Raw genomic sequence first — 49,902 nt, 5'->3', positions numbered from 1 at the left:
AGAATAAGCAAACGCAAAGCCAGTTGTGTTATGGTTGATGCTTCACAGAGTGTTTTATAAAAAGCCGGCACATCTTTTCAATCCATGGCTGGTAAATTTTGCGTTTTATGACGTTGTTTACCTAAGAGCGCGCGTGCTTTTTCTGTTGCTTGTAAATCAACATTCAATCCTAATGCAGCCGCATGTTTGAGACAAAGATTGAGACGAATAAGAGCTCTATAAGCAGTTCCAGCTTTTGAATGCCAAATAGGGGCAAGTGTATTGCGTATCTCTGTTTGAGTAATCTCAGAAACGGGAAGACAGCCTAGTTTAGGGAGAATATGAAGGCGTAATGGTAAAAACCAATCCCCATCTTTACCATCATTTTTTAATTTAGCTTTACGACTTTCAAAAGCATCCAACGCGATATCTTTTAAATAATGGAGATTACTTATTGCCTCACGCTTTTGTTTTTCACGTTCTTTAATAGGATCACGACCTTCACGAAGAACAGAACGCCACCCAGTTGCCAATTCACGAGCTTGTTTTAAAAAAACATCTTGCAACGCTCCCAAGCCCATTTCACGGCGCCGACCATGAATGGTAAAACGGTAAATCCATTGAGCACCTCCATCTTTACACTTATGAAGTAACAAGCCGGCACCATCATTATATTTACCAGCTCGTGGGTGTTGCGACAGTCCTTGCATTAAGACGGTTCATAAGAGCCATTTTTAGTCCTTTCTTCTATAGTTTTTACCCATACGCCAGCCCCGCTTGTGATGTGCAAGCAAGCGGTTTTGATTGATTCAAGATAAACAGATTTAAAATGAGAGAATCCTACAGTATTAGTTTTTTCATTCAATATGAAAACAATAAGTTATCCTTATAAATCAATGTGATGTAGCAGGATGAAGATGTTTATGCAAAGAATCTAAAAGTTTTTTTTGCGAGTGTTTGAATAAGTCCTTTGTTTTTCTGAATTTTAGATACAAAATACTATTGCTAAAGTACTAAAAGTAGATCATGCTGGTAAATAGATGAGACTTTGATGGCGCTTGGTTTTAAAAAAGGCAATATTTGATTTCACTGTTTGCGCTGGCATTGATTTTGCAATAACAGATAATAGTTTATTGTATGCAGAATACTGTTATTTAGATTTTGATAAAAAGAAATTTATAAAGAATATTATCATTAACAGTTATGCGAAACTTTAATGAAAATGAATCCAACTTTAATACACATAATTTTAGTGTGATTTAGTTTACAAATGCTCATTGAATGCAAAATTAAAAGTTTAAGAAGCCTTATTTTCAAAAATTCTTTATTTTTTTGTGAGTGTGTCATTTTTGCTACAGATCTTTCAAAAAAGATGCTCTATATATATTTCATTTTGGATATTTGGAGAGATTTTATGAATACAAAACGTTTAATAACAGCGTCTATTTTTTCTTTAATTTCAGCGTCTACAGCACTAGCTGCTGATGTTATAATTCCTCATCAGCCAGCATCATCGACTTCTTCTACCATTATCGCGCCTACTTTTTCATGGACAGGTCTTTATTTAGGTGTTCAAGCGGGTGGTTTTTCGAGCAAAGCTGATATGGCTCTTGTTGGTCAAGAAAAGAGTTTACCACTGGATAAAGAGTTCTCTCCTAAACTTTCAGGTTTTGCAGGTGGTTTTTATGCAGGTTCTAATATTGATCTCGGTGACAACTTTATTTTTGGCGTCGATACGGATTTAATGATATCTGGAAAAAAACACACAAAGACCATTACTATAGGTGCAGCTGATAACACTACAGTAGAAAATGCAGTCGTAAGATCCCGCAGATCCGCAAGCCTACCAACGCCTCAACCACTACAAGTAACAACATCAAGTAGATCACAAACACAAAAAGCCGCATCAACAGCATCCACAGGCGCAGGAAGAGCTGCAAGTGCAGGAGCACCTGCAGGCTCAGGAATATCCGCAGGTGCAGGAGCTAAAACGGTAACTCCAACAGAAAAATCCAAGTCAAGAAAACCTGCTACAGCACAAACTGGACAAGCAAATCCAGCTCAACAACCAAATGCAGAAGCAAGACAATCAAGTCAACCCACAACAATTGGCAATTCTGGCAATGTTCATTCTACAACAGCAGAAAAAACAGTGACGGTGGAAAGAGCATCAGGAGTTTCAACGCTATCATCAAAAACGTCATCTGCATCGTCAACAACACAACCAGTCCTCGTCAGACAAGTGACGAGAACAGATGTAGGACAGACATCGGTAAATGGATTAAAATTACCTGAATCTAAATCAATATCCTCTACCACAGGAGCAAGCTCACCAGAGCGGTCACCGCTCCTATTGGCAAGATCAGACACAGGAGATCAACCATCAGTAAGAGGAACAAATGGAGTAACGGCGTCTGCAAAATCTGCAGAAACGTCATCTGTATCAACAGGGGCTGTACAAGTGCAATCTACTCCAACAAAATCCGTTGCTGTAAAACCCGCGCCCTCTACCTCAACAACGGGAACAGAAGCAAGTCAGCCAGCAGCAAAAGCACCTGCATCGGTACAACCTGCATCACAATCATCAGCAGTAGAAAGAACAGTACCGAGCGGAGGGACACTTATACTCGCGAGATCAGGGGCATCCTCTGAATCAGCAAAAGCTTCTAATGGAACAAGCGGAGCCCAACACGGGAATCATCATAGCTCTTTCCATGGTAGCGGAAATGCTCATCCACATGGTGCATCTCATGCAGGTGGGCATGGTTCTGGTGCTCATGCGCATGGTGCTAATCCACATGCTTCTCGTTCTCATGGTGGACAGAATATGGCTGGACACGGTGCACAAAGTACACAAGCGGTGGATAAGAATGATTCCAGTGTATATGGTATAGAACAAATAAAAAAGATGGCTTCTGAACTTGGTCTTGATCAAGAGTATGAAGTTGAAACGTTAAGTCATACTTTCAAACAAAATTGGGGTGGTGCTACACGGGTACGTATTGGTTTTGCTGCTGATCGCTTTATGCCTTATCTTGCTGGTGGTATTGCTTATGGGCAATTCCAAGACACTGTATCAATATCCGTTAAGGATGAGGATGGAAGAGTCGTTTCTTCTAAGAATTTAGCTGATGAAACAAAAACCATGATTGGTTACACACTTGGTGGTGGCGTTGATTTCTCGCTTCTGGATAATGTGATTGTACGTGCAGAATATCGTTACTCTGATTTTGGTAAAAAGAAATTTGCAAAGGAAAAACTTGAAGTTAACTACAAAACCAATGATTTCCGTGTTGGTGTAGCTTATAAATTCTAATTTTTTAAAGAGTAAATTTCTAAGAGGCTCCACTGTCAGTGGAGCCTTTATTTTTTAAAAGATCACTTTTTGGTTTCTTTTCTTGTGAATTTCATGATAAAGCCCATAGAGTGTGATGATATATTTTCCTGATCGCTGCTTAATACGAATGATAAGCTCGGCTTTCCCTATAGATAAAAACCAGAGTTGCAGGGTTCAGGGAAGTTATGCAAAAATGAAATCGTAAAAGTGGACAGGGATATTTCACAATGGCTGTGAAAAATGAAACAATAGATTATTCAAAAACTCTTTATCTCCCACAGACAAATTTTCCTATGCGTGCAGGGCTTCCGCAAAAAGAGCTTGAATTGATGGCGCGTTGGGAAAATATGGGGCTTTATGCGCAATTGCGCCAACAAGCAAAAGATCGTCCATTTTATATTCTTCATGATGGTCCACCTTATGCAAATGGTCATATTCATATCGGGCATGCTTTAAATAAAGTTCTAAAGGATGTGGTTGTCCGTTCATTCCAAATGCGCGGTTTTAATGCAAATTATGTTCCTGGTTGGGATTGCCATGGGCTTCCAATTGAATGGAAAATTGAAGAAAAATATCGAGCACAAGGAAAAAATAAGGATGAGGTACCTCTTAACGAGTTTCGTCAAGAATGCCGTGAATTTGCACAGCATTGGGTAACCGTTCAAAGTGAAGAATTTAAACGCCTTGGTGTTGTGGGAGATTTTAACGCGCCTTATACTACAATGGCTTTTCATGCAGAAGCACGCATTGCCAGTGAATTGATAAAATTTGCTATGTCAGATCAGATTTATCGTGGTTCCAAGCCAGTGATGTGGTCTGTTGTGGAGCGTACGGCTTTGGCAGAGGCTGAGATTGAATATCATGATCATGAATCAGAGGTGCTTTGGGTTAAGTTTCCTGTTTTTGAAGCAAATTCTGATGATTTATATGGTGCTCATGTCATCATTTGGACAACAACACCGTGGACAATTCCAAGCAATCGTGCAGTGAGTTATTCTTCGCAGATTTCTTATAGTATTTACGAAGTTGAAAGTGCTGAAAATGATTTTGGTCCTCAAGTGGGAGAAAAGCTTCTTTTTGCAGACGCTTTAGCGATGAGTTGTGGAGAAAAAGCCAAACTTGTTTTGAAGCGTTTACGTGTTATTTCTGCTGAGGAATTGAAAGCTCTTGTTCTTTCTCATCCACTCAAAGGTTTAGCTGGAGGGTATAATTATAAAATTCCATTGCTTGATGGTTCACACGTAACAGAGAGTGCTGGTACAGGTTTTGTCCATACAGCACCAAGCCATGGGCGTGAGGACTTTGAAATTTGGAATGATTATAAGTCCTTACTGGAGCAAGCGGGGATTGATTCATCTATACCGTTTCCTGTTGATGATGCAGGGTTCTATACGAAAGATGTTCTAGGTTTAGGACCAGATCGTGAAGGAGGACCTGCACGTGTTATTGATGATAATGGAAAAATGGGTGACGCCAATAAAGAGGTCATTAACGCTTTAATTAAAGCAGATCGATTGTTTGCACGGGGGCGTTTAAAGCATTCCTATCCCCATAGTTGGCGTTCAAAAAAACCCGTTATTTTTCGCAATACACCACAATGGTTTATTTCAATGGATAAAGATTTTGGGGATGGTTCAACTTTACGTAGTCGGGCTTTGGAAGCTGTTTCAAAAACGCGTTTTGTGCCATCTTCTGGACAAAACCGCCTAGCTTCTATGATAGAGGATCGTCCTGATTGGGTTCTTTCTCGTCAGCGTTCTTGGGGGGTTCCTATTTGTATTTTTGCGAATGAGGATGGTGTTATTCTAAAAGATGAAGGTGTGAACGAGCGTATTTTACGGGCTTTTGAAGCAGAAGGGGCAGATGCATGGTTTGCTGAAGGAGCACGTGAACGTTTTTTAGGTGAGCGTGCACATGAGCCTTGGGTACAGGTTTATGATATTTTGGATGTTTGGTTTGATTCTGGAGCAAGCCATAGCTTTGTGTTAGAAGATCGGGCTGATTTGAAATGGCCTGCTGATGTTTATTTTGAAGGTTCAGATCAACATCGCGGATGGTTCCAATCTTCTCTTTTGGAAAGCTGTGGTACGCGTGCTTGTTCTCCCTATAAAGCCGTGATCACACACGGTTTTACTTTGGATGAGAATGGTAAGAAAATGTCTAAATCTTTAGGCAATACGGTTGTTCCGCAAGAGATCATTAAAACATCTGGAGCTGATATTTTTCGTCTCTGGGTTATGACAACCGATTATTGGGAAGATCAGCGTTTAGGCAAAAAAATTCTTCAAACAAATGTGGATTCATATCGTAAACTACGCAATGCAATTCGTTGGATGCTAGGAACTTTAGCACATGATGATGGGGAAGAAATATCTTATGGTGCACTGCCGGATCTTGAAAAATTTATATTGCATAGGCTTTTTGAACTTGATCAGTTGATTAATCGCGCTTACGACGAATTTGATTTTAAAAAGATTATGCGTGCATTATTGGATTTTTCAATCATTGAGTTATCGGCATTTTATTTTGATATCCGCAAGGATTCTCTTTATTGTGATGCGCCTTCATCAAAAAAACGCAAGGCCTCCTTGCAGGTTGTCCGTGAGATTTTTGAGCGTATGGTAACATGGCTTTCTCCAATGTTGCCTTTTACTATGGAGGAAGCTTGGTTAGAGCGTTATCCAGAAAGCCAATCGGTGCATTTGGAACAATTTCGCTCTGTACCAGAAGAATGGCAAAACCAATCTTTGGCTGAGCGTTGGAAAAAAATTCGGCAGGTCCGTAAAGTTGTGACAGGTGCTTTAGAGCTTGAACGTGCTAATAAGCGTATTGGATCCTCTTTGGAAGCTGCGCCTATTGTTTTTATTTCCAATCTGGTTTTACGAGAGGCATTAGAAAATGTGGATATGGCGGAGATCTGTATTACCAGTGCACTCACAATTAGGCAGGACACGATACCTTCCGATTCTTTTACTTTGAATGATGTTGAAGGTGTTGGTGTATATCCAGAGAAGGCATTAGGAAAAAAATGTGCTCGATCATGGCGTTATACACAAGATGTTGGGAGTGATCCAGCTTATCCGGATGTATCTGCTCGTGATGCAGCTGCTTTGCGGGAACTACAGATTCTTGGTAAGATTTAAAATTTTAAATCAAGGGAAAGGAGTACAAGTATATTTCTCATATTGATGAATATAGTTTTTTGTGGTACAAAGTAAATTCCGTTGTTTTTTCTGCAGGGGGGAAATTTGTGTATGGACCGTTCTCTCATAAATAACGGGAATATTAATCAGCCATATACTTAGGAAATGGAATAGGCAGTGAGAAAACGTGAAGTAAAAATATTTCCAATAGGAATTTTAGGGATGTGCTTTGTTCTAACGGGATGCAATTTATCCGCTCCTACCTATGGTACCAATAAACCGGTTTCGATACAGTTTTTTGAAGATGTTGCTAATATTACTTCATTAACACCAACAAATAATAGCAGCCAGATTGTTATGAAACCTCATCCAAAACTTGTAATACCAAGCCCTAGTTCACGCAGATTTTTGCCGGTACCACAACAAGATAGATCTGTCAATGAAATGGCAGCATCGAAGAAGCATCAAGGAAATACTCCTTTTCCTCATAAAGGATCGTCAGTTAATGGCGCTGGTTCAGAAAACCCTTCACAGTTGAATGCGAAGCAACGACAGGAATATTTACGTCGTCAGAGAGCACAAGTTGGAAGTTCAAAATACCGTCGCTATCTCACTGAACCACCTTTAAGTTATCGCCAACCGGCAAAAACCGCACCTATTGGTCGATAAGGGAAAGACAAAATATTTAAAGTAAAGTATTTTTCCAATTACTTATGATACTAAGCTCTCATTCATGCACAGTTATAATGCTGTTGGAGGAGGGGTGTTATTCTCATGAAATAGCAATATGACAACAGCATCGAGAGAGTACTTCATGCGTTTCCTAACAAGAAATATTTCTCAAGTTCATTTTGCAACATCGTTCATGTGGATAGTATAACGTAAAATCTATTGTACTCCACTATCTTGATGCTTAGGAAGGAGAAAGCTGATACCATCATTTTATTTTCCAGACTCCAGTTGCGACAATTCTTGCATTTGAGAGCCTTCATAAGAGACATTTTTAGTCTTTTCTACAACGTTCTTTATCCAGACGATAATCCCGCTTATGATGTGCAAAAAAGTGATTTTTATTGCTTCAATGTAATTTGAAAGAGAGTAGATCTACGATATGTTGGAATTTATATTTTATTATACAAAATAATGAATTATTCTTATGAATGAATGTATCATCTAATAGAAGCAATATGCAGGATTAAAAGAGAGAAAAATGCTTTGAAATAGCTTTTACTATATATGTCAGAAGAATTAATAGTCTTTTTGAGAAGTAGGATAGTTTTTTAAGAGTGAAAGTTATGGAAGAAGAATTGTTTTTAGTATCGCTTTTGTACAAAAAAATCTTTAAGTAATTGAGCAGCTTCTTTTTCTTTAAAACCAGAATAAATCTCAGGTTTGTGATGACAGGTTGGTTGCTGATAAAAACGTGGACCATTTTCTATAGCACCCCCTTTGGGATCATTTGTTGCGTAATAGAGACGACGTATGCGTGCAAATGAAATGGCAGCAGCACACATAGCACAAGGCTCAAGTGTTACATAAAGATCGCAATCAGGAAGCCTTTCGTTTTGCAATGTTTCGCAAGCCATACGGATTGCGCGTATTTCTGCGTGTCCTGTAGGGTCATATGCAGATTTTATAAAGTTACCAGCGCGTGCAATGATAGCTTTTCCACGTGTAATGACAGCACCTACGGGAACTTCATCTTTTTTTGCAGCCTCTTGTGCTTCTAAAAGGGCTATTTCCATGGGCGTCAAAGTCATAATATTCTTTCTACTGAAGGTATAGAAAATCTAAAGGTTATCTCGATAAGGAATGCTATAGAATGAATAATTTATTACGCTTTTATAATGAAAAGAATACCTCTATTTTTTTTAAGAGTTTAAAACAAACTTGCAAGTCGGCAGATACATTATTGTCGTTAAAGGATAGAAAATGATCAATGATTATGCTACTTCATTTTTCAGGATAAGCGGTATGGTGCATGTGAATAATTTTCTGAACATACTTGCAAAGATTGGTTTGAAACGCAAATGAATGAAAATAATGAGAGTGAACGAATTGCTAAAAGGTTAGCGCGTGCTGGTATTGCTTCGCGTCGAGATGCAGAAATGATGATTGTTGCAGGTCGTATTTCTGTGAATGGTAAAGTCGTGACAACGCCTGCTTTTAATGTTAGCCGCTCTGATGTTATTAAAGTTGATGGCAAACCTTTACCTCCTATAGAACGAACGCGTTTATGGCTTTACCATAAGCCAGCAGGTCTTGTCACCACGAACCGTGATCCTGAAGGCAGACCTACAGTATTTAGTAATTTACCAAAAGGAATGCCGCGTGTTCTTTCTGTTGGAAGGCTTGACATTAACACGGAAGGGCTTTTGCTTTTAACCAATGATGGTGGCTTAGCGCGTGTATTAGAGCTTCCTGTAACAGGATGGGTCCGCAAATATCGCGTCCGTGCTCATGGAAGAGTAAAACAGAGTGCGCTGGATAACCTTAAAAATGGTATTGCGATTAATGGTATTTTTTATGGTTCGATTGAAGCATCAATTGAACGTGAACAAGGGTCGAATATATGGCTTTCTGTTGCGTTGCGTGAAGGAAAAAATCGTGAAATAAAGAATGTTTTAGGGGCATTGGGATTATCAGTTAATCGATTAATCCGTGTATCCTATGGTCCATTTCATCTCTCTGATTTAGAAGAAGGAGCCGTGCAAGAGTTAAAAGGGCGGATGTTACGAGATCAGTTGGGGGAGCGTTTGATTATGCAAGCCAATGCAGATTTTGATGCTCCTATTCTGAAACCCTTTTCAAATTCTGCAGTTGTTGCAGAAAAGCAAAGCCAGAAAGATCTTTCTGTTGCAAATGATGGTTGGGTTTTCTCAAGTGAAAGGGCGATACGGCGCCGACCAAGAGATGGTTCTGTTGAACATAGTCGCGCGCAATTAAGTACAAAGTCTCATGAGAATATAAAGAAGGAGAAAAGTGAAGAAGGAAAAGCAGAGCGTTTTTTACCGCGTTCTCGCCGTGCTAATGTTTGGATGGCTCCTGGTGCGCGTCCCCAGAGTGCACGTAGAAAGCCTTCCTATAGTGAGGAGAAATCGCATGATCATAAGAGCGGTTTGGATGGTAAAAAATCCTTTCATCGAGGCAAGGAAAAACTAAAAGAAAGTCCGTCACACAAAGAGAAGAGGGGAAGTTTTGTTCAAAAACGTGGCAAAACATCTTATGATGAGACGCACCCCTTTGGTAAGAAAGATCGCTTTTTAAAGGATAAAGAGAACATGATAAAAGGTGGTCATGATGAACATTCTTTTGAGAGAAAGAAAAAATCGTTTGGTGGTGCTATGAAAAAATCTAAACCACATAGGGACGGTGCAAAAACTTCGAAGCGATTTGGAGGTCCACGTGCGGATCATAGGCGGTAAATTTGCTGGGCGTGTTTTGTTTTCGCCTGTTAATCAGTCGATTCGCCCAACGAGTGATCGTACACGTGAAAGCCTTTTTAATATTCTTTCTAGCCGTGAAGAAGAATTTTGGACCAATAAACGCATTCTTGATCTTTTTGCTGGTACTGGTGCTTTAGGCATCGAAGCACTTTCGCGTGGAGCAAAGGCGGCTGTTTTTGTTGAAAACTCGGTTGAGGGGCGTGGGTTGCTTCAAAAAAATATAGAAGCCTTTGAATTACAGTCGATAGGACGGATTTTGCGTCGTGATGCGACCAAACTTGGCAATATTGGCACAATGCTTCCATTTGATGTTATCTGCGCTGATCCTCCCTATAGCCGTTGTTTAGGTGAACGTGCTTTTGTAGAAGCTTTGCGAGGGGGGTGGGCAAAAGCTGATACACTCTTCATACTTGAAGAAAAGAAAGATACAATGATTCATTTACCTGATGTCTTTTATTTAGATGATGAGCGGTTTTATGGTGAGACAGCAATACGTCTCTATAAATTACGATCGCTTACATCTTGAGAAAGTTCTTGTTTTTATCCGATAGGATGAAAAAATGCTTCTTCACAGTTTTCTTCATTTTATATGGTTTTTAAAAGGTTAAGCAGAAAATCAATAAAAGATTCTAATGTTAAAGGAATTGATGAATTTTTATTAGCTTTAATACAGAAGGATGTTTTTTCTCCAATAGGATATATATTCCTCGATAATAGTTATGATCTTTTTTATCTAATTTCTTTCTGCCATACCTTAATCATCACATTTCATCAGCAGTTGAAAGCTTTAAGCTATGCAGTCTGCATTGATATCTTATATGATGCGTAACTTCTATTTTTGCTATTGTCTAAACTTAAAAAAGATATTTTGTTTAGTATTGAAAATATTGTTCATTTATCCTGAATATTTGTGTGTTTAGTTTAGTAATATCGCTTGTTGAGTTAGTCATTACATATTAAGTAAATCTGAGAGTATTAAGTATCTTATCGTTGTGCAGCTTTAAGGATACTTTTTTATATTATTCTTTATCACTAAAGATAAGTAATTTGTAAAAAAGGGGAGATTATCGTGTTTAATTGGATATATAGTGAAGAGATTAGTACAGAAGCAAGTGCTGAGCAAATTTGGGCTATATGGGAAGATGTGGCATCATGGCCTTGCTGGGATAGTGAACTTGAGTGGGTAGAACTTTCTGGTCCTTTCAAAGAAGGTGCTATAGGACGCATGAAACCTAAAAAGGGACCTACAGTAACTTTTACACTTGATAAAGTTATAAAAAATGTTTGTTTTTCTGATTATGCTAAACTTCCTTTTACACGTATGAGTTTTGATCATGAATATATTTGTTCAACAAAATCGGGTTCTTCAAATAACAAAATTCGTCATACTGTAACCATGTCTGGTTTATTTTCTCCTTTCTTTGGAATGATTATTGGGTCAAAAATTAAGTTACATCTTCGCGATGCAATGATTGAAATGAGCAGACGTGCTCTTACTGAAAACAAAAGCATCTCGTAAGGGGGGCATTTATAAAGAAGTTAATACCTTAAAAAAGGTGCAGAAATCTTAGCCTTGTTAGAATGAAATCAGTTATGAGTATATAGCAAATCGATGAGCTATGATCTGTTTTTTAGTTAGTCGTTGAAATCGTGTCAAATCATCTGAGAAAATTAATTTTGCACCAAAGATCTTATAAAAGCCATTGAATTTTATTCAATATATAAAAGCTTATAAGGCGCGCATTTTTACTGAAAATAAAGAAAGTTGTAGAAGCTTATTTCTGCTCTTGTGAATCTGTAGGTTGATATTGTCATGATATTTGCCAGTTTCTAATGTTGCGATAGTTTTTGATTTGAGAGCATTCATAAAAGACATTTTGACTCCTTCTTAAATAGTTTTTATTCATACGCCCCTTACTGATGATATGCTTGCAAATAGTTGTGATTGATTCAACATGAATAGGTTCGAAACGGAGAAAATTTAATGATATTTGATTCTTTTATGCAAATTACAAAATGATCAATTATGATTATAAATCAAAGTGTTTTTTTGATTAAAAGATTATAAGAACAGATAATTTCTTTGATTACTTTTCTAGAGAGTGCAGTTCTAAAAGGCTCTAGATGATAAAATAAAACCTCCCTTAATTTTCGTAAAAATTAATCTCGTATCGTTGTATGTATTTGGTTTAAATGTTTAAAAAGCGATTTTTTAAAATGCGCACAGATATCCCAGTTTCTGCAAATATTTTTGTATCTATTAAAACAATTATGAGCGATAAACTTGCCCAAATTAATTGGAAGAATATGCTTATTGTAGATTGAATTGAACAATAGATACAACATTGAGTTTTATATAAAAGTTTTATTGATTATCGTTTTATAACAATATTACGCTTCTTTATTTTTTAATGGAAGGAAAAGAGGAAGGAGTGTAGTTCTTAAATCAAAATCTATCCAGTATTTTGGGATTTTTGTTTCAGGAAAAAGAGTCTATTAAGTTATATCTGTTTAGTAACAAAATAACCAGTTAAGGATGAGGCATGAAAAATGAGATGCTCTTGATTAGACGCATTAGAAACGAGAGAGAATGTTATGATTATAACTTATTTCTGATAAATATAAAAAATGAGTTCTTTGTGATATCACGCTTATGAGAATAAAGAAGCTAATGACTGCTCATTTTGTTGAAGCAATAACGCAAGAAAAATTTTTTTATTCCGTTTATATTTTTTTGTTTACAAGATTGCCATCTTATTATGAGAGAGTTTATAGAAGCAAAGAAGTATACACAAATATAAGGCATTTTCTTGATTCTTGCTTGGAAATTAAAGAATGCTATAGGAATGAAGGAAGTTATTTGACTATCCAGAGGACATAAGGCTTGTGACTTAAGTCATTTTATACTTTTCGAATTTTTGAGGATTTTGGCTTAAATTCAAATGTTATTGTTAGGCCTTTTGTTAATTGCCAAATTTTCGGTTGATTTGATTGTCAGTACAGATTGGATTATCTAAAATGATAAGGGCCCATGAGAAATCTTGAAACTAAAGAGATTTTACGGCATATACAGCATATTACGTCTTTTCATAAAGAAGCTAAAAGGGAAATGATTTAATGCATTAAAAAAAAGAATGCATGAAATATGCATAATCTTATGAATAAACACACAAGAGTTATATTCTGATTTGTATAAATTTGTCAGAATGCTTATCAATGTAAATAATAAAATATTTTAGGGAGTCTATGATGACTGACAAAAACCAGATTGAGAAAGCAGTTTCGCTGGTTGAAGCAGCAAGGCGTTCTGGGGCAGATGCTGCTGATGCTGTTATTGTTCATGCTCATTCTACCAGTGTATCAGTTCGTTTTGGGAAAGTTGAATCGACAGAAGCAGCAGAGAGCAATGATTTTACTCTAAGGGTTTTTGTTGGAAAAAAAGTAGCAAGTGTTTCTGCTAATTTAGGATCTTATCCGCAAGAACTTGCGGAACGTGCTGTTGCGATGGCTAAAGCTTCTCCCGATAGTTTATTTGAAGGTTTGGCAGATAAAGAGTGTTTGGTTAAGCATCCTAAAGATCTTGATCTTTTTGATGATTTTGTACCTAGCAGTCATTTTTTAACAGAAGATGCTTTAAAAACAGAGGCAGCAGCTCTTGATATTAAAGGTGTAAGCAATTCTGGTGGCGCTGCAACAGCTTATGGCCGTAGTGGGTTTATTCTTGTGACCAGCGATGGTTTTTGTGGAGCCTATCGCTCAAGTTGTTTTTCACGTTCTTGTAGTGCTCTTGCAGGTGAAGGAACACAGATGGAGCGGGATTATGATTATACAACAGCCTTACATTTTTCTGATTTAGAGGCAGCAGAAACTGTGGGAAAGAATGCAGGGCTTGGTGCAGTTCGACGTTTGGGTGCAGTTCGTGCGGCAACTGGGGGCGTTGATGTTATTTTTAATCCGCGTACGGCTCGTGGAATTGCAGGGCATATCGCATCTATGGTCAATGGAGCCTCTGTGGCTCGAAAAACGAGTCTTTTACAGAATTTCCTAGGTAAGGAAGTGATGAAGCCTAATGTTAATGTAACCGATCAACCTTTGCGATTACGTGGAAATGCTTCTCATCCTTTTGATGGAGAAGGGGTAGAGGGACAAACACTCAATATTATTGAAAATGGTATTTTAAAAAATTGGCTTCTTTCATCATCTACAGCACGTGAACTGGGACTTAAAACAAATGGACATGGTGTGCGTTCAGCATCATTAGTGCAGCCGACCAGTACAAATTTTGCTATTGAACCGGGTTTAGTATCGCCTTGCGATATGATAAAAGATTTGCGAAATGGATTTTATGTGACCGAATTATTCGGTCATGGCATTGATTTTATTACTGGTCAGTATAGTCGTGGGGCTTCCGGTTTTTGGATTGAAAATGGTGAAATTGCTTATCCGGTGAGTGAAGTAACGCTAGGCTCTGATTTGCTTCATATGTTAGCACATTTAACACCTGCCAATGATATTGATCGGCGTTATGGTACAGCAGCTCCAACATTATTAATTGAAGGGATGACACTTGCAGGAAAATAATACGCATCATTCTTCTGATTTAAATCTTTTGCGTGACGTTTGTCGAGAGGCAGGAGATTTAGCAATGCGGTATTTTGGATGCACGTTGGATGTCTGGATTAAAGAAGGTGATTCCCCGGTCAGTGAAGCAGATTTTGCTGTTGATCATTTCTTGAAAGAGAAGCTTCTAGGGGCACGTCCAAATTATGGATGGATTTCAGAAGAAACAAAAGATAATCGAGAAAAACAAGATTATTATGAGCGCTCTTTTGTTGTTGATCCTATTGATGGAACGCGTGGTTTTCTTTCTGGCAGTCCTTATTGGTGTATTTCGGTTGCCATTATTGAGAATGGGCGTCCTATTGTGGGCGTACTACAATGTCCGGCTCAAGGAGATGTTTATACAGCTGTAACGGGTGGAGGGGCAACATTAAATGGGATAAAACTTCCTCGTTTAGCCTTTCAGGTTCATCGAAAATATAAAATTTCACTTGATAAATCGCTCGCACAAAAATTACCAGATGATTTCCTCAATCAAGTTAGTCTTTACCATTATCTTCCTTCTCTTGCTTATCGTATTGTTCTTGTTGCTCAAGATGAAATTGATATCGTATTAGTTCGTCCAAATTGTCATGAATGGGATATTGCCGCTGCTGATCTTATTTTGCAGGAGTGTGGAGGGTGTTTTTTATCGCTTGATGCCTCTTTACTATCTTATGGAATTGAACCTTACCAATATGGACTTTTAATTGCTGGTAAAAATAATTGCTGTCAAGATATGATAGATGTTGTTCGTCAAACAAAGTTAGTTTAATCACGTAAAAGCATGCTAAAATAATCTAAATAATATAGAGGCACATATGACTGAAACCAACGAAAAAAAACAATATTTACATCTTGTATTTGGTGGGGAATTAAAAAATCTTAACAGTAATCAATTCAAGAATCCCGATGATTTAGATGTGGTTGGTATTTTCTCAGATTATAAATCCGCTCAAGAAGCATGGCAGGCAAAAGCGCAAAGCAGTGTAGATAATGCATTACAACGTTATTACATTGTAGATTTGCATCAGTTTCTTGATGCTGAGTTAGGCGATGCAGAATAAAGCTTGAATATTTGGTTATTATAGCCTGTAGATTGCTGCACGCTTTTGTTTAGTCGTCCTTTTCATAGGTACTTTCTTCGAGTAAAATAGAACGTCGTAAAAAAGAATATGCTTGTTGTTTAAAATTCATATGTTTTCTTAAAAAAAACATCTCTCAAGGCACCCAAACCCATTTCATAATAGTGTTCGTGCAAGGTATAAAATCCATTGTTGCACCACCATCTTTGCGCTTAATAAAAATGCAAGACAGTTCTATCAACCTATTTGCAACAGCAATATTATCATGACAGCGATCACTCGAAGTTTATGATTATATTGTGAATAGTCGCTCTGCTCTTGAATGGGTATGAGACATTAATGCGTTAAGATTAATACAAAGAGTAGCATTATTAATGATACGAATTACTACTCTATTGAGATTATTAGCACTCCCTACTTATCCATTGGAATTTTTTCAACGAGTTATTACTATAAGCTTAGAAACCATGAAAGTTGTTAGAAACTTACCAAAATTAGAAACTTAGAGAAACTGAATAGATTTATAAAGTTAACTTACCTCATAAGGGCTTCTTGAGTACTCGTTTAAAACTACAATCTATAAGTTAGTCATTTTGTGTTGATTATATACAATCTTAAAAGGAATAAGATATCATGCAACCTCCTGAAAAGAGAGGATTTAAAATTTTGAAAACTCTTATTTAAATTGCTGTAAGACTTTTAAGAAATTCTCTATTAAACAAGATTAGATTTTTCTGGATTACCTTTAAGAGATGATATCACAATTTAAAATGAGAACTCTATACCATTCAAAAGTTTTTTTTAAAGATTTGTTTGACATATTCATTTTATTGAAATGAAACAATAGAGATTGAGCTTCCTTTTAAACATATTTTATTTATATTAGGTTGTAATGTCTATATGGATTATTTTTTGAAAAATTGACAATACCTAACATATGTAAAAATAAGTTTTTTTCTCTAAAATACCAACGTGTACAATTCAAAGCCTCACTAAAATCATAAGAAGTATTTATTCAGTGAGCTGAAAAAATATGTCATAGGTTGTATGGTATTTATCATTTATATTTTCAAAATTATAATTGATTGAAAAATAGTTTTGTTATTTTTGAGTAAGATTTTTATAGGGTGCAGAATGAAGTGATAAAATTTAATTAAAAGAGATTTAAATAATGTGTATATGTTATTTTTATAGGAAAGTTTTAAAAAAAATATGGTGATAAAATTGCATTTTTTGTCCTTTATATATTGAATTTTCTCATGGATTAAGCGTTTTTTATTTAAGATATGGATGATATTAAAAAAATACGGAAGCAACCACTAGTGTTGATGAATTTTTTAACAAAATAAGCATATAGATATCTTAAAATAGCTGGATGAGGTGATTTTAAATGGTAGAATTAAAGGCACATACGGCTCTTTTAAGCTATCGGATAATTGGTTTTTGCTTATGTCCTGTTATTCCTTTTTATTTGTTCTTTCGTGCTATTCGTGGAAAAGAAGAGTGGTGTCGCAAAAAAGAGCGTTTAGGTAAAAGTTCTCATGTACGCCCCCAAGGTTCATTAGTTTGGTTGCATGCAGCAAGTGTTGGAGAAACACTTGCACTTTTTCCACTTGTAAATTATATTTTATCATTGAAAATCAATGTATTAATGACAACAGGGACTGTGACCTCTTCTACTCTTGTGAAAAAACATTTTGGTAATAGGTTGATTCATCAATATGCTCCTTTGGATTTAGATTTTGCAGTGCGCCGTTTTATTAGTCATTGGAAGCCTGATCTCGTCTTGATTTGTGAATCAGAAATTTGGCCCCTTCGTATTAAAGAACTTGCAAAAATGCGTATTCCGCAGATTTTGGTTAATGCCCATATGTCTGAACGTTCTTTTAAAGCTTGGCAAAAACGACGCGTTCTTGCCAAACATATTTTTAAGGATATTGATTTGGCGATTGGTCAAAACGAAAGAGATGTAGCTTATTACCATAAACTTGGCGTAAAATCTGTTACGTTTTCTGGTAATCTCAAGGCTGATGTTTTTCTGGTTGAAAATCAAGCATTGCTTGCACGTTATCGTAATGCTATCGGCAATCGCCCAGTTTGGGCAGCTGTTTCAACGCATGAAGGGGAAGAGGAGATTGCTTTTGAGGTCCATAAGATTGTTAAAAATTATTTGCCAGATTTATTGACAATTATTGTGCCTCGTCATCCTGAACGTTCAGAAGATCTTATCAGAAAATGCGATAATAAGGGGTTAAGTTTTATTCGTAGGAGTAGAGATGCTGTTCCAAGCATGAATACCGATATTTTATGGGGAGATACCATTGGAGAAATGGGGCTTTTTCTTCGCTTATCGAAAGTTTCTTTCGTTGGTAAATCGTTATGTGGAAATGGTGGACACAATCCATTGGAATTGGCTTTACTTGGTTCCGCTATTTTGACAGGGCCCCATGTTTCAAATTTTCAAGAGATGTTCAAACAATTTCTAACGCATGATGCAGCATATATGGTTCAAGATACAAAACAGCTTGCTATTCAGGTGTATAAGCTTTTAACAAATGAAACATTGCGACAAGAAATGGTTGATAAGGCTCATGAAGTGGCGACAGGTATGGCAGGTGCACTTGAGCGCACATTAAAGATTTTAGATCCATTTTTACAACCCCTTGTAATACAAACAGGTTTACGTCAGCGTCAGGGTAGATATGCATATTAGCGCCCCCCATTTTTGGTGGAAAAATAAAAGCTTTTTGCGTTTTGTATTAGCCCCAGTTTCATGGGGGTATGGTTATTTTTCAAGTCGTTTTATGGCAAGACAGCCTCCCGTGATTAATCTGCCTGTTTTGTGTATTGGAAATTTTACATGTGGTGGTGCGGGTAAAACGCCGGTTGTTATTGCTTTTACCAAGGTGGCTAAAGAACTTGGTTTTGTACCTGGTATTGTATCTCGTGGTTATGGTGGATCAGTTAAAGGGGTACATCTTGTAAATGAGAAATATGATACTCCACACAATGTTGGAGATGAGGCACTTTTACTTGCACGGCATGCTTTTGTAGCTGTATCACCTAATCGTTATGCAGCGGCGCAACGGCTTAAGCAAGAGGGATGTAATCTTATTTTAATGGATGATGGATTTCAAAGTCGCCGTCTTTATATGGATTATGCGTTACTCGTTGTTGATGCGATGCGCGGTTTTGGTAATGGAGCTGTCTTTCCAGCAGGACCTTTGCGCGTACCATTAAAAACGCAGTTTTCTTTTATGGATAGTGTTTTATTGATTGGTCACTCCGATGTGCCTGATAATGTTGCTTTTCTTGTTTCGCGTACTGGAAAGCCTTTATATCGTGCTCATCTTAAAGCCAGTGCTTCTGATGAGGTTTCAGGAAAATCATTTTTGGCATTTGCCGGTATTGGCAATCCAGATAAATTTTTTAAATCTATTAAAGAATTGTCTGGTCATGTGGTGCAAACTTACATATATCCAGACCACTATTTTTTCACAGATGAAAATTTAAAAAGCCTTATACAAAAGGCTAAAATGCACAATTTATGGCTCGCAACAACAGCTAAAGATTATACCCGTATACAGACAATTCACACGCAAAAAGATTTGAAAAATCTTATTGTCTTTGATGTGAATGTCGATTTTGTTCAAAAAGACTTCTGTCGCATGGTTCTTGAGGAGGTCATGACCCGCTTTAGAAAACGTTCCCTTGAGTTTTCTTGTCTAAAAGGCAAAGGCTAAATTTATAGCTTTCAAAGGCTTATTTTTCTTTTGTTTTTAACAATTGCTTGAGATATGGGTTGCACTCAAGTTCACGTTGATAGGAGATTTCACAACTAGCATATGCTTCTTGGCGGTGATGATTCCAATATTTTAAATCATCTATAGGGATTTTTTGCCCGCTAACAGCACAAATAGTATAGGTACCATATTCTATAATGTCATATCCGTTATTAGAATAATGAATTTTTGCTTCGCGTTCACTATCGGAAAACATTATAACTCCTTTTTGCTTGATACAAGAGATTCAAGAAAAGTGCCATAAAATATATTATAAAGTCGAGAGTTAATTTAAAAATATTTTTCTTGTCAAAATGATGAAGAGTTTATTTTCTGCCAAAAAGCCGTTCTATATCTGCCAATTTGAGTTCAATATAAGTAGGGCGTCCATGATTACATGTACTTGTATTAGGTATTGCCTCCATTTGCCGTAATAGTGTGTTCATTTCTTCGGGGCGTAAAAGGCGCCCTGACCGTATTGAGCCGTGACAGGCCATCGTTGCTGCAACATAATCAAGCATTTCTTTTAAATTATTTGTTGTATCATACTCAGCGGCCTCATCTGCGAGATCTTTAATAAGGGCTTGGACGTTGATTTCTCCTAACATGGAAGGTGTTTCACGCACAACAATTGCTCCTGGTCCAAATGGTTCTATTCCTAATCCAAATTTTTGCAAAGCATCTTTATGCGTTAAAAGACATGTTGCATCCTCTTCAGAGAGTTCTACAATTTCAGGAATAAGTAATAACTGTGAAGGAAGCGGTTTGGAATAAAGTGCATTTTTGAGTGCTTCATAAACCAATCGTTCGTGAGCTGCATGCTGATCGACAATGATCAAACTATCTTGTGTTTGGGCGATAATATAGTTTTTATGGATTTGTGCTCTGGCCGCTCCTAATGGATAAGATAACTCTTCTGATGAAGATGTAGTGCTTGGAATGTATGCATCCCCACTTGGTGTATTTAAGCCCTCCATAATAGGAGCGGCATCTTCTTTTAAATCAAAAGAGCTAGTACTATCCAATGGTTTTTGGACCATTGAAGCGCTGGTAAAATGATGAGGCTGTGAACTGTAAGAAGAGGACAGGTGCGTGTTCTTAAAATTGCCTAATGGTTGTTGTGCCAATGATTGTTGTGTTTGAAATGCAGCAAGCATTGCTTCAGAACGGGTTGAGGTAGGACGAATACCAGATTGCTGCAATGCTTCACGAATAGCTCCAACAATCAAACCACGAATTAATCCTGGATCACGGAATCGTACATCAGCTTTGGCTGGGTGAACATTAACATCTACCTCAGCAGGTGGGAGATCAATAAAAAGAATAGCGACAGGATAACGATCTCGTGTCATGACATCAGCATAAGCACCTCGGATAGCGCCCCATAGAAACTTGTCACGCACGGGACGCCCATTAACATAAGCAAATTGATGAAGGCTGTTATTTCGGTTGAAAGATGGTAAACAGGCAAAACCTGTTAAGCGCACCGCTTCGCGTTCAGCATTCAGCGCAATGCTATTAGGGGCAAATTCTTTTCCCATAATTTGCGTAATACGTTGTAATTGTCCTTGAATATTATTTTCTGTAGCAGACAGTTCCATAGATGTTCTGTCTAATCCTGAAAGAGAAAAGCGGATATGTGGAAATGCAATAGCAATTCGCTTAATCATATCGCTAATAGCATTTGTTTCAGCCCGATCAGTTTTCATAAATTTTAATCGTGCCGGCGTGACAAAGAAAAGATCACGAACTTCAACAATTGTTCCAAGATTTGCAGCAGCTGGTTTGGGTCCTACAATTTTTCCTGCAGTAACGGAAATTTCAGCAGCGCTCTCAGCATCTTTTGTTCGTGAAATGAGTTTAAGTTTAGCAACAGAACCAATAGAGGGGAGGGCTTCTCCTCTAAATCCAAGGAAGCAGATATTGTGTACGTCATCGGTAATCTTTGAGGTACAATGGCGAGAAACTGCTAAAGTTAACTGATCTGCAGGAATTCCATAACCATTATCACTCACCTTTATAAAATTTTTTCCACCATTTGCTGTAATAATTTCAATGCGTGTTGCACCAGCATCAATAGCGTTTTCAACAAGTTCTTTGACAACATTTGCTGGTCGTTCAATAACTTCACCGGCGGCGATTTGATTAATAATATTTTCGCTAAGATGGCGTATAATCATAATAAATTCTAACAGGAATCTTAAGGGTTCTATAGAAAATTATGATAACATCATTTGCGCGACATTCAAGAACAAGAGAGCTGAGAGGTATTATTTTTACAATACCTCCTATTTTATTTTATGTTAACAAATCAGTTGGAAAAAACATAAAAATAGTTTTTATCACTTTAAAATAGCTTGCACCGATTTATCATCTAGGTCAAAAAAGAAACAATGTAAAAAGGGAAGGCAATATATATGGCGCGTATAAGCGGTATTTTAGCAGATAGTGATATACAAGCTTTGATTGAGAATAACGTTCTCAAGGCTCAGTATCCATTTGATAGATCTCAAATACAACCAGCAAGCCTTGATCTTCGTTTAGGGGAGAAGGCTTATCGTATACGTGCTTCTTTTATGCCGGGCCCTAATACAAAAGTTTTGGATAAGCTTGAACGGTTAAAGTTGCATGAGTTTGACTTACGAGACGGAGCCGTTTTGGAAACGGGGTGTGTTTATATTGTTCCTCTTTTGGAAAGTTTAGCGTTACCAGAATTTTTATCTGCTGTTGCCAATCCCAAAAGTTCTACAGGCCGATTAGATATTTTTACACGTGTCATTACGGATAATGCTCAGGAGTTTGATAAAGTTTGTGCTGGTTATCATGGTCCACTTTATTTGGAAATTAGTCCACGCACATTTCCAATTTTGGTGCATACAGGCTCACATTTATCACAGCTTCGGTTTAGAAAAGGGCAAAGTTATTTAAATGAAATAGAGTTGCACACTTTGCAAAGGCAAGAAACACTGATATCGGATGATTTTCCTAATATTAGTGTTGGTGGTATTGGTCTTTCCATTAATTTAAAGGGAGACGAAAACGGGCTTATAGGTTATCGTGGTAAACATCATACAAGTGTTATTGATATTGATAAACGTGCTGTTGCCCACGTTTTAGATTTTTGGGAACCTCTTTTTGATCGTGGTCAGAGAGAGTTGGTTCTTGATCCTGATGAATTTTACATTTTAGTTTCACGAGAGTCTGTTCATGTGCCTCCGCTTTATGCCGCAGAAATGACTCCTTTTGATCCTTTAGTTGGTGAGTTTAGGGTGCATTATGCAGGCTTTTTTGATCCAGGATTTGGGCATAAGGAGGCGGGTGGAAAAGGAGCAAGAGCGGTTTTAGAAGTGCGGAGCCATGAAGTTCCTTTTATCTTAGAGCATGGTCAAATTATTGGCCGTTTGGTCTATGAGCATATGCTTAATCGACCATCAACCCTTTATGGACATGATGTTGGATCACATTATCAAGCACAGGGTTTAAAGTTGTCCAAGCATTTTAAATGAGTTGGGAACCACGAATTTTGATAACATGTATGCAGAAAGCGTATTTTAGATAAAAGAAAAATTTATCCTTCATAAAACCGGCACTATGCATTTTATTTTCAGTTTTCAAAGTTATGGTTTTGTATTTGAGAGGGTATGAGAGGCATCTTTACTTCTTTTTTAAAGAGGTTTTATCTATACAAACTCCATTTATGATGTGCAAAAGAATAGTTTTGGTTATTTCATCATGACAAAATCTACAATGAAAGAATTTTACTATATTCAATATGTTATTCATATTTATTATTATAATAAATCAATAGGTTAATAAAATTCAATATAACAGTAGCGTATTCACTTTTCAAAGTAAATATGCGAGATTGGATGCTACACTTGGCGCCATTTTTCTAGAGCTTAAATGACCAGTATATTTTATTTCGTATAAAAATTATCCTTAAGAGCCAATAAATAAGTTTTTCACTACAGTTTAGTAACAATTTTTTTAAACATTGTTCTAATTTTAGTAACTCATTTATAGCCTCAAGATATAATATTGCTAGAAAATTATTCAATTAAATATGAAGAGCTTCTATTAGTATGAACATTAAAAGTTTTTTTTATGCTTTATGTGAATTAGACACTGTATATTTTTATAAACTTTCATGAACAAGTAACAGGTCTCAGTTTTGAATATTGATATAAGAAGATTTATGGATGTATGCGACAGCTTTATTTACAGTATTAATAAAGGATTTTTTCATCTTTTGGAGGAGGTTATGGTTTATACTTAATGACACTCTATATTCTTAATAACTGATAATGTAAGGACCTTTGGAGGGAGAAACGACTTTAAATTATAACTAATTAAGCTACGGAGCAATCGCTTTCGAAGAGGTATTGGTTTAACGAGAGTATAACATTTCAATTGCACATGAACGATATATGAGTAGATACGTTATTAATGATACTACATACTGTGAGATTTTAAATTTGGATAAGAGAAATAAAGACGTTGTTTTTATCAATTAGTTTTTTTAGAAAGTTGCAATCTCTGTTACTTCTATCTATTCAATAGAGCGTTTTGGGAGGATGTCGAATAGGTAGGTATACGGATTCGCTTTTATGCGTTTTAGGATGTCTTCTTTTTTTATTTAGGAACAATGGTGCCATCAATGATTATTTCTTCAACACTTGATTATCGTAAAGCAGCAAAGCGTCGTCTTCCTCCCTTTCTTTTTCACTATATTGATGGTGGGGCTTATGCTGAAGAAACGATGCGACGTAATTGTACAGAACTTCAAGCACTTGCACTGCGTCAAAGGATTCTAAGGCAAGTTGGTGAAGTTGATCTTTCAATCAAGCTTTTTGATCAGACACTTGATTTACCGATTGTACTTGCACCTGTTGGGCTAACGGGCATGTATGCACGTCGTGGAGAAGTAAAAGCAGCGCGTGCCGCAGCGGCAAAAGGGATTCCTTTTACTCTATCCTCTGTTTCAGTTTGTCCCATTGCGGAAGTACAAGAGGCGGTTGGAGATGCATTTTGGTTTCAACTTTATGTTCTCAAAGATCGCGGTTTCATGCGTGATGCACTAGAACGGGCTTGGTTGGCTGGTGTACGCACGTTGGTTTTTACAGTTGATATGCCAATTCCTGGTGCACGTTATCGTGATGCGCATTCGGGAATGTCTGGTCCTTATGCTGGTTTACGTCGTTTTTTACAAGCTTTGACTCATCCATATTGGGCTTGGAACGTTGGTGTTATGGGGCGCCCTCATGATCTTGGAAATGTCTCCACTTATCTCAAAAAGAAAATTGCATTGGATGATTACGTTGGTTGGCTTGGTGCAAATTTTGATCCATCAATTGGTTGGCATGATCTACAATGGATTCGCGATTTTTGGAAAGGAAAAATGATTTTGAAAGGTATTCTTGATCCAGAAGATGCGCGAGAAGCAGTAAAATTTGGTGCGGATGGTATTGTTGTTTCTAATCACGGCGGACGTCAGCTTGATGGTGTATTATCAACAACACGAGCGTTGCCTGCAATTGCGGATGCTGTAAAGGATCATTTGACTATTTTAGTGGACTCAGGTGTTCGTTCTGGTCTTGATGTTGTACGCATGATAGCACAAGGTGCGGATGCTGTTATGATTGGTCGTGCTTTTGTTTATGCGCTTTCAGCAGCAGGTAAGAAAGGTGTTATGCATCTCCTTGATCTTTTTGCTAATGAAATGCGGGTAGCTATGACACTGACCGGTACTCAGACAATCAAAGATATTACACGCAAAAGTTTAGTAAATATAGATGTTTTTAAGTAACGAAATCAATATGTTATACTTATTTTAGAAAAAGAAAGTCTTTTTATAGAGGAGCATAATTATATACTTTACAAATATGTTGATAGTTAAATTTAAATAGAAAAGATCAAGAAGCTCCTCTATAAAATCACAGAGAATACTAAGTAACTACAATAATACTAAGTAACTACAATAATATTAACGCAAAAATCTTAATAATAATAAACACAAAAAAAATACTAATAACATTGCATACATCTTTTATTTACGTTATTAACAGCTCATTCTATGGATAAAAAGGAACAAGCGCTGATATTAAAGGCAAAACAACTGTTGATATAGAAAAAATAGATATAAATAATGCTGTGAGCATTTTTCCCTCCTATATATAAAAACATAATATATTAATCACTCTTTTTCCACATTAGCATAAAATATAAACCTCATTTAGTTTTATTTTAATATAGAATAATATTAATTATGATATATAAATAAAATTATTAAAATGTCAATATGTATTTATTGTAACATTTAATTATAATAAAATTGGATCAATATAAATAATTTTTCTATAATATATATATTATTTATATTAATTTTATTGAATAATATATTATAAGGATATGATATTGTTTTTATGGAGTACGTTTTTAAGCAATGAAAAAAATACCTGTACTATCTTTAAAAAAGCTGGTTTACTGAGAGCAAGACTGCGTGAATTAATGTGCTTTTCTTGCATACTCAATGATTTATGATGTTTTTGAACTGGCGAACATATTAGGAAGCAGTTGAATATTTTTTTGTATAGTATGTCATTTCTAACACTATTTATGTGTTCTAGATTTATTTCATAATTTGTTAAAAATATCCAGTTTATTTTTATTACAGATGGGGTCGTTGTGTATTCATAATGATACAAATTGGCATAGAATTTTTTGTTCCATAATCGATTTAACAATTACATCTCCAAGCTTCTCCATGGATACTATGCTCTTCACAGACAACAACAGATTGGTGAGATTGGCATAACTCTAGCACAGATATATTATCTCAAAGTTAAATTGTTGGCACACTTGTAATTATTGGGATAACTTCATGTTTTTTGAAGCTCTTCAGTAATATAAAGACAAATCTGAACAGTTTTTTCAGTAGCAAGTAAGAGAACATCTTTTCCTTTTTTTAACAGAAGTTTTGCTGATATCAATTTTTAAAGCATTTTTATGAATATTCATAACAGCACGCTTTCCTAAACCTATATAAACGGGTACAAGATTACTCAGATTAGCAGTTTCCATTTGATCTAATTACTACTCATAAGTAATTGAATAGTATTTACTTTATCGCTGAATAAAAAAGAAAAGTTTTTCTCTCTTTAAATAGATGATGGGTTGTCATCTAGCCAATAGGGATAGTTTGCGAGCAATTTGTTCGATGCAAGATAATTTAAATTGCAGTTACTTTTTATCACTTGAAGCTGTGAAAAGAAGGCGAAGATAGATGAAAGAATGTAAAAAATGATGGATACATTTAGGATAAAAAATTATAATCCTGTTAATTCCACACCTGTTGCAGCTGATATTGGTGGCAAAAGAAATTTTACCAAAAAATTATCAAAATTATTGAGGACATTCCTCATGGCATGTAGACTAAACCTTTTTGTTGGTATGGGTGGGATTTTCTTTGAGCTGAAATTGATTCTATCCCCTGAAATCAGCAATAATCTCTTAGGTTATGGCGTAAACTTTTTGGGGATGTTTCAACACCACTATCGTCCTTTTATGAAAAATGTTAGCATTTCAGATGAGCAGTTGTGAGGAATTTCAACGTTTAATACAGCAAGCTCCAGAAACTCTCACGGATTTAGACGGGCTTCAAGATTTTTATATTTACAGCGATTAAGTTTTTGAGAGAAAGTAAATCGTACGATGAGAGGTGAAACCCATCGTAGCGCGCGGGGGCTTAAGCCCTTACAATTTGAAGGCGTGCTAAAACTTATTTTCCTCTGTTTAGCAGGTGTTAGCATTGAACATTTAAACTGGTCTATTTTTATTGTGCGTTATGATCGTCTAAAAATCTTGTTCTATCTTTTACCACTTTAATTGTGGTTCTGAAGGTTATAAAGAAAGGATTTTTATAAGCGAGAGGATTATCAGCCGATGTCTAAGCTGTTTGCATAAATAAAGGGGAGTTTTTTGTCTTTAAGCAATATGCTAGAAATTCAAAAAACTTTAGTTAACTTCATAAAAGAGATTACACCATCTTATACAGATTGCTCTGCAAATAACACAATTGCTGGTAAGGAATGGGGCATCACCAATTTTGATTTCTAAAAAAGAAACAATACGTATTAAATAGTCTTTAACTTTACAGACTTTTTAAGAATCCTTTCAGAACCTTTTAAAAAAAGTGAATTGATAGAAGATTTTCTATCAAAATATAGCAACTTTTCTAACAAGTTACGAATAAATCTAAAAATATATATTAAATATAAAAAACAGTGCGATATGCGGGCTGTCTGGGCTTTAGAAATAAGAATCAAAGCGTATAAAGATGCATAGAGGTGAGATTGAGACATATCATTTTTATGATTCAATAAAAAAATTAAAGAAAAAATTCTATATCAAAAATTGAAGGTAGTTTAAAAGGTGGACGGGCAATGCATGGAAGGATGAGCGAGAAGGTGAATTAGGTGAGGGCGATTTATAGATTATCAGTATCTTTGTAAAAGTACCTTCTCAAGATAAATATTGTGATAAAGTAAGATTGTGGTTGAGTGTCGAAAAGATAATACGCGCTCTTAATTTTTCCGTTATACACATCAAAATAAACGCCATGAAAGGCACGGTCCTATTACAAACTTTCTCTAAGAGCAGTACATGAGTTTGCAAGATATTACAGTGATATTTTAAAAGAAGGATTTTATTTCAGGAAGAAATTGTCTTAAAATAGCAAAGCAATATTTTCCAAGAAATTGCCAGGCCAATTTTGAAAGTAAAAAAGCTAAGTTAAAAAATAAAAGAAAAAATGGTTGTTGGTTTTCTCTACTGGAGTTGCATGTTATTTCCCACATAGGAAATTTACCTATAGAAAAATTAACAGCCAAGATCATTCACAATGTGTTCCCGCCACTTTAGCATGAAAAAGCAGATATAGTGCGAAAGTATTTGCCTTATCTTCAACATCATTATTACAATTAGAAAGCTGAAGCAACGTCATTTACAAATCACATAAAGCCTATACCATTATTCATTATATAGTTCCGTAGATTGCTTTTCTTCAAGCATGCCGGCTCCTAGATATTATTTTTGTTGAAAACAGAACCTTTGTGTATGATCAGTTCTTTGAACGACGATAGTAGTGCTATCCATAAAATCTTTTCTCATCTTCTTTTGATAAGATAACAAAGATGCCCTTAGAATACATCAATAGACTCAATCACTTTATACAAATATAACCTTGTTGAATCCTTTCGCTTCAACTCAGACATCTCCGTCACTCTAATTAAATCCAATCGACCACCAGAGCGTTTTTATCCTTTAAGTTCTTTTACTTTTAATCTGAATATATCGACCTCTTTCAAATCTTTTCATTGATTAATCTTTCAGAGGAATTGTATCCTTAGCACTTTATTTTCCGTTTATGCCTCCAACCACATAGACCAGCACCTTGTTCATTATGTTTTAAATATCTCTCGCCAAATTTGGACTAATCACATTGATATCTTGTCGATTCAAATAAATTGGCAGCCATCCAATACAAGAAGTTCATTCATTCGTCGCGCAGCCAGTTAGAAAGCTTAGTGCGCATAGCAGCATCAGTTTTCTTATTAATCTTCATTTTCTATCTCAAGCCGTGTTGTCGCTATCTTGAAAGCTTCCTTTGTTTGCTTTTGCTTCTCAACTTTTTTCCCAAGAAAAAAGGCTTTGACTAAAGCTATAAGAAAAGCTGCTATGATCGCTGACCTCACCGTCAGATATTTTTTTCCATATGAATAACGCTTTTGTCTTTTTCATATGAAGCATTTTGTGGGGTGTTCGGGTCCAATGGTATCACCTTTGTCTGGTGTTGTATTGGCTATGTTTCCAGCAGCGTCTTAAGCAAATCAATCAAGCTATTGAAATCTTTTTAGAGGCAATAGCACAAGAGACAAAAAAGATTTTGACAAAAAGCCGCTTGAAGATATAGGAAGTTCTCTCCTCCTAGCCCCCCAGCCCATTTACATAACATAAAAAAGAGAAAGGCAATGAAATGATATTTGATGATGGCGATAGATATGTAACAATCCGTGAATGTGCACAGCTTTTTAGTGTATCCACAACAACGATTCGCCATTAGATGCCTCAGGTGTATTTCCAAAGCTATGCAAGCTAGGGAGAGCAGTAAGGTGAAGGAAAAAAGAGATTTTAGCATTCACTTCAACGAAAAATAAGGAGAAAATAAGAACAAATTAGGTAAAATTATATAAACTGTAGAAGGTGGTCTAAAAGGTGGTCTGAAAATGGCTATTTAAAGAAAAAATCTATATATTTCAATATGTTTAAGAAATAAAATGGTGCCGCATGCCGGATTCGAACCAGCGACCCCATCATTACGAATGATGTGCTCTACCAACTGAGCTAATGCGGCATAGGTTTGTAAGTCAATGAAACAAAACTAATTTGAGGGTAATAGCTAAAAGTACGTATAAAAGCAAGAATGCATTTTTTCAATAATTTATAAATATGATAATAATTTGAAGGAGAAGTATGTAAAAGTCAGAGGAAAGTATTCTTTGACCTTAATGCTATAAAATGCTTTCCAATTTACGATAACACTTAAATTAAGAAGCTGGGAATGTAGATCTTTAGGATGAAAAATGGTGTCAAGATATCTTAGTAAAGATAAAAACATTTTCTGGTTTTTGAGAAAGAAATTTGTTGCATAAGTGATTGGGAAAATAAAGATCATCATAAACCCTTTATAATGTGCAAATAAGATGAGTAGAATTAGTTTAAAAGTTACTTCTCATTTTTATGGGAAGAAAAAGGGAGGAGGATTAATAAAATTAATCACGTTTTTTTATTTAAGAGGGAGTAAAAATCATGTCGGATGAAGATCGGCTGATAGAACTAGAAATGAAGCTAGCTTACCAAGAAAAATTCATTGAAGAACTTTCTCGAGAGGTAATTAATCAATGGAAAAGTTTGGATGAGATATCTAAAAAGTTGATATTTTAGCGAGACGATTTTCAGATTTAAAAGAACAGAGTGTTACTGAAGCTGTTATCTTACCATTTTCTCAATAGGGAGAAGGTGCGAAATATTTTTTATCATAATTGCAATTATTTACAGATGAGTTTTTATTTCACGCATTTTGTTAGACTTGTAGAATAATTTTTATAAGCTTCTTCATTAATTCTAATAAGTTCTAATCTTATAAGGAGAGCTGATATTAGAAGACGTTTTTTTACATGGGGTTTCTAGTACGAAAATTAAGAAAAGTTTTTGTAGAGTATAAAGAAGCAGCCATAGAAAAATATATGAACTGCAATATTTTAAGTTTTTTCTGTACAGAGTTTTCTTATAGGTGGGAGGTAGATTTATTCGCTAATTTTTTTAAATTGATACAAATGAAGTGATGTTATCGTTATCTATAGAAATCATAAGTGAGCGTCTATATTTATAATAAAGCGTTTTAATTTGTTCTGATGATCAAGTGATTTTCAGTTGTTTTATAGAGTGAGGGGTTTTAAGCGACATCGATTATGTTATAGGACAGAGAGCTCTAGAAGTTTTTTTCAAGATCAAATGTACTCTTCGTTATATGTATATGATATTTTGTGAAAAGGCTTTTGTTTTTCGTAATTTAAGATACAAAATACTATTGCTAAAGCACCAAAGATAGACCATGCGGGTAAATAAGTGAGAGTAATGCAAATTGAGGACAGAAAATCAGGCATTACCTTGCATAGAGATTGATTAAGGTGATAGATATCTGTTTGCAGAAGGTTTATTAAAATTTTATTAAAGGGGGTTGTTGTCCAATGTGATGTGATTACAGAGTGTGCGTTATCAATGACCAATGCTATAATGGTCAGTGTAACGAAAATGAAGGACATTAATTTAAATAAAGGGTGGAGCATATTTTTTCTTAAAACTTCAACGGGACATACGTATAATGCACAAAAAAATGAGGAGTTGCATTATGATGAGAAAATAAGTTTACGTTTGTTTTGTGTTTTTTGAAAGAGGTGCCTAATTTTTCAATAAAAGTTGAGGTTAAGTTCAACAAAAGTAGTGAGGCATGATGTCTGAAAAAAAGCACGAGGAATTGAAGCGTAGCCTTCAAAATCGCCATGTTCAAATGATTGCTTTGGGTGGCGTTATTGGGACGGGACTTTTTTATGGATCAACCGAGGCAATTCAATTAGCTGGTCCCTCAGTTATTTTATCTTATCTTGTCGGCGGGCTTATTATGTATTTCATTATGCGAATGCTTGGTGAAATGTCAGTAGAAGAACCGTCTTCAGGAGCATTTAGTTTTTTTGCTTATAAATATTGGGGGAGATTAGCTGGTTTCATAACAGGTTGGAATTATTGGTTTCTTTATATTCTTGTGAGCATGGCTGAACTTACAGTGATAGGGTTTTACCTTGATCATTGGATTTTGATTGATCATTGGAAGACATCTTTCATTGTTCTTTTATTTGTTACATTTGTTAATTTGTTTAATGTTCGTTTTTATGGAGAATTTGAATTTGTTTGCGCTTTGATCAAAGTGGCTGCTGTTATTGGTATGATTATTTTGGGAATTTTTCTCATTGTCACTGGACTAGGGGAAAATCAAGCGAATATTCATTATCTTTGGGACCATGGCGGTTTTTTCCCTTATGGAGCAGTAGGGGTTGTTTTAGCAACTTCTGTAGTAATGTTTTCTTTTGGAGGAACGGAGCTTATTGGTATTGCTGCTGGAGAAGCATCTAATCCACAAAAAACAATTCCAGCGGCTATTCGTCAAGTTATGTGGAGGATTATAATTTTTTATATTGGTTCTATCAGCGTTATTATGATAATCAGCCCTTGGAATATGATTGGAAAAAATGGTAGTCCTTTTGTCACAATTTTCGAGACTATAGGAATTCCTGCTGCTGGTCATATTTTGAATTTTGTGGTGATTATGGCTGCTATTTCTGTTTACAATAGTGGCATTTATTCTAATGGCCGTATGCTTTATAGTTTAGCTGTACAAAAAAATGCACCACATATTTTTAGTAAACTGAGTGCTGCTCGTGTTCCTTATATTGCTATCCTTTTTTCATCATTATGTACGGCGTTGATTGTCGTTGTTAATGCTCTTGTTCCTGATAATAGTTTCATGCGGATCATGGCTCTTGCAACTGCAGCAGCAGTGATTACTTGGGCTATTATTGTTATTGTTCATTTGAAATTTCGCAATGCATATAAGAACAGAAAGGGCGATTTTATTTATGCATTTGGTTTATATCCTTACGCTAACTATCTTTGCCTCAGCTTTCTTGCTTTATTGTTTTGCATTATGTTTGTCAGTGGTTTTGGGCAAAATGGATTGATGACTCGACTTTTTGATATGATAGGAATAAGCGTGCCTTTTCTTGAAACATATATTCCTGTACAGATGCCTGATATGAGTTTGGCAGTCATTATTATTCCTCTATGGTGCTTGTTATTACTTTTAGGTTATAAACTGAAACGATAGAGAAAGAAGAGCTAATAAAAGGAATTGATTGGAATAAACTTTGGGGATTATAAAATTTGATGAGGTAACACAAGTTTTTGGTGATTTGTGTGTTTTAAGAAATATTACTGTACAGCTTACCGAAAGACGAATTGCTATTATAGGTGCGAATGGTTCTGGAAAAAGTACATTTGTTCGTCTTATTAATGGGCTCCAATTACCATCTCATGGTTTTGTAAGCGTTGATGGGCTTGATACAAAACGCGATGCAAAAGCAGTAAAGCGTAAAGTTGGATTTGTTTTTCAAAATCCAGATAATCAGATTGTTTTACCATTAGTTGAAGAGGACTTATCCTTTGGTCTCAAAAATTTAAAGCTTAATAAAGATGAAATTAAGGAGCGTGTAGATGAAATTTTACAGCGCTATGAACTTCAAGATTTCAGAAATCACGCTGTCCATTTATTAAGTGGTGGGCAAAAACAACTCGTTGCTATTTCCGGTGTAGTTGCAATGAAACCAGACTATATTATTTTTGATGAGCCGACGACATTACTTGATTTGCGAAATAAGCATCGCGTTACGCAAGTGATAGAAGAATTACCACAAACTGCAATAGTTGTATCGCATGATTTAGAGTTTTTGAAAAAGTTTGATAGAGTGCTGGTTTTTGATAAGGGGGAGATAGCAATTGATGATGTACCTTTTGTTGCTATAAAGGAGTATATAAGAAGAATGTCATGATCGGTTTATATATTCCGAGGGATACATTTATTCATAGGTTAAGGCCTGGAGTTAAGTTATTATTTCTTACGGCGTGTGGAACTTTTATAATAATGGTTTCTTCCATAGCGCTTCTTGGTTTATTTTTGTTGTTTGTCATCTTATTCTATAGAGTCGCCAAGATTCCTTTCAAAACTGTGATAAAGCAATTTAAATCGATGGGATTGCTTTTAGTTCTTCTATTTGTATTTCAAACTATTTTTAGCGGTTGGCTTACGGGGGTTGAGGTCATATTACGTCTTGTTATCCTCTTTTCTTTATCATCAGTTATTTCATTCACAACAAAAGTGTCAGATATGGTGGATGCAATTGAAGCAGGCCTCCAGCCCTTTCGTTGTTTTGGTATAAATCCATCAAAAGTGAGTATGGTTATCTCTATGGCGATCAGGTTTATTCCTCTTTTGAGTGAAAAGTTTAATGAGGTACATGAAGCACAGCAAGCACGGGGACTTAATACTAACATTGTTGCTCTTGCGATACCTTTAATTATACGGACCATAAGAATGGCGTCAGAAGTGTCTGAAGCATTGGAAGCGCGTTCTTATGATGCTGATACTATTGATACAGCATCTCGTAATAATCAGAGTTTTTATAGTAAAAGAAGAATTAAATGAATACAAAAGATTTAGTTTATATTGCTTTATTTGCCGCTATTTATGCTATTTTGGGCCTTTTCCCTTCTATTTATCTTCCTTTTCTTCTAGGGGTACCTGTTACAGCTCAATCGATGGGACCGATGCTAGCAGGGTCTATACTTGGGGCAAAAAGGGGTGCTTTAGCGTCACTCCTTTTTCTTGTTCTTGTTGCGATTGGATTACCTCTGTTGTCTGGTGGTCGTGGTGGAATCAGTGTCTTTTCAGGGATTGCAAGTGGTTATTTAATAGGTTTTCCATTTGCCGCATTTTTTATTGGTTTAATGGTAGAGTTGTTTTGGCAGCGGTTAAATTTTATAACATTATTTATGATAAATACTTTTGGTGGCATTGGGATAGTTTATTCTTTTGGGGTTCCATGGACAGCGTATATGACCAAAGTTTCTTTACTGAATGTTTTAATGGCTTCATCAGTTTTTTTGATAGGCGATTGTTTAAAAGCGTTGATTGCATCCTTTATTGCACTCGCGATTAAAAGATCTGTTCCTCTCATGCATTCAAAGCATAATAACTAAAATAAATGTATTATTTTGTTATGCTGTTGTTATATAATATTCGTATATCACTATTATTGAATTTAACTATAGTAATTTATGATATAATTAAACATTGTAGAATCTAATATGATTTATATAAGTAATATTATTAAAATAAATTATTATAATATTTTTCTCTATATCTAAGGCATTTAAAGTGTACTTTTATAAATCTGATACTTTTTATTAATTGTACAACAATAACGAAAGCTTTTCCCTAGTGAAGGAATAATTCAGTGAATACAAAAGATTTGGTTTATATTGCTTTATTTGCCGCTATTTACGCTGTTTTGAGTCTTTTTCCTCCTATTTATCTTCCTTTTTTGCTGGGTGTCCCTATTACAGCTCAGTCTATGGCTCCGATGTTAGCAGGCTCTATACTTGGAGCAAAAAGGGGAGCGTTAGCATCACTTCTTTTCCTTGTTCTTATTGCGATTGGGTTACCTCTATTGCCTAGTGGTCGTGGTGGAATTAGTGTTTTTTCAGGAGTTACAAGTGGTTATCTGATTAGTTTTCCATTTGCTGCATTTTTTATTGGCTTTATGGTAGAATTATTTTGGCAGCGGTTAAATTTTATAATATTATTTGTGATAAATACTGTGGGTGGCATTGGGATAGTCTATTCTTTTGGAATACCATGGGTAGCGTATATGACACAGGTTCCTTTGCTGACAGTTTTAATAAGTTCATTAGGTTTTTTGGTTAGTGGTTTCTTGAAAGTGCTGATTGCATCCTTTGTAGCGTTGACCATAAAAAAAACCGTTCCTCTCATTCATTCGGAAAAAGGGGCAATTTTGTACTGAAGAACAAGTTTTGCCAAATGTATGTAGATTAAAAAGCATCACGGAATACCATTCTGTTTTGTCTACTTTTTATTGGTATTTTTATCTGTATAGCTCTCAAAGGTAGCCATACGAAAGTTGAATATTTCGGCACCCAAATTCATTTTTTTGCTTTCAGGAGCAGCCCCTACATAGCCAATTAATATCATTTTATTCAACAGGCTTGTAAGTTTTATTCGATTTGCATACTATATGCATAAAGCCTTAGAATAATTTATTATTTTTTTAATATTTTTAGTTAATTAATCACTAATTTTAAAAGTGTTAAATTATATTAATTGTATAAAAACATGGATAATTTAGTGTTCATCTAAAAACTCTTGATGTATATAGTGCCCTTATAAATGTATTAATATAAGGTATAAAAATGAGATTTGAATGGAATGAAGCTAAAACAAAAAGTAATCTTAGAAAGCACCGTGTAAAGTTTTGAAATAGCTGCATATGTTTTTTCTGATCCATTCTCCATGGCTAAACAAGACCGTATTGAAAATGGAGAGTATGGTTAGCAAGCTTTATGGCTCATGGATGTTTTTTTATTACTATTCGTAGCGCATATTGTCCATGACGATAAAAATGGCATAGAGGTAATCCGTATTATTTCAGCACGGCGAGCCAATTTGAAAGAGAGGAAACTTTATAAAGAAGAAAGTTCGTTATAAAATTGAGGTAGGTAACTTATCACCTTTGACAGATGAACAGAGAGTTGAAGTTGATAAACTGGCTGTAATGCCGGACAATGCAATTGATTATAGAGATATTCCGTCACTCAATGATGCGTTCTGGAAAAATGCCGTTCGCAATCCATTCTATAAACCACCCAAAACTGTTACAACAGTGCGTGTGGATTCAGACGTTCTAGCGTGACTTTAAAAGTCAAGGGAAAGGATATCAAATGCGTATTAACGCCATTTTACGTGATACTATGCTTCGTTCAATGCACTGATTTCTCCTCCACTTAAAAGCCGGGAAGGGGGAGCCCATATTCTAAAAATCTAAGCAGCTTTCACTGCAGAGTTCTCTAAAATTCGTATTGCTTTTGCAATTAAAATTGTATAGCTTCGATCTTTAACTAACTAATTCTAAACAATACAATATATTTTGGATACACCACCTTCTCGTGGCCACTAAGATAACTTGGGAAGCACCTGCCATCTGATAAGACTATAGACATTGTAATTATGTTAACTTTATGAATACCATTAACTTTTTTTCTTATAAATATAAAATAGATCCAGCCTCAGAATTAGTTAATATCAATGATGCTGATAAATTTTTATAGGAAAGAAGATACGATTTTAACTGTGATAATCAATGTGCTACTTTAATAATCGAAAATTTTTCTGTGAACTCGAAGATCTGCTATTGGATTTATGTTTTAACGGGAGAAAATAGTCCTTATAATCCTGAAGTTATTGATTCTGAAAACGACTTTCAGAATATTCCTAACCCACGTTCTAAAAATCAGATTGAACAGAATAAGCAATATTTTGGAATTTTGATTCCTATAGAGTTAACTCTTTTTTCTTCAAATAAAGAGTTAAACAAATTCTTGCAGCTACACTACAAAAAATCTTTTCCCCCGAAAACGATTGATATTTCACCTGATATTGTTGGTAAGGAAGAGTTCGAAAAAAAATTGCGTTTAATTAAAGAGATAAAACTGAAATATACACAACCAAAACAATCAGACTTTTTTGCAATGCAATCAGAAGGCAACTTGCTAAAGATGGCTAAACTTGTGTTGGGTGAATTTCCCACGGATGATTATACTGAAATAGAATTCGGCTTGGATATCAAATTTAAAGAAAAAAATAATTTAAAAGAATTTTTTTTGAACTTTTTTAAAAAATATGAAGTAAATCCCGTATTTAAAAACATAAGTTTTGTTGGAAAGACACATAATAATTTTGATATAATCTTTAATACTGAAAATTTTCAACATAAATTTGCTATTAAAACAAGTAAAAATGATAATGGTATGTATAATGAAGGAAATATAAAAGAAAAATTAAAGCATGAAATTGTAAATTTTACTGTATCTATTTAATAGAGCTCTGTAGCGTGTAAATAGATATATTTATTAAACTGCGTGTACGCAACATAAGGAAGAATACACAGACTAAAAAAAGTACCAAATTATGGTATTTGAATATCCAAGAGCAATATCTAAGTACCAAAGTATGGTATCCAATGAAAAAGAAAACTTGTGCTCCACGTACTTAGAAATGACAGGCAAAGAAACAGTTTCTTTATAAATACTTGGGAAAATTAAAACGACAAGCGCTAAAATTATTAACTTTAGGAGACTGTGCATATACTGATATAACTCACATGTTAATCTCTTCCAACCTTTTGTATTGCCGCATTTATATTGTGGGTTGTTTTGCAACTCAGAAGGGATATTAGAATTGCATAAAATTGCAAAAACAGTTGTTACGATCACCAAAGAAATAGACGCGAATGTCAAAATACCCTGAATAAGTCAAGATTTTTTCTTATTCCTAAAAAACATACAAATATAAAAATTATAACGCCAAACAAGGCTTTTCTCTTCTTATCTGTAAACATATTTATTTCCTGTGAAAAAATTATGATCTCAATTTCTTAAATTATTTTCTGATATAAAAACACAAACTACCTTTTAGTCTTTTTAGCATTTGCTTTTCTTTTAATAGCAATGTCTTCTATTGCATCCAGTTGCTTTTAATACTTTAGTTAACCTCGTCTATGATTTATCTATAGTTGATGATAGCTTTAAACACAGAGCTCCATAATCCCAAACTCTTGCTTGCATTTTGATACCCAAATCCACCTTTCAACAAAGCCCATCGCACTGGCAACCCTTTCATACAGATTAAAGAAAAGCTCTGTTATTTCAAAAGTACACGAAAGGGAATCATAATTGCCGCAACATTTTTTGAGCTGATGCTGGCTACTCATGTTTTAAAAAACAAATATTTTGAAATTCGCGTATCCTAAAATCCTTAATTTGTATTAATGGATTTATTTACTTTATAAATTTGATACTATAGAGCTATTTTAGCTTCTAGAAATATATTGTACATTAAAAAAACTTTTTAATCACTCTTTAAATGCATATCCAATCCAAAAATGATCAGCACTTTTCACTATTTTGCTACTTTTTAGAAATCTATTTTAAACTCTCCTATCATTAGTTCATGAAGAGTTTTGGTGCGTGAAAGAAGGTCTTTTTCAATCTCTTCACAATACTTAGAAAAATCTGTTGCTCTTGGAATGATTTTTTTAGACATGCTTTCTACGTTGCTCTGCAAAATGCGTTTTAAGGACTCTTTCAAAATCAATAAGGAAATACCTTTGAGTTCAGTTTGATAAGCTTGAGAAGAGGTATTATAGTCCATATATTTTCGCGTGTGGAAGCTACCACAAGAGAACAAGCGAAAAGTATTAGAGATATCATCATTTGAAGCTTTTACAGCAATAAACCTGTGAAGCCATATGCAAGTCTCAAGTGCATTTTCTTCATTCGATTTTTGTTTTTAATTTTCCATACGACACACGGCTATTTCAGGCTATTACTTTGGGTTGATTAAGATTTGTAAGGAAAGTTGATTGGCTAGCAGTTAAGGCTGAGTTTAAAGACTGGGATTATAAAACCCAAGGGCTGAAAGAAGCCGGTGCGGCTATCGTGGCATTGGCTGTCACGGGGGCGCGGTTACGGGCGGAGCAGCCTTGGGTGCTGCCAGTGCCATTACCGGTGCTTTGGGGCTTGGCTCGAGCACCGCCATGAATGCGGTTATACAGGCAGGTGTCCAAGCATTGATTGACAAAAGCGCTGTGGCTTTTGTCAATAATCGCGGCAATATTGCCGGCGCCTTGCATGAGCTTGGCTCTTCAAAGAATGTTCCCAGCATTGTCTCATCGATGTTAATGGCGGGCTTAACCAGTCAAATAACGGAAATGGCAGGTGTTGGACAATCTTTGCCAAAAACCGCTCCTTTTGTCGATCGTATCGCCCTTGAAGCGAAAAAAAACTTGATCAAAGCCGCCATTGGCACGAGCGTTCAAACGGCTCTTGAGGGTGGCTCTCTTGACAAGAACTTTTTTAACAATCTGCGCATCGCCCTGTCTGATACGGTTGGCAAATCGTTGGCAGAAGAAATCGGTACCGCCAAGGCAGAAGGCAAAATAGACACGGTCACACAGATCGTTGCCCACGCTGGTCTTGGCTGTTTAAAAGGCGCGGTTGCGAGTGGCGCTTGCTCTGCCGGTGCTATCGGCGGGGCCTGTGGGCGAAGCCACTGCTATGCTCCAGTTTAAACTGTGGTCCCCCAATTTTATACAAAAAGAAATAGCAGCATTGGATGGTCGTATTCCAACGGCAGAAGAACAAGCGCGTATAAATGCAAAGATTGAAGCACAGTTTGCTGACTTTAGCGATCATGCCATTGATGTCGCACGGGCTGTGGGGGGCTTTGCTGCTGCCCTTGCTGGTGGTGATGTCAATAAATACTGGCGCGGATGCCGCTGGAAATGCTGCGGAGAATAATTTTCTTCCTGCGGTAGCAGCATTAGCAGCATTCATTGTGTCGCTTACACCAGAAGAGTTGGCAGCTCTGTCTCTTTTTATGGCTGGCGGAGCAACTGTTGTTGGATCCTCTAGCAATAAGACGGCTATAACGGATTTCTTTGGCTATTTGTTTGCATTGAAAAATGCAGAAGAAGACAGCGAAAAAACAAACCAAAACTCAAAAGAAGAAAAAAATAAAAATTCTCAAACGGGCAATGAAAATCCACAAAACAATAATGATGATAATGATGGAAAGGGTAAAAGGCTTGGACAAGTCAGGAAGCATCATGAAAAAAAAACGCGATGAGAAAAAACAAGAATTAAATGATGAAGGATGTAGAACATGCAAAACAGAAATAGTATTCAAAACTAAGACGGATAAGGGGGTAGTAAGATCTCGTGCGGATATCGTTTATATAGAGAATAGTAAAATAAAAATTGGCGAGGTAAAAACGGGGAAGAATGCTAAATTAAGTGAACAACAAAAGATTTTGAAAGAGGCATATAAAGAAGGAAATGCTGAGTCCACAAAAGGAAAATTTATAAAATTTTTTAAAGAGAACAAAGAGTTCTTAGAGGCATATCAAGAATCTTTCAAAGATTTTAAAGGAAGTGGCAAAGAATTAAACCAAGCTAGTAAAAAATGGGTTAAAGAACAATTGAGTAATAAGTTAGACAAAACAGACATTAACGTTTTTCATTGTCTAGGACTTTTTGAATGAAAGTGAATAGCGATGCGAACTAAAGACGTGACAGAGATTTTAAAAACGCTTGGCTGGGAACCTTATCGTGCTGAAGATGGTAGTATGTTTGCGCATTATCATCTTCCCGATCGCATTGTAGGCATTAGTTATGATGTTGTAGATTATGGAGAGGATGGGGGAAAGTTTCGGCTATCGGCTAATCTTACCACTGCTGCTTATTGCCTTGCTTGGGAATATGCTAGTGGTGAAGTATCACAGGATAAGTATGAAGATACGCTGTTTTCTGCGAAAGAGGATTTCGATGTTACAGCTTCAGATCTCTCAGAAAGCCATGTTAAGGAATCTTTAAATAGGGTTATCGCTTGGGCGAAAGCACAAGATATTGAACAAAAATTACGTGAAAAAGCAGCCAATCATTCTGCTGTTGCAGAAGCATTACTTGGTGATATTGAGGCTTTAAAAAGTTCTAAGTTTACACCCCAATTACATGTACCAGAATTTTCAGATTACAAAACAATAGGGTGGATTGAGCGCCTCATTCTTTTTGTGCAAGCTTATAAAAACGGGGAGTTAGATGACACTTTAGCGCGTAAAAAACCTAAACAGAGGTCGATGAGTCTTACAGCAGCAACTCGCATTTTTAAAATTCAAGGGTGGTTTTCCACAGAGCTTGGGAAAATGTGGTTGGTTTTGCCGGATCGTTTTATTAAGTTAGATTTTGGCTTTGTACATCTCTATGATCAGTATAATGTTCATCTCGAAGCTGAAATATCTAATGAAAAGATTTCTGTAGCTTGCGAATATATTCACTATAGGAGAGAATATAATTGGATACGACCTACGGATATTTATAAGTCTTTTAACACGATAGGAGGAGGGATTTTTAGTGGTTTTGATAAAGGAATTGATATTTGTGTAGAGACATTGAATGAGCAAGAGCTTATCAAAGTCTCTGAGCGGGTGATACAGTGGGCACGTGCCCAAGATTTACAAGCATCAATAGAAAGCAAAACACGTGTTCAAAAGTATAGCTATTATCCAGCTGTGATTTGGCATTTGGCTTGTTTAGCATTGACAGGTCAAATTGATGTCCTAAAATCCTATCAAGATTCTATCGCAGAGGGTAAGCTACCTGACCATTTGCAAAATCTTGATAAAGAACTGGAGGGGTATGTTAACCATGCCGTTAAATTTTCTGAAAAACATCTGAAAATCCTTAATGAGCGAGAGTCAGCAGAAGCACATCTCAGTCCACAAGTTTTGATTACTTTCAATAAAGTTACAGAGCAATTAAAAGAAATGGGTTGGACAGTTTATCGTGATAAAAACTACAATCGCAATGCTTATTTTGTAAGTAAAGACCGTATCATCAATATAATGTATAACCTTCAAAGTGATGAAGAAGAGCCGATTGTTGCATTTAAGGCTTCCCTTTCAACACTTAGTTTTTCTACGGCTCATAGAGAGATTTTCTATAATATGCCTCAATATATAGCCCTCAAAGAAGCAGAAGAATTTTATACAGTTTCTAGTACTGAATTGGCTGAAGGCAAGCTAAAACAGATCAGTGCGGATGTTCTTGAATGGGCTGATCGGCAAAATATTAATCAAATCATTTATGATTATGCGGCTTTGCCAACAAACAGTGAACTTGATCTTGTAGCGCGTCACCTTATTGCGCTTGTTTTGATTGGGGATGTTGAAAAGCTCAAATCTTATAAGGAGAATTTTAGAAAGGGAAATCCTTTAGGTTTTGTGGAAGAAATCTCAAAATATAGAATTGATAATCTCCTCACTCTTGCACGGGGTTATCGAGCAGGTTTTCCTAAAAATGCTCCGATTTTAAGCTTGGATCCGCAAACAGCATCTGTTGCTTCCAAAACTATTGCTGTTGAGGCGACAGAGGAAGCGGATGAAGTGGATGACACTGATGATCATCTCACCATGGAAAGTGCTCATGCACTTTTAAAAAGCTTAGGCTGGTCAACCGAGAAAATCAATGAGAATGACCATATGGCAAGCTATCAATTGGCTGATCGTGAAGTAGATATTCTTTATAACGACGAAATTGCCAAAGACTACCCGCAATTTGATAGCGCCTTTATGATTAGCACGGGCATTCTTTCCACCGCTTGTAAATTCATTGATCCTACCCACACGGAAGATATTCCAGATATACAGCTTAATTTTGAAGCAAAGGGGTTAGAAATCTTTGAACCAGAAGTCACTGCGGATCGCTTAAAGAAAGCACTTGATGATGCGCTAGAATGGTCAGTCAAAGACATTGACCTTTCTAAAAGACTTCGCTCTGATTATGGCACTGCTCCTTGGCAACAAGATGCAACATCTAAAGCAGATAATACGGATTATGCTTTACTTCATCTTGGCGCTCTTGCTTTATTGGGTGATGTTGAGACCTTACAATCTTATCAGAAAAGCTTTACGGCAGGTGATCACCTAGGNCTTTATTGGGTGATGTTGAGACCTTACAATCTTATCAGAAAAGCTTTACGGCAGGTGATCACCTAGGCTTTGACGAGAGCATCAACAAAACCCACCTTGAACGTGCATTAGCTTTAGCCAAAGAAGTAGCAAAGGTGAAGCAAGTGAGCTACGCTTTGATTGAACGGGTAGCAAAAGATTTTGATGATCACTCAGAGCTTTCTAGCGAGGAATAACCTCGCTCTTGGAAGGAGAGTTTATTTAAGTCTATTTAGAACAAAGAATAAATTGATTATTTTGAAAAAATCGAGGGGATTATGAATCATGAAATGGATAAAGAAAAAAAGTATGGGGGCAGCTGAGCCGGTGGAATTTAAAAGTCAAAAAGTTTATCAGGAAGATGAACTGTTTGAGCCCGAAACAGTTTCTTCTTGGAAAGAAGAAGGACAGATAGTAACGGGTACAAATGTGGAAAGAATGGTATCAGGAAGAGCACCTATTGGAGTCGATTTTAGACCTATTATGTTACATCCTGTGACACAAGAACAAGATAGTCCTCTCGTTGAGGTTCTCTACTCATTTTATCAAGGCAGGAGTTTGCTTGCTCCTACGAATCCAAAGACAAATTTTATCAGAAAAGTTATTTGTTGGATTTCAAAAAAAAATTCCTAAGTAGGAAAAAAAGAAAAAGTAATTATTGCAAATATTGGAGTAATGTCCCTAAAAGGCGCTCTCTAAACTTTAATGATCACCTCCTTTAATTCCATCATATATTGTAAATGCGAGATGATTGTACAGAGACAGATGAGAAAAGAGCTCCGTCAAGAACATATCTCTTATGATTTTATCAATCTCATCTCAATTCCATTGGCTATAGTAGAAAAAGATTGATCATTAGGAACACTCATTATGAGTAAAAACACGCTGTGACTTATGGAGAAAAATTTATGAAAAGTTATACTTTATCAGATGTTGCACAATATGTTGATATGCATAGTCATGTTATTAATTTTGGTACTCAAGATAATGCCCCTGATGATGTACGGATTAAAACAGCTGAGAACACTCTTGGTTTACAATTTACCTCTTCCTATAAGAATTTTTTAAAAAATTATGGAGGAGGAGAAATTGGAGGTGAAGAAATATTCAGTATTTATGAAATCTGTGCAGGTATTCCTGCTGGTGATATTGTTTACCGAAATTTGCTCGATAGAAGAGATGGCTTTACGGACCCCAAACAACTTGTTATCTGCACAACTGATTTTGGTGAAACCTTTTATTTTGATTATACGCAGTTTAGGGATGGTGAATGCCCTCTCTATCTCAAGTATACATCTGAAGATTCCGAATATTACGCAAGTAATTTTTATGAATTTCTCTGCAAAAGAATTAAAGAGTATGCAGGGGAAGATTCATGAAAACTTATACCTTAGATGATGTTATACAACTAGTTGATAAATAGGATAATTGTAATTTATAGACTGTTATGAAAACATCTCAATAGAAACTGATCATTATAGAGATGAGAAAAATCCCTTTTAATAGACCGTGTCAGTTTTGTCAGTTCTTTTTAGAGCCTATATTATTTTTTTTAAATGAGAGAAAATTAAAATCATTATATTTCAATAAGTTAAGTTTTATCAATTTTTAAAAATACAACTTATTAAACCAACCATAACAAATAAATACAACTATAAATATATATTTGTCAGTTATGTGTCAGTAAATTGAACTGACAAAATAGATTATTTTAGTGAGTGATTAAAATGTGCTTTATGAAAAGCATATGCTCCTTTAAAGCCTTTCAAAAGATAGTTTGTAACTCATAAGAAGTGCTATCAAGACCATTATGGTTATGAGTTTTGAAGATTTTGAGTATTTTGAGGGTTCCTTTTACGCCCCTTTATATATTTTTTTCAATCAAAAAATAAAAGTTATTATATTTCAATATGTTAATGTTTTAAATAAACAACCTATATTACACACAATACGTAAATACAATCTATAATATATATAAAAAGGGGTTTTGAAGGTATTTTGAAGGTTTTAAGCACCTTCAAAACCTATAAGTAATATAAGAAAATGAATATATATAACTCTCTTTAAACAAAGCTTTTGATAACAATAAAGCTATCATTTTAGATTACGGTATAATCTTTTAAAGGCAATGTAAAAGAAGCATATTCACTTTAAGATAGGATTTCTTAAAAGTCTTAAAGCAATCCAAATAAGGGTGTTTAAAAGTGCAAGTGTTCTCTTTTTAGAATAACGCATATAAACACTCCTTTTAAGATTGTAGGTAATCAACTTACAAAAGAGGTATAGATATGATTATAAGCTCTATACCCCTTATGAGTTTAGCATACCCATTATGTGAGCATGTTTTATAAGTTATTCAGTTTCTCTTAGTTCTAATTTTGGTAGTTTTTTCACGATTTTCATTGTTTCTAAACTTACAGTAATAACTCTTTGAAACAACTCTAGAGGGTAGGCAGGGTTGCCAATGGTTTCAACAGCATAGCGATTGGCATCATTAACAATGCCGCTCTTTTTATCAGTCTTTACACATTGACGCCCCATAACCCATTCAAGAGCGGGTCTACCATTAACGATATACTCATAAGCTTCAAGAGGGATATCTGTCATTGTGATATTGCTATTATAAATAACAGTGGTTTTATCTTTCTCTTTACCTGCTTTTGCGAATTTCATTTCAGTTACATAATAGAATTTCTCAGGATTAGAGATTTCTGTAACTTTTGGATTACCTTTTTTAAAGGTCACAGGATAAGGTTCTACAGTTTCATAATTCACGTGCAAATGACCCAATTCACGTCCTGCTGTTACGAACTTCCAAAAATCACCAGCGCTCTTTACACAAGGGATACGAGGCAATTCTTTAGAGAGGTTATCAGCATAACGAGCACGATAATCTTCCGAATGAAGTAGACCGTAAACATAATAGAATAGATCATCTTTAGCGATAGTTTCATTAGGATAAGCGGCTTTAAAATATGCCAATCCTTCATCAGTAATGGCATCACGCCTTTGTAAATCAGCTGTTGTGCTTTCTTCTATAGAGTTTGTAAATAAAAGGGATTGTTTTTTATTTTTTAAAGATTCAGTATCTTCGTAAATATAGCGTGGAAAACATTGACCTTTTTCTATTGCATCTAGATTAGGTAAATCCTTACTCATCAAAACAGAAAAACCACACCTTGCTCCTATGCCTGTAATTTGAATTACTTGATTTTCAACCGCTTGTCCTATCGGAAACATACGTGGTATTCGAGAAACCATTTCATTGAAACTGCGATTGTAATAAAGCCACTGCTTTGTAAAAGGACGATAAAGACTTTGCGTAAGACAGTTATTGTCAAAAGGAAAGAGTTTTGCTTTAAGCAATTTTTTTTTGAGATGATAACTCCAACTGATTTTACTTGTATCGGCATTGATGAAACTGTCTACAGCCTTTTCACGTATTATACTATCAACATGCCCATAGGCTTCATTAAAACGCTTTACTTCACTATTATAGAAAGCAATCATATTGCTCATGTTCTTCCCTAAAGCCTCAAGGCTCGAGTTATATGCTTAGGCATCACGGTTAGTTACAATACCACAAGAATAAGTCTCAAAAAGCTTTTTATCATGCCCTCTTTTAACGCCTAAAGCTAAAAATGCGTTGAAACTGTCATCACGTTGATGAATCCAGTCACCATGCTTGTCTGGTGTAATGAGTTGCCAGCCTTGTTCATGGGTAATACCATCAATACTGCAAAATTCGTCAAGGATCTCAAGTTTTCTTTTAGTTGTAAGATTACTACCAATGTCGTGATAGTAAATTTTACATGATTCAGTCACATTGGGCTTTTTGATAAAGAGCGTTATAGCGATACCGGTCATACTACCATTGCCAAAAACATTTTCCCCTTCTTGAGCAGCCCCATTACTTAACATGTTTTTACGAATATCTCCTCGTAAATTGAGTACGTAAATACTGCTAAATTCTTTGGCTAAAGATTTTCGTAAACCGTCCATTGTTGGCTTGTCTATGTACCCAGAACCAGAAACAAAGCCGATTATTCCAGCATTATCAATACGATCACTAGCCCAACGAATGGCACGAATATAGCTGTCATAAAGTGCTTGCACAAAAGGTGTTTTAGATTGAGCAGCATAGATTTCACGAATATGGTTATCTAATAGTGGATAAGGGGTCTTCTTTGCGTTGTCATTCGCACTCTTTTGACCAGTTGAATAAGGAGGATTACCAAAAATAACTTTGATATTGAGCTTTTTCTGGTGTTCTAAATATTCACTGTTTTCTTTAAACAATTCCTGTAGCAGATTCTTCTCTTCAAGCATCCGAAATGTATCAGTCAAACCAATATGCTTGAAAGGGATATACTCACCTTTCATAAGACTATGATAGGTCGATTCAATGTTAATCGCTACTATGTAATAGGCAAGTAAAACAATCTCATTGGCATGGATATCATGACGGAATTTGTATTCCATATCCTCTGGTTTGATGAGATTGGATTGTAAAAGCCGTGTGATAAAGGTACCCGTTCCAGTGAAAGGGTCAAGAATAGAGACGCCACGTGATCCCAAGCTTTTGCCAAACTCTTGCTCTAAAACATCATCAACAGAATGAATGATAAAATCAACAACCTCAACGGGCGTATAAACAATGCCAAGCCTATCCGTGGTTTTCTTAAATGCCTTGGCAAAAAAGCTTTCATAAAGCGTAATAATAAGATTTTGCCTTGCTTGTGGTGTGGTAATCCCAGAAGCACGAAGCCTTACACTGTTATAAAACTCTTGTAATTCCTTGGATTCTTCCTCGATATTGGTTTTATCCAGTTCTGTTAAGATTTTTTCCATTGCTTGCGAAATGGCATTGTTTTGTACAAATTCATTGCCCTCAAACAAAGCTTCAAACACGGGACGCGTGACAAGATGTTGCGCTAACATCTCAATCGCTTCCTCTTGTTTGATTTCACTGTTTAAGTTGTTCTTTAGTTCTTTATGAAATGCATCAAAAGCATGAAAGGCTTCACTGGTTTCATCAGAAAGCAAGTTTTGAAGATGCGTGATATGATTTTGTGCAATCTCAGCAACATTGCCCGCCCAATTTTCCCAATAATCCGCAATAGCAAATTTCTTCGCAATAAGGGTTTTCAGAGCATTGGGAAACTCTTTATAAAAAGGTAATCTTCCTGTTACGCTATGAATAGTTTGTGGTTCATGAGCGGCTTTTCCAATCTCAAGCCCCATATGTTCTGATTTTTCATGGATATGGATTTTATCCTCAACAGCGGTCATGCTCTTTAAGGCGACAATCTCCAAAGAATCACTAACATCTTGCCCCAAAATCATCTGGTTAAGGGTGATTTCAAAATTCTCATCATGAGCAAGCAAAGCATTGATCACTTGCCAGACTACCTTGTATCTCTTATTGTAGCGTAAAGCATGTTCAGCAGAAACTCCAGCAGGGATCCCAACGGGTAAAATGATGTAGCCTCTCTTTTTACTTCGTGCACGCCGCATGATACGCCCCACCGCCTGTATGACATCCACATAACTTTTACGCGGGTGTAAAAACATAATGGCATCAAGAGCAGGGACATCCACTCCTTCAGACAGACAGCGAACATTGGTGAGCACACGGCAACTATTTTCCCCCGCATCTTCTTTAAGCCAATCAAGGGCTTTATTGCGTGATTTGGCACTTTGTTTTCCGTCAATATGAGCAAAGGTACAGTGAAGAGGCGGCGTCTCTTTATAGAGTTGATGAAGATTAAATAATTCTTCCTGTATTTCTTGAGAATTGAAGGTATCACGGATACGTTCAGAAGTTTTAATGTCTTTACAAAAAACCAAAGCCCGCCGCATAGGGTTAGGATCATCACTTAAATCAACCTTTAGATCTATTTTGGCAAGGGCTTGATAACAGCCTATGATCTTGGTTTTATCATCAAGAATAAGTTCATAATTCTCATCGGTCATCAGATGTTGAATGGATTGACTTACTTCTTTTTCATTAACACCCAAAACAATAATCTTATAAGGTGCTAAAAGTTCATTCTGAACGGCTTTTGAGAAAGTATAGGTATAAAGCTCTTTTCCATAGAGCTCTTCATCATCCATAGATGCTAGAATGGCATTGATCTCATTGGCTTGCTTTTTAGCATCATCCGTAAAGATTTTAGGGGTTGCTGTCATATACAGCCGTTTTTTACCTCGAATGATGCTGTTATCATGAACCTTGATAAATTCAGATTCATTGTTTTCAGTTCCCAATGAAGCCCCAGTGGTTCTATGCGCTTCATCACAGATGATCAGATCAAATTCGGGTAAATCATACTTTTTTTGCGCATCCGAAATCACTTGGATTGAATGGTAAGTCGAAAAGACCACGGTCATCACATCAAGAGAAGTCTTATTGGCTTTACGCGCAAGGGCTTTCGCATCCGTGGTAGCAGGGAGAACAAGATCTGATGTTTCCATGCCAACAATATCATCTTGGTTTTTACGA

General features: G+C 35.8%; 31 protein-coding genes, 1 tRNA gene and 10 pseudogenes. 31 read left to right on the top strand and 11 right to left on the bottom strand.

The window, feature by feature from the left end; all coding sequences use genetic code 11:
• Positions 1-711: pseudogene (locus ACFILH_RS04915) on the bottom strand (tyrosine-type recombinase/integrase); the annotation flags it as partial.
• Between the two features lie 682 nt (positions 712-1,393).
• Between ACFILH_RS04915 and ACFILH_RS04910 the strand changes: the two are divergent.
• From ACFILH_RS04910 to ACFILH_RS04900, 3 genes are all read left to right on the top strand, one after another.
• Complete coding sequence (locus ACFILH_RS04910; protein ID WP_375643347.1) at positions 1,394-3,295, top strand: porin; 1,902 nt, start codon at positions 1,394-1,396, stop codon at positions 3,293-3,295.
• 248 nt (positions 3,296-3,543) lie between these two features.
• The gene (gene ileS / locus ACFILH_RS04905; RefSeq protein WP_375667457.1) at positions 3,544-6,459 is read left to right on the top strand and encodes an isoleucine--tRNA ligase; all 2,916 of its coding nucleotides are present in this window, start codon (positions 3,544-3,546) and stop codon (positions 6,457-6,459) included.
• Positions 6,460-6,636: 177 nt separating this feature from the next.
• The gene (locus tag ACFILH_RS04900) at positions 6,637-7,128 is read left to right on the top strand and encodes a hypothetical protein (protein WP_375643350.1); all 492 of its coding nucleotides are present in this window, start codon (positions 6,637-6,639) and stop codon (positions 7,126-7,128) included.
• Positions 7,129-7,772: 644 nt separating this feature from the next.
• Here ACFILH_RS04900 and ACFILH_RS04895 read toward each other — a convergent pair.
• The gene (locus tag ACFILH_RS04895; RefSeq protein WP_273790416.1) at positions 7,773-8,219 is read right to left on the bottom strand and encodes a nucleoside deaminase; all 447 of its coding nucleotides are present in this window, start codon (positions 8,217-8,219) and stop codon (positions 7,773-7,775) included.
• A gap of 270 nt (positions 8,220-8,489) precedes the next feature.
• On the opposite strand from ACFILH_RS04895, the gene ACFILH_RS04890 reads away from it, so the two are divergent.
• From ACFILH_RS04890 to ACFILH_RS04880, 3 genes are all read left to right on the top strand, one after another.
• Positions 8,490-9,884, top strand: coding sequence for a pseudouridine synthase (locus ACFILH_RS04890; RefSeq protein WP_375654438.1), 1,395 nt, complete (start codon positions 8,490-8,492; stop codon positions 9,882-9,884).
• The gene (gene rsmD, locus ACFILH_RS04885; protein ID WP_375667456.1) at positions 9,865-10,431 is read left to right on the top strand and encodes a 16S rRNA (guanine(966)-N(2))-methyltransferase RsmD; all 567 of its coding nucleotides are present in this window, start codon (positions 9,865-9,867) and stop codon (positions 10,429-10,431) included. Before ACFILH_RS04890 ends, rsmD begins: the two co-directional genes overlap by 20 nt.
• Positions 10,432-10,974: 543 nt before the next feature.
• Positions 10,975-11,424: a hypothetical protein gene (locus ACFILH_RS04880; protein WP_273790419.1), complete on the top strand. Its 450-nt coding sequence runs from the start codon at positions 10,975-10,977 to the stop codon at positions 11,422-11,424.
• A gap of 210 nt (positions 11,425-11,634) precedes the next feature.
• Here ACFILH_RS04880 and ACFILH_RS04875 read toward each other — a convergent pair whose 3' ends face one another.
• Positions 11,635-11,781: a hypothetical protein gene (locus ACFILH_RS04875; RefSeq protein ID WP_273790420.1), complete on the bottom strand. Its 147-nt coding sequence runs from the start codon at positions 11,779-11,781 to the stop codon at positions 11,635-11,637.
• Positions 11,782-13,154: 1,373 nt separating this feature from the next.
• Between ACFILH_RS04875 and ACFILH_RS04870 the strand changes: the two genes are divergently transcribed.
• The 5 genes from ACFILH_RS04870 to lpxK all read left to right on the top strand — a co-directional run bounded on the left by ACFILH_RS04870 (position 13,155) and on the right by lpxK (position 19,332).
• On the top strand, positions 13,155-14,486 hold the full coding sequence (locus ACFILH_RS04870) for a TldD/PmbA family protein (RefSeq protein ID WP_273790421.1): 1,332 nt from the start codon (positions 13,155-13,157) through the stop codon (positions 14,484-14,486).
• The gene (locus tag ACFILH_RS04865; protein WP_375658090.1) at positions 14,473-15,279 is read left to right on the top strand and encodes a 3'(2'),5'-bisphosphate nucleotidase CysQ; all 807 of its coding nucleotides are present in this window, start codon (positions 14,473-14,475) and stop codon (positions 15,277-15,279) included. Before ACFILH_RS04870 ends, ACFILH_RS04865 begins: the two co-directional genes overlap by 14 nt.
• Positions 15,280-15,325: 46 nt before the next feature.
• Positions 15,326-15,571, top strand: a complete 246-nt coding sequence (locus tag ACFILH_RS04860; protein WP_273790423.1) for a DUF4170 domain-containing protein — start codon at positions 15,326-15,328, stop codon at positions 15,569-15,571.
• A 1,408-nt stretch (positions 15,572-16,979) separates the two neighbouring features.
• Positions 16,980-18,302 (top strand): lipid IV(A) 3-deoxy-D-manno-octulosonic acid transferase, encoded by a 1,323-nt coding sequence (gene waaA / locus ACFILH_RS04855; protein ID WP_375631033.1) that lies wholly within the window; start codon positions 16,980-16,982, stop codon positions 18,300-18,302.
• A complete protein-coding gene (gene lpxK, locus ACFILH_RS04850) occupies positions 18,292-19,332 on the top strand; it encodes a tetraacyldisaccharide 4'-kinase (RefSeq protein WP_273790425.1) in 1,041 nt (346 codons plus the stop codon). The genes waaA and lpxK overlap by 11 nt, the downstream gene beginning before the upstream one ends.
• A 19-nt stretch (positions 19,333-19,351) precedes the next feature.
• Here lpxK and ACFILH_RS04845 read toward each other — a convergent pair whose 3' ends face one another.
• Together ACFILH_RS04845 and mutL are read right to left on the bottom strand one after the other, a co-directional pair.
• The gene (locus tag ACFILH_RS04845) at positions 19,352-19,588 is read right to left on the bottom strand and encodes a DUF2093 domain-containing protein (RefSeq protein ID WP_273787833.1); all 237 of its coding nucleotides are present in this window, start codon (positions 19,586-19,588) and stop codon (positions 19,352-19,354) included.
• A gap of 109 nt (positions 19,589-19,697) precedes the next feature.
• On the bottom strand, positions 19,698-21,551 hold the full coding sequence (mutL, locus tag ACFILH_RS04840; RefSeq protein WP_375660142.1) for a DNA mismatch repair endonuclease MutL: 1,854 nt from the start codon (positions 21,549-21,551) through the stop codon (positions 19,698-19,700).
• A gap of 237 nt (positions 21,552-21,788) precedes the next feature.
• Between mutL and ACFILH_RS04835 the strand changes: the two genes are divergently transcribed.
• The 5 genes and pseudogenes from ACFILH_RS04835 to ACFILH_RS04815 all read left to right on the top strand — a co-directional run.
• On the top strand, positions 21,789-22,877 hold the full coding sequence (locus ACFILH_RS04835) for a 2'-deoxycytidine 5'-triphosphate deaminase (protein WP_375654441.1): 1,089 nt from the start codon (positions 21,789-21,791) through the stop codon (positions 22,875-22,877).
• Positions 22,878-24,028: 1,151 nt separating this feature from the next.
• Entirely contained in the window at positions 24,029-25,177 is a 1,149-nt protein-coding gene (gene lldD / locus ACFILH_RS04830) for an FMN-dependent L-lactate dehydrogenase LldD (RefSeq protein ID WP_375667455.1), read from the top strand.
• A gap of 1,493 nt (positions 25,178-26,670) precedes the next feature.
• Complete coding sequence (locus ACFILH_RS04825) at positions 26,671-26,970, top strand: DNA adenine methylase (protein WP_375667453.1); 300 nt, start codon at positions 26,671-26,673, stop codon at positions 26,968-26,970.
• Between the two features lie 111 nt (positions 26,971-27,081).
• Positions 27,082-27,255, top strand: coding sequence for a hypothetical protein (locus ACFILH_RS04820; RefSeq protein WP_375631037.1), 174 nt, complete (start codon positions 27,082-27,084; stop codon positions 27,253-27,255).
• A 590-nt stretch (positions 27,256-27,845) separates the two neighbouring features.
• Positions 27,846-28,287 (top strand): annotated as a pseudogene (locus ACFILH_RS04815) (integrase); the annotation flags it as partial.
• 637 nt (positions 28,288-28,924) lie between these two features.
• On the opposite strand, the pseudogene ACFILH_RS04810 reads toward ACFILH_RS04815, so the two are convergent.
• Positions 28,925-29,129: pseudogene (locus tag ACFILH_RS04810) on the bottom strand (hypothetical protein).
• Positions 29,130-29,404: 275 nt separating this feature from the next.
• Between ACFILH_RS04810 and ACFILH_RS04805 the strand changes: the two are divergent.
• A pseudogene (locus ACFILH_RS04805) lies at positions 29,405-29,607 on the top strand (helix-turn-helix transcriptional regulator).
• Positions 29,608-29,706: 99 nt separating this feature from the next.
• Here the strand turns inward: ACFILH_RS04805 and ACFILH_RS04800 are convergent.
• Positions 29,707-29,782: transfer RNA gene (locus tag ACFILH_RS04800), tRNA-Thr, on the bottom strand.
• A 455-nt stretch (positions 29,783-30,237) separates the two neighbouring features.
• Here ACFILH_RS04800 and ACFILH_RS04795 point away from each other — a divergent pair.
• The 6 genes from ACFILH_RS04795 to ACFILH_RS04770 all read left to right on the top strand — a co-directional run bounded on the left by ACFILH_RS04795 (position 30,238) and on the right by ACFILH_RS04770 (position 35,621).
• The gene (locus ACFILH_RS04795; protein ID WP_273790429.1) at positions 30,238-30,372 is read left to right on the top strand and encodes a SlyX family protein; all 135 of its coding nucleotides are present in this window, start codon (positions 30,238-30,240) and stop codon (positions 30,370-30,372) included.
• Between the two features lie 1,069 nt (positions 30,373-31,441).
• Positions 31,442-32,869: an amino acid permease gene (locus ACFILH_RS04790; RefSeq protein WP_375631049.1), complete on the top strand. Its 1,428-nt coding sequence runs from the start codon at positions 31,442-31,444 to the stop codon at positions 32,867-32,869.
• 40 nt (positions 32,870-32,909) lie between these two features.
• A complete protein-coding gene (locus ACFILH_RS04785) occupies positions 32,910-33,590 on the top strand; it encodes an energy-coupling factor ABC transporter ATP-binding protein (protein WP_273790432.1) in 681 nt (226 codons plus the stop codon).
• Positions 33,587-34,243, top strand: coding sequence for an energy-coupling factor transporter transmembrane component T family protein (locus ACFILH_RS04780; protein ID WP_375631038.1), 657 nt, complete (start codon positions 33,587-33,589; stop codon positions 34,241-34,243). Before ACFILH_RS04785 ends, ACFILH_RS04780 begins: the two co-directional genes overlap by 4 nt.
• Positions 34,240-34,797, top strand: coding sequence for a biotin transporter BioY (locus tag ACFILH_RS04775; protein WP_273790434.1), 558 nt, complete (start codon positions 34,240-34,242; stop codon positions 34,795-34,797). The genes ACFILH_RS04780 and ACFILH_RS04775 overlap by 4 nt, the downstream gene beginning before the upstream one ends.
• A gap of 257 nt (positions 34,798-35,054) precedes the next feature.
• Positions 35,055-35,621, top strand: a complete 567-nt coding sequence (locus ACFILH_RS04770; RefSeq protein WP_375643360.1) for a biotin transporter BioY — start codon at positions 35,055-35,057, stop codon at positions 35,619-35,621.
• Positions 35,622-35,642: 21 nt separating this feature from the next.
• Here ACFILH_RS04770 and ACFILH_RS04765 read toward each other — a convergent pair.
• Positions 35,643-35,821 (bottom strand): annotated as a pseudogene (locus tag ACFILH_RS04765) (single-stranded DNA-binding protein); the annotation flags it as partial.
• A 363-nt stretch (positions 35,822-36,184) separates the two neighbouring features.
• Here ACFILH_RS04765 and ACFILH_RS04760 point away from each other — a divergent pair.
• From ACFILH_RS04760 to ACFILH_RS04750, 3 genes and pseudogenes are all read left to right on the top strand, one after another.
• A complete protein-coding gene (locus ACFILH_RS04760; RefSeq protein WP_375637499.1) occupies positions 36,185-36,322 on the top strand; it encodes a hypothetical protein in 138 nt (45 codons plus the stop codon).
• Positions 36,300-36,606 (top strand): annotated as a pseudogene (locus tag ACFILH_RS04755) (BrnA antitoxin family protein). Before ACFILH_RS04760 ends, ACFILH_RS04755 begins: the two are co-directional and overlap by 23 nt.
• A gap of 399 nt (positions 36,607-37,005) precedes the next feature.
• Positions 37,006-37,710: a hypothetical protein gene (locus ACFILH_RS04750; protein ID WP_375667452.1), complete on the top strand. Its 705-nt coding sequence runs from the start codon at positions 37,006-37,008 to the stop codon at positions 37,708-37,710.
• On the opposite strand, the pseudogene ACFILH_RS04745 reads toward ACFILH_RS04750, so the two are convergent.
• Positions 37,703-38,231: pseudogene (locus tag ACFILH_RS04745) on the bottom strand (hypothetical protein). The gene ACFILH_RS04750 and the pseudogene ACFILH_RS04745 sit on opposite strands and share 8 nt — an antisense overlap.
• Positions 38,232-39,243: 1,012 nt before the next feature.
• Between ACFILH_RS04745 and ACFILH_RS04740 the strand changes: the two are divergent.
• From ACFILH_RS04740 to ACFILH_RS04715, 5 genes and pseudogenes are all read left to right on the top strand, one after another.
• Positions 39,244-40,198 (top strand): annotated as a pseudogene (locus ACFILH_RS04740) (DUF637 domain-containing protein); the annotation flags it as partial.
• Positions 40,199-40,499: 301 nt separating this feature from the next.
• Positions 40,500-40,934: a hypothetical protein gene (locus tag ACFILH_RS04735; protein ID WP_375658085.1), complete on the top strand. Its 435-nt coding sequence runs from the start codon at positions 40,500-40,502 to the stop codon at positions 40,932-40,934.
• A 12-nt stretch (positions 40,935-40,946) separates the two neighbouring features.
• Positions 40,947-43,594: pseudogene (locus tag ACFILH_RS04730) on the top strand (DUF6990 domain-containing protein).
• 88 nt (positions 43,595-43,682) lie between these two features.
• Positions 43,683-44,030 (top strand): HNH/ENDO VII family nuclease, encoded by a 348-nt coding sequence (locus tag ACFILH_RS04720; RefSeq protein ID WP_375660688.1) that lies wholly within the window; start codon positions 43,683-43,685, stop codon positions 44,028-44,030.
• A gap of 275 nt (positions 44,031-44,305) precedes the next feature.
• The gene (locus tag ACFILH_RS04715) at positions 44,306-44,776 is read left to right on the top strand and encodes an SMI1/KNR4 family protein (protein WP_375621053.1); all 471 of its coding nucleotides are present in this window, start codon (positions 44,306-44,308) and stop codon (positions 44,774-44,776) included.
• A 973-nt stretch (positions 44,777-45,749) separates the two neighbouring features.
• Here the strand turns inward: ACFILH_RS04715 and ACFILH_RS04710 are convergent.
• Positions 45,750-46,940: pseudogene (locus tag ACFILH_RS04710) on the bottom strand (type ISP restriction/modification enzyme); the annotation flags it as partial.
• Positions 46,941-46,952: 12 nt separating this feature from the next.
• The coding region (locus tag ACFILH_RS04705; protein ID WP_375667449.1) for a helicase-related protein at positions 46,953-49,902 on the bottom strand (2,950 nt) is incomplete at its 5' end.

This window comes from Bartonella sp. CL435QHHD, assembly GCF_042195095.1.
Taxonomy (GTDB): domain Bacteria; phylum Pseudomonadota; class Alphaproteobacteria; order Rhizobiales; family Rhizobiaceae; genus Bartonella.
This window is presented reverse-complemented; position numbering and strand designations above follow the sequence as displayed.

Coding starts and splice junctions, on each gene's coding strand:
- ACFILH_RS04910 (WP_375643347.1), top strand. CDS start 1,394: ATGAATACAAAACGTTTAATAACAGCGTCTATTTTTTCTTTAATTTCA.
- ileS (WP_375667457.1), top strand. CDS start 3,544: ATGGCTGTGAAAAATGAAACAATAGATTATTCAAAAACTCTTTATCTC.
- ACFILH_RS04895 (WP_273790416.1), bottom strand. CDS start 8,219: ATGACTTTGACGCCCATGGAAATAGCCCTTTTAGAAGCACAAGAGGCT.
- ACFILH_RS04890 (WP_375654438.1), top strand. CDS start 8,490: ATGAATGAAAATAATGAGAGTGAACGAATTGCTAAAAGGTTAGCGCGT.
- ACFILH_RS04875 (WP_273790420.1), bottom strand. CDS start 11,781: ATGTCTTTTATGAATGCTCTCAAATCAAAAACTATCGCAACATTAGAA.
- ACFILH_RS04870 (WP_273790421.1), top strand. CDS start 13,155: ATGACTGACAAAAACCAGATTGAGAAAGCAGTTTCGCTGGTTGAAGCA.
- ACFILH_RS04860 (WP_273790423.1), top strand. CDS start 15,326: ATGACTGAAACCAACGAAAAAAAACAATATTTACATCTTGTATTTGGT.
- waaA (WP_375631033.1), top strand. CDS start 16,980: ATGGTAGAATTAAAGGCACATACGGCTCTTTTAAGCTATCGGATAATT.
- lpxK (WP_273790425.1), top strand. CDS start 18,292: ATGCATATTAGCGCCCCCCATTTTTGGTGGAAAAATAAAAGCTTTTTG.
- ACFILH_RS04845 (WP_273787833.1), bottom strand. CDS start 19,588: ATGTTTTCCGATAGTGAACGCGAAGCAAAAATTCATTATTCTAATAAC.
- mutL (WP_375660142.1), bottom strand. CDS start 21,551: ATGATTATACGCCATCTTAGCGAAAATATTATTAATCAAATCGCCGCC.
- ACFILH_RS04835 (WP_375654441.1), top strand. CDS start 21,789: ATGGCGCGTATAAGCGGTATTTTAGCAGATAGTGATATACAAGCTTTG.
- lldD (WP_375667455.1), top strand. CDS start 24,029: ATGATTATTTCTTCAACACTTGATTATCGTAAAGCAGCAAAGCGTCGT.
- ACFILH_RS04825 (WP_375667453.1), top strand. CDS start 26,671: ATGATGGATACATTTAGGATAAAAAATTATAATCCTGTTAATTCCACA.
- ACFILH_RS04820 (WP_375631037.1), top strand. CDS start 27,082: ATGAGAGGTGAAACCCATCGTAGCGCGCGGGGGCTTAAGCCCTTACAA.
- ACFILH_RS04795 (WP_273790429.1), top strand. CDS start 30,238: ATGTCGGATGAAGATCGGCTGATAGAACTAGAAATGAAGCTAGCTTAC.
- ACFILH_RS04790 (WP_375631049.1), top strand. CDS start 31,442: ATGTCTGAAAAAAAGCACGAGGAATTGAAGCGTAGCCTTCAAAATCGC.
- ACFILH_RS04780 (WP_375631038.1), top strand. CDS start 33,587: ATGATCGGTTTATATATTCCGAGGGATACATTTATTCATAGGTTAAGG.
- ACFILH_RS04775 (WP_273790434.1), top strand. CDS start 34,240: ATGAATACAAAAGATTTAGTTTATATTGCTTTATTTGCCGCTATTTAT.
- ACFILH_RS04760 (WP_375637499.1), top strand. CDS start 36,185: ATGGATGTTTTTTTATTACTATTCGTAGCGCATATTGTCCATGACGAT.
- ACFILH_RS04735 (WP_375658085.1), top strand. CDS start 40,500: ATGAAAAAAAAACGCGATGAGAAAAAACAAGAATTAAATGATGAAGGA.
- ACFILH_RS04720 (WP_375660688.1), top strand. CDS start 43,683: ATGAAATGGATAAAGAAAAAAAGTATGGGGGCAGCTGAGCCGGTGGAA.
- ACFILH_RS04715 (WP_375621053.1), top strand. CDS start 44,306: ATGAAAAGTTATACTTTATCAGATGTTGCACAATATGTTGATATGCAT.